General features: G+C 72.1%; 45 protein-coding genes. 25 read left to right on the forward strand and 20 right to left on the reverse strand.

Annotated features, from left to right (window positions below; all coding sequences use genetic code 11):
* Window positions 1-141 precede the first annotated feature (141 nt).
* Window positions 142-951: an SAM-dependent methyltransferase gene (locus AAH991_RS35900; RefSeq protein WP_346230398.1), complete on the forward strand. Its 810-nt coding sequence runs from the start codon at window positions 142-144 to the stop codon at window positions 949-951.
* Window positions 952-1,006: 55 nt separating this feature from the next.
* On the opposite strand, the gene AAH991_RS35905 is transcribed toward AAH991_RS35900, so the two are convergent.
* Together AAH991_RS35905 and AAH991_RS35910 are read right to left on the reverse strand one after the other, a co-directional pair.
* Entirely contained in the window at window positions 1,007-2,191 is a 1,185-nt protein-coding gene (locus tag AAH991_RS35905) for a globin domain-containing protein (RefSeq protein WP_346230399.1), read from the reverse strand.
* 73 nt (window positions 2,192-2,264) lie between these two features.
* Entirely contained in the window at window positions 2,265-2,693 is a 429-nt protein-coding gene (locus AAH991_RS35910) for an RrF2 family transcriptional regulator (RefSeq protein WP_346230400.1), read from the reverse strand.
* Window positions 2,694-2,818: 125 nt separating this feature from the next.
* On the opposite strand from AAH991_RS35910, the gene AAH991_RS35915 reads away from it, so the two are divergent.
* The 4 genes from AAH991_RS35915 to AAH991_RS35930 all read left to right on the forward strand — a co-directional run bounded on the left by AAH991_RS35915 (window position 2,819) and on the right by AAH991_RS35930 (window position 5,980).
* Complete coding sequence (locus tag AAH991_RS35915; RefSeq protein ID WP_346230401.1) at window positions 2,819-3,376, forward strand: cysteine hydrolase family protein; 558 nt, start codon at window positions 2,819-2,821, stop codon at window positions 3,374-3,376.
* A gap of 144 nt (window positions 3,377-3,520) precedes the next feature.
* The gene (locus AAH991_RS35920) at window positions 3,521-4,372 is read left to right on the forward strand and encodes a sensor histidine kinase (RefSeq protein ID WP_346230402.1); all 852 of its coding nucleotides are present in this window, start codon (window positions 3,521-3,523) and stop codon (window positions 4,370-4,372) included.
* A 138-nt stretch (window positions 4,373-4,510) separates the two neighbouring features.
* Window positions 4,511-5,158, forward strand: coding sequence for a protein-L-isoaspartate O-methyltransferase family protein (locus AAH991_RS35925; protein WP_346230403.1), 648 nt, complete (start codon window positions 4,511-4,513; stop codon window positions 5,156-5,158).
* Between the two features lie 270 nt (window positions 5,159-5,428).
* The gene (locus tag AAH991_RS35930) at window positions 5,429-5,980 is read left to right on the forward strand and encodes a hypothetical protein (RefSeq protein WP_346230404.1); all 552 of its coding nucleotides are present in this window, start codon (window positions 5,429-5,431) and stop codon (window positions 5,978-5,980) included.
* A gap of 44 nt (window positions 5,981-6,024) precedes the next feature.
* Here AAH991_RS35930 and AAH991_RS35935 read toward each other — a convergent pair whose 3' ends face one another.
* Window positions 6,025-7,608 carry a fatty acyl-CoA synthetase gene (locus tag AAH991_RS35935; protein WP_346230405.1) on the reverse strand — a complete coding sequence of 528 codons (1,584 nt, stop codon included), beginning with the start codon at window positions 7,606-7,608 and terminating at the stop codon, window positions 6,025-6,027.
* A gap of 249 nt (window positions 7,609-7,857) precedes the next feature.
* Between AAH991_RS35935 and AAH991_RS35940 the strand changes: the two genes are divergently transcribed.
* Entirely contained in the window at window positions 7,858-8,652 is a 795-nt protein-coding gene (locus AAH991_RS35940) for an inositol monophosphatase family protein (RefSeq protein ID WP_346230406.1), read from the forward strand.
* Between the two features lie 88 nt (window positions 8,653-8,740).
* Here AAH991_RS35940 and AAH991_RS35945 read toward each other — a convergent pair whose 3' ends face one another.
* Window positions 8,741-8,884: a hypothetical protein gene (locus AAH991_RS35945; protein ID WP_346230407.1), complete on the reverse strand. Its 144-nt coding sequence runs from the start codon at window positions 8,882-8,884 to the stop codon at window positions 8,741-8,743.
* Between the two features lie 211 nt (window positions 8,885-9,095).
* Between AAH991_RS35945 and AAH991_RS35950 the strand changes: the two genes are divergently transcribed.
* On the forward strand, window positions 9,096-9,959 hold the full coding sequence (locus AAH991_RS35950) for an aldo/keto reductase (RefSeq protein ID WP_346230408.1): 864 nt from the start codon (window positions 9,096-9,098) through the stop codon (window positions 9,957-9,959).
* Between the two features lie 21 nt (window positions 9,960-9,980).
* On the opposite strand, the gene AAH991_RS35955 is transcribed toward AAH991_RS35950, so the two are convergent.
* Entirely contained in the window at window positions 9,981-10,808 is an 828-nt protein-coding gene (locus AAH991_RS35955) for an ACT domain-containing protein (protein ID WP_346230409.1), read from the reverse strand.
* 113 nt (window positions 10,809-10,921) lie between these two features.
* Entirely contained in the window at window positions 10,922-11,299 is a 378-nt protein-coding gene (locus AAH991_RS35960; RefSeq protein WP_346230410.1) for a VOC family protein, read from the reverse strand.
* Window positions 11,300-11,398: 99 nt separating this feature from the next.
* Between AAH991_RS35960 and AAH991_RS35965 the strand changes: the two genes are divergently transcribed.
* Complete coding sequence (locus AAH991_RS35965) at window positions 11,399-12,223, forward strand: SAM-dependent methyltransferase (protein ID WP_346230411.1); 825 nt, start codon at window positions 11,399-11,401, stop codon at window positions 12,221-12,223.
* 5 nt (window positions 12,224-12,228) lie between these two features.
* Here the strand turns inward: AAH991_RS35965 and AAH991_RS35970 are convergent, their stop codons facing one another.
* The 3 genes from AAH991_RS35970 to AAH991_RS35980 are packed head-to-tail and all read right to left on the reverse strand — an operon-like array spanning window position 12,229 to window position 15,464.
* Complete coding sequence (locus tag AAH991_RS35970; RefSeq protein ID WP_346230412.1) at window positions 12,229-12,840, reverse strand: TetR/AcrR family transcriptional regulator; 612 nt, start codon at window positions 12,838-12,840, stop codon at window positions 12,229-12,231.
* Between the two features lie 17 nt (window positions 12,841-12,857).
* A complete protein-coding gene (locus tag AAH991_RS35975; RefSeq protein WP_346230413.1) occupies window positions 12,858-14,474 on the reverse strand; it encodes an MFS transporter in 1,617 nt (538 codons plus the stop codon).
* Window positions 14,475-14,510: 36 nt separating this feature from the next.
* Window positions 14,511-15,464, reverse strand: coding sequence for a DNA polymerase domain-containing protein (locus AAH991_RS35980; protein ID WP_346230414.1), 954 nt, complete (start codon window positions 15,462-15,464; stop codon window positions 14,511-14,513).
* A 108-nt stretch (window positions 15,465-15,572) separates the two neighbouring features.
* Between AAH991_RS35980 and AAH991_RS35985 the strand changes: the two genes are divergently transcribed.
* From AAH991_RS35985 to AAH991_RS35995, 3 genes are all read left to right on the forward strand, one after another.
* Window positions 15,573-16,385 carry a methyltransferase domain-containing protein gene (locus AAH991_RS35985; RefSeq protein WP_346230415.1) on the forward strand — a complete coding sequence of 271 codons (813 nt, stop codon included), beginning with the start codon at window positions 15,573-15,575 and terminating at the stop codon, window positions 16,383-16,385.
* A gap of 78 nt (window positions 16,386-16,463) precedes the next feature.
* Window positions 16,464-17,600 carry a CapA family protein gene (locus tag AAH991_RS35990; protein ID WP_346230416.1) on the forward strand — a complete coding sequence of 379 codons (1,137 nt, stop codon included), beginning with the start codon at window positions 16,464-16,466 and terminating at the stop codon, window positions 17,598-17,600.
* 11 nt (window positions 17,601-17,611) lie between these two features.
* Entirely contained in the window at window positions 17,612-18,217 is a 606-nt protein-coding gene (locus tag AAH991_RS35995) for a CBS domain-containing protein (protein ID WP_346230417.1), read from the forward strand.
* On the opposite strand, the gene AAH991_RS36000 is transcribed toward AAH991_RS35995, so the two are convergent.
* Entirely contained in the window at window positions 18,214-18,666 is a 453-nt protein-coding gene (locus AAH991_RS36000; protein WP_346230418.1) for a MarR family winged helix-turn-helix transcriptional regulator, read from the reverse strand. The two genes, AAH991_RS35995 and AAH991_RS36000, sit on opposite strands and share 4 nt — an antisense overlap.
* Before the next feature lie 95 nt (window positions 18,667-18,761).
* On the opposite strand from AAH991_RS36000, the gene AAH991_RS36005 reads away from it, so the two are divergent.
* From AAH991_RS36005 to AAH991_RS36015, 3 genes are read left to right on the forward strand one after another with little or no spacing between them, the layout of a single operon-like run.
* On the forward strand, window positions 18,762-19,532 hold the full coding sequence (locus AAH991_RS36005; RefSeq protein ID WP_346230419.1) for a pirin family protein: 771 nt from the start codon (window positions 18,762-18,764) through the stop codon (window positions 19,530-19,532).
* Between the two features lie 20 nt (window positions 19,533-19,552).
* Complete coding sequence (locus AAH991_RS36010) at window positions 19,553-19,888, forward strand: GNAT family N-acetyltransferase (protein WP_346230420.1); 336 nt, start codon at window positions 19,553-19,555, stop codon at window positions 19,886-19,888.
* Entirely contained in the window at window positions 19,885-20,862 is a 978-nt protein-coding gene (locus AAH991_RS36015; RefSeq protein ID WP_346230421.1) for a pirin family protein, read from the forward strand. Before AAH991_RS36010 ends, AAH991_RS36015 begins: the two co-directional genes overlap by 4 nt.
* Here the strand turns inward: AAH991_RS36015 and AAH991_RS36020 are convergent.
* Window positions 20,855-22,318 carry an MFS transporter gene (locus AAH991_RS36020; RefSeq protein ID WP_346230422.1) on the reverse strand — a complete coding sequence of 488 codons (1,464 nt, stop codon included), beginning with the start codon at window positions 22,316-22,318 and terminating at the stop codon, window positions 20,855-20,857. The genes AAH991_RS36015 and AAH991_RS36020 overlap by 8 nt on opposite strands.
* A 118-nt stretch (window positions 22,319-22,436) precedes the next feature.
* On the opposite strand from AAH991_RS36020, the gene AAH991_RS36025 reads away from it, so the two are divergent.
* Both AAH991_RS36025 and AAH991_RS36030 read left to right on the forward strand, forming a co-directional pair.
* Window positions 22,437-23,360 (forward strand): SDR family oxidoreductase, encoded by a 924-nt coding sequence (locus tag AAH991_RS36025; RefSeq protein WP_346230423.1) that lies wholly within the window; start codon window positions 22,437-22,439, stop codon window positions 23,358-23,360.
* Between the two features lies 1 nt (window position 23,361).
* Window positions 23,362-24,207 carry a MaoC/PaaZ C-terminal domain-containing protein gene (locus tag AAH991_RS36030; protein WP_346230424.1) on the forward strand — a complete coding sequence of 282 codons (846 nt, stop codon included), beginning with the start codon at window positions 23,362-23,364 and terminating at the stop codon, window positions 24,205-24,207.
* Window positions 24,208-24,324: 117 nt separating this feature from the next.
* On the opposite strand, the gene AAH991_RS36035 is transcribed toward AAH991_RS36030, so the two are convergent.
* Complete coding sequence (locus tag AAH991_RS36035) at window positions 24,325-24,999, reverse strand: TetR/AcrR family transcriptional regulator (RefSeq protein WP_346230425.1); 675 nt, start codon at window positions 24,997-24,999, stop codon at window positions 24,325-24,327.
* A gap of 140 nt (window positions 25,000-25,139) precedes the next feature.
* Between AAH991_RS36035 and AAH991_RS36040 the strand changes: the two genes are divergently transcribed.
* The 3 genes from AAH991_RS36040 (at window position 25,140) to AAH991_RS36050 (ending at window position 29,218) form a co-directional block, all read left to right on the forward strand.
* Entirely contained in the window at window positions 25,140-26,309 is a 1,170-nt protein-coding gene (locus AAH991_RS36040; protein ID WP_346230426.1) for an acyl-CoA dehydrogenase family protein, read from the forward strand.
* A 2-nt stretch (window positions 26,310-26,311) separates the two neighbouring features.
* Window positions 26,312-28,435 carry an acetate--CoA ligase family protein gene (locus AAH991_RS36045; protein WP_346230427.1) on the forward strand — a complete coding sequence of 708 codons (2,124 nt, stop codon included), beginning with the start codon at window positions 26,312-26,314 and terminating at the stop codon, window positions 28,433-28,435.
* 351 nt (window positions 28,436-28,786) lie between these two features.
* Window positions 28,787-29,218, forward strand: a complete 432-nt coding sequence (locus AAH991_RS36050; protein WP_346230428.1) for a cellulose binding domain-containing protein — start codon at window positions 28,787-28,789, stop codon at window positions 29,216-29,218.
* Window positions 29,219-29,254: 36 nt separating this feature from the next.
* Here the strand turns inward: AAH991_RS36050 and AAH991_RS36055 are convergent, their stop codons facing one another.
* The 7 genes from AAH991_RS36055 to AAH991_RS36085 all read right to left on the reverse strand — a co-directional run bounded on the left by AAH991_RS36055 (window position 29,255) and on the right by AAH991_RS36085 (window position 34,679).
* Complete coding sequence (locus tag AAH991_RS36055; protein ID WP_346230429.1) at window positions 29,255-30,511, reverse strand: hypothetical protein; 1,257 nt, start codon at window positions 30,509-30,511, stop codon at window positions 29,255-29,257.
* An 84-nt stretch (window positions 30,512-30,595) separates the two neighbouring features.
* A complete protein-coding gene (locus AAH991_RS36060; RefSeq protein WP_346230430.1) occupies window positions 30,596-31,009 on the reverse strand; it encodes a Uma2 family endonuclease in 414 nt (137 codons plus the stop codon).
* Entirely contained in the window at window positions 30,993-31,511 is a 519-nt protein-coding gene (locus AAH991_RS36065) for a response regulator (protein ID WP_346230442.1), read from the reverse strand. Before AAH991_RS36065 ends, AAH991_RS36060 begins: the two co-directional genes overlap by 17 nt.
* Before the next feature lie 34 nt (window positions 31,512-31,545).
* A complete protein-coding gene (locus AAH991_RS36070; RefSeq protein ID WP_346230431.1) occupies window positions 31,546-32,442 on the reverse strand; it encodes a hypothetical protein in 897 nt (298 codons plus the stop codon).
* A gap of 327 nt (window positions 32,443-32,769) precedes the next feature.
* Window positions 32,770-33,042 (reverse strand): hypothetical protein, encoded by a 273-nt coding sequence (locus AAH991_RS36075; RefSeq protein WP_346230432.1) that lies wholly within the window; start codon window positions 33,040-33,042, stop codon window positions 32,770-32,772.
* 90 nt (window positions 33,043-33,132) lie between these two features.
* Window positions 33,133-34,260: a thiolase C-terminal domain-containing protein gene (locus AAH991_RS36080; protein WP_346230433.1), complete on the reverse strand. Its 1,128-nt coding sequence runs from the start codon at window positions 34,258-34,260 to the stop codon at window positions 33,133-33,135.
* Window positions 34,257-34,679 carry a Zn-ribbon domain-containing OB-fold protein gene (locus AAH991_RS36085; protein WP_346230434.1) on the reverse strand — a complete coding sequence of 141 codons (423 nt, stop codon included), beginning with the start codon at window positions 34,677-34,679 and terminating at the stop codon, window positions 34,257-34,259. Before AAH991_RS36085 ends, AAH991_RS36080 begins: the two co-directional genes overlap by 4 nt.
* Window positions 34,680-34,928: 249 nt before the next feature.
* On the opposite strand from AAH991_RS36085, the gene AAH991_RS36090 reads away from it, so the two are divergent.
* Window positions 34,929-36,254 (forward strand): MFS transporter, encoded by a 1,326-nt coding sequence (locus AAH991_RS36090; RefSeq protein WP_346230435.1) that lies wholly within the window; start codon window positions 34,929-34,931, stop codon window positions 36,252-36,254.
* On the opposite strand, the gene AAH991_RS36095 is transcribed toward AAH991_RS36090, so the two are convergent.
* The gene (locus AAH991_RS36095) at window positions 36,251-36,892 is read right to left on the reverse strand and encodes a TetR/AcrR family transcriptional regulator (RefSeq protein WP_346230436.1); all 642 of its coding nucleotides are present in this window, start codon (window positions 36,890-36,892) and stop codon (window positions 36,251-36,253) included. The genes AAH991_RS36090 and AAH991_RS36095 overlap by 4 nt on opposite strands.
* Window positions 36,893-36,962: 70 nt before the next feature.
* Between AAH991_RS36095 and AAH991_RS36100 the strand changes: the two genes are divergently transcribed.
* From AAH991_RS36100 to AAH991_RS36120, 5 genes are all read left to right on the forward strand, one after another.
* Window positions 36,963-37,946, forward strand: coding sequence for an ATP-binding cassette domain-containing protein (locus AAH991_RS36100; RefSeq protein ID WP_346230437.1), 984 nt, complete (start codon window positions 36,963-36,965; stop codon window positions 37,944-37,946).
* Complete coding sequence (locus AAH991_RS36105) at window positions 37,943-38,893, forward strand: ABC transporter permease (protein WP_346230438.1); 951 nt, start codon at window positions 37,943-37,945, stop codon at window positions 38,891-38,893. Before AAH991_RS36100 ends, AAH991_RS36105 begins: the two co-directional genes overlap by 4 nt.
* A 288-nt stretch (window positions 38,894-39,181) precedes the next feature.
* Window positions 39,182-40,390, forward strand: coding sequence for a Cmx/CmrA family chloramphenicol efflux MFS transporter (locus tag AAH991_RS36110; protein WP_346230439.1), 1,209 nt, complete (start codon window positions 39,182-39,184; stop codon window positions 40,388-40,390).
* Between the two features lie 110 nt (window positions 40,391-40,500).
* Window positions 40,501-41,577 carry a polyprenyl synthetase family protein gene (locus AAH991_RS36115; protein WP_346230440.1) on the forward strand — a complete coding sequence of 359 codons (1,077 nt, stop codon included), beginning with the start codon at window positions 40,501-40,503 and terminating at the stop codon, window positions 41,575-41,577.
* A 287-nt stretch (window positions 41,578-41,864) separates the two neighbouring features.
* Window positions 41,865-42,503, forward strand: a 639-nt coding sequence (locus AAH991_RS36120) for a cyclic nucleotide-binding domain-containing protein (protein WP_346230441.1), incomplete at its 3' end; no start/stop codon positions are given.

Genomic DNA, 42,503 nt, shown 5'->3' on the forward strand with positions numbered 1-42,503 from the left:
CCCGGTGGGGGACTGAGACACACCTGCCCGGATCGACCGGCCGTGCCCTCGCGCGTGCCGGTCAATTCCCCCTTTGATGCGCCGAATCCTGATTAATCAGCTACGTTGTGATCAACGTACGAGCGCATCAGGGCAGGACAGATGAACAAGGAGCAGGGCCCGCCGGGAATCGACGTGACGGTCCCCAGCGTCGCCCGGATCTACGACTATCTCCTCGGCGGCAAGGACAACTTCGCCGTCGATCGAGCGGCGGCCGAGAAGCTCATCGAGCTGACCCCGAACGCGCGAGAGGGCGTGCAGACCAACAGGCGCTTCATTCGCCGTGCGGTGACCCTCATGGCCCGTGCGGGCATCCGCCAGTTCCTCGACATCGGCGCCGGGCTGCCGACGCAGGAGAACGTCCACCAGGTCGCGCTCGGCGAAGCCCCCGACTCGCGCGTCGTCTACGTCGACAACGACCCGATCGTGCTCGCCCACGGCCGGGCCCTGCTGGCCGACAACGCCCGGACGATCGTCGTGGACGGCGACCTGCGCGAGCCCGAGGCCATCCTGGCCGACCCCCGGATCAACGAGCACATCGATTTCGGCAAGCCGGTGGGCCTGCTCATGGTGGCCGTGCTGCACTTCATCCCCGGCACCGAGGACGCCGAGCGCATCGTCGGTACGCTGCGCGACCGGCTCGCCCCCGGGAGCGCGATGGCCATCAGCCACCTGTCGTACGGCGACCTCGACGAGGAGAAGATCCGCGAGGGACGCGAGCTGTACAAGGGCACCTCCGCCGGGGCGGTCACCCCGCGGACCCACGCGGAACTGCTGCGGTTCTTCGACGGCTTCGACCTGGTGGAGCCGGGTCTGGTCGTCACCGAGGAGTGGCGCCCCGAGCCCGACGAGCCGAAGCTGCCGAGGATTCCCGGGGTCGACGGCTACGCCGGCGTCGGCCTGCTGCGCTGACGGGGGTCGTCGACGGGCGGGCCCGCCGCGTGCGAGCGGCGGGCCGGTCACCGGATCAGGCGGCCGCGATCCACAGGTCGGGGCCGAACACCTCGTAGTGGATGCCGGAGGCGGGCACGCCGCGCTCGACCAACTGCGCGCGTACCGCCCGCATGAACGGCAGCGGCCCGCACAGGCAGGCCACGACGCCCTCGGGCAGGTCGATCGCCGACAGGTCGGCCAGCCCCGCCGCGACCGCCGGGTCGCCCGCGGGCCCGGCCGGCAGGTCCTCGTACCACCGGTGCAGGGTGGCGCCGGGCAGCGCCGCGACCAGGTCCGCGAGCTCCTCGCGGTGAACGTGGGCGTCCGGAGAGCGGTCGGCGTGCACGACCACGACCCGCCGGTCCGACCCGGTGACGGCGAGGTGGTCGAGCATCGACAGCACGGGGGTGACCCCGATCCCGGCCGAGGCGAGCAGCAGGGGGCCGTCCCCCTCGGGCAGGGTCAGGTCGCCGAACGGCGCGGAGACCGCGAGCACGGCACCGGGCCGGACATGCTCGTGCAGCCAGGCGGAGACCTCGCCCTCGGGGGCGCCCTCGCCGCGCACCCGCTTCACCGTGATCCGCCAGTCGCCGCGCTCCGGGGCGTTCGACAGGCTGTACTGCCGGATCTGCCGCGCCCCGTCGGGCAGTGTGACCTGGACGCTGACGTACTGGCCCGGCCGGAAGGACATCGGCAGGTCCGGGCGCAGGAGGAGGGAGACCACGTCCGGCGCCTCGTCGCGCCGCTCGACCACGGTGGCCCGCGTCCAGCCCCGGCCCGCCTCGCGGTAGAGGTCGCGCTCCAGGCCGATCAGCGTCTCGGCCATGAGCCAGTAGACCTCGTCCCACGCCTGGGCGACCTCGGGCGTGACGGCGTCGCCCAGCACTTCGCCGATGGCGCCGAACAGGTACTTGTGCACGACGGCGTACTGCTCCTCGGTGACGCCGAGGGAGGCGTGCTTGTTGGCGATCCTGGAGAGCATGGTGCCGGGAAGCTCCCCCGGGCGCTCCACCAGCGCGGTCGCGAACGCGGCGATCGAGCCGGCCAGCGCGACGCGCTGCTCGCCGTTGGCCTGGTTTCCCCGGTTGAACAGGTCCCGCAGCAGCTCGGGGTTGTCGGCGAACATCGTGTCGTAGAAACGGGCGGTGATGTCCTGGATCGCGCCCGCGATCACGGGCAGGGTGGCGCGGACGGTCGTGGCCGACTCCGGGGAGAGCATGGCTTCCTCCAAATTGGTATATGAGACGCAAATTTAACGCCGTGGATCTGCCGTATCTTCCTGTTCGCGCGGGTCAGGTGAGAGTGAGCAGCACCGGTCTCGACGACGAGGAGACCAGTTGGTCCACGGTGATCGGATCGAGGGAGGCGTAGAAGGCCTGCTGTGCCGAGCGCAGCGCGGCGCGCAAACTGCAGGCGGCACGCAGCGGGCAGGGGGTCTCCCCCTCGCAGGTGACGACCTCCTCCTCTCCCTCCAGTTCGCGGACCAGCCAGCCGATCGACGCGGTACGGCCGAACCCGGTCAGCTCCAGGCCTCCCCCACGGCCCCGGCGGGCCTCCACGACGCCGAGGTGCTGCAGGCGGGCGATGGCCTTGGCCGTGTGGTTGTAGGGGATCGCCATCGCCTCGGCCACCTGGCGGGTGGTGAGCGACGCCCCGGGCTCCAGGACCGCCAGGCGCATCGTGACGCGCAGGGCCAGGTCCGTGAACTTCGTCAACCGCACACCCTGACGCTAGCAAATCGGTATCTAGCACTCCAATTTGGGGTGCTTGGTACGTGAACCGATTCTGTCGGTGGCCGGTTCTAGGGTGGGGCGGCACAGGATCCGCGACGAGAACGGGAACCCCCATGACGACTCTTGCCGACCGGCCGAACACCGCGCTGCTGGTCATCGACGTGCAGAACGGCGTGGTGGCGGGCGCTCCCAACCGCGACACGGTGATCGCGAACATCGACACCCTGGTCGCCAAGGCGCGTGCGGAGGACGTGCCGGTGATCTGGGTGCAGCACTCCGACGACCACGATCTCCAGCGGGACAGCGAGAACTGGCAGTACGTGCCGGAGCTGGTCCGCCGCGACGCGGAGCCGCTCGTCCACAAGAGGTACGGCGACTCGTTCGAGGACACCGAGCTGGAGGCCCTGCTCGCCGAGCGCGGTGTGGGCCGGCTCGTCGTCACGGGCGCGCAGACCGACGCGTGCATCCGCTCGACCCTCCACGGGGCCTTCGTCCGCGGATACGACGTGACGCTGGTCGGCGACGCGCACACCACCGAGGACCTCACGGCCTACGGCGCGCCCGCCCCGGAGCAGGTGATCGCGCACACCAACCTCTACTGGCAGTGGCAGAGCGCCCCCGGCCGCCGCGGCGGAACCGTCGGCACGGCGGAGGTGACCTTCGGGAGCTGACACCGGCGCCGCCAGGCCGACGGCCGCTTGCCGGGCTCGCCGCGGTCGCCGTGAACGCCGGCGGAATACCCTGAGGTTGTGCCGAGGCCGCGCAGACGGTTGGACGGGGCGGCGCCTACGGGTGGCGCCGTCGCATGCAGACGGTTGTGGAACTGGCTCTCCGTGCCGGCCGCCCTGGTCGCCGGCGCGGTCGTGCTCCGTCGGCTGCTGCATCGTCTGGGCGTCATCTCCGGCGATCTCGCCGAGATCAACGTCGGGAACGAGTACGGCCAGATCGTTCGGCGGCGGGACCTGACGCAGGTGGACCAGCTGGTCGGCAACATCAACGTCAGCTTGGAGATGCTGGATCGCGAGCGCCGGTTCGCCTCCACCGTCGCGCACGAAATCCGCTCCCCGCTGGCCGGGATACGCGTCACGGTGGAGGAGGCGCTCGCCCAGCCGGGCGAGCCCGGTCGCCGTGTGCTTCACGAGGTGCTCCGCGGGATCGACCGGCTGGAGGCGCTGGCGAACGACCTGCTCCTGATCGCCCGCAGCCGCTCCTCACAGGTGCGATGGGAACGGCTCGATCTGTGCGATCTGGTCAGGCAGGAGATCGCCGACCGATCCGACCCCATCCCGGTTCAGGTGGAGTGCGTTCCCGGCGTGCCGGTCGAGGTCGTCCGCTCCCAGCTGTGCGAGATCCTGACCAACCTGCTGGACAACGCCCAGCGGCACGCAAGGCATCACGTCCACGTCGAAGTCGGCCGTGCGGGCGGCGTCGCGCGACTGGCGGTGTCGGATGACGGCCCCGGAATTCCGGAGCAGGAAAGGGAGCGGATATTTGAGCGGCTGGTCCGGCTCAAGGGTTCCCCGGCACAGGACGGCTCCGGCACGGGGCTCGGCCTCGCCATCACCCGGGAGCTCGTCGGAGGACACCGCGGAGCCGTGTGGGTGCAGGACTCCGGCAGCGGCGGCGCGTGTTTCGTCGTCGAGCTGCCCCTCGCGAACTCCCCGTGACATGCGGCCCGAGGCGCCCGGCCGCGGCGGGCACGGCATCCGCGGGCGTCGCCGGATTCCGGCGCGGCTGGGAGGGCATCACCCGGGTGAGCGGGCCGCGGGTGAGGACGGCGCCGCTCGCCGTCGAACGTGAGCGGGGTGGACGTGACCGCAGCCGCCTGTCCCGAAGACCTCGTCCGGGCCGTCCGGGGGGCGGGCGTCCGTGACGAGCGCCTGCTCCAGGCCGTGCGCTCGACCCCGAGGGCCGGTTTCGTCCCCGCAGAACACGTCGCCCACGCGTACGAGGACGTGCCGATCCCCATCGCGCACGGGCAGGTGACCACCCAGCCCTCGCTGTCGGCGATGATGATCGAGGGACTGGAGCTCACCGGCCGGGAGCGCGTGCTGGAGGTCGGCAGCGGCCTCGGATACCAGACCGCGCTGCTCGCCCGTCTCGCCGCCGGCGTGATCGGCGTCGACCTGTGGCCCGACCTCGTGCGCGCGGCGCGGCGCAACCTCGCCCGGCAGGGCATCCGCAACGCGGAGGTGCTCGTCGGCGACGGCGGCCAGGGGGTGCCCGACCGCGCCCCCTACGACGCCGTCATCGTCTCGGCGGCCTTTCCCACGGTCCCCGCGCCGCTGGTCGAGCAGTTGCGGCTCGGCGGCCGCCTGGTGCAGCCGATCGGCACCGGCGGCAGGGAGGAGGTCGTGCTGTTCGAGCGCACGGTCATCGGCCTGGAACCCCGCCAGGTCCTCACGCTGGCCCGCTTCGTCCGCCTCCACGGCCGCTACGGCTACCCCTCCTGACCGTGTGGCCCTGAGCCGGGAGGATTAGGACATGGCTCAAATGAGTTTCGGTCATTTGAGTCGATCCTCTGCCTAGTGAATGTGGTGCTGCACCGCGTGACCGGGGCCTGCGGAGGCGTCTGAAGTCGCAGGTGGCGGGGCCGCCTGATGGGAATTTGAAGGAGTGCGGCAAACTGGGCGGCGCCTTCTACCGGTGTGTGCAGGATCCAAAGCACGAGGACTGCGGCGAGGTTTCCGATGCGGACTGCCCGAAGAAGTGGGATCGACATAGTGGAGAAGACGGTGACTCCAAAGCGCCTGGTCGTCATGGGCGCGGTGCTGATAGTGCTGACGGGCGCCGTCGTGGCGGTGATGCTGCACGCAATAGCGCCGCGTGCGCGCCCTATGTTGGCCGAGTGTCGAAGTGATGCCGACAAAACCATGTGCGATCAGGCGTCCGCGGCGTACTCGGAATGCCGGAGGGGTGAGTACACCTACTGGGGGCGGGTTCAGTGTCTGACTTCGCTGCGACTGCACGACGAATGCCGAGACAGATATCGACAGGAGGACGAGGCGGCCTGTGTGGTTGTCGCATTCGACGTGCTGAAGTGCATTTCCCAGGGCGCATCCGCATATGCCTGCGGCAACCTAGGAGAGATCTATCTGGACTGCCTGAATGTCGCTGGGCACACCGTTTCCGGATGTAAGAAAACCAGAAACCTGTACCTTTATTGCCTCCTGAACGTGCATGAGGACCAGCGTTGTAAGGACCTACCGGAAGACGTTGAGCGGGTCGGCGACGTGCACCTCGAGAGTGTGAAGAACCTCGTGCAGACGGCCTGACGCCCGGCGATCCGCATCGGGTGCCTCGGGCCTCCTGGCAGGGGTCAGCGGGTGCCGGGGATGCGGTCGGCGAGGGCGGCGTGGCGGTCGCGGAGCTCGCGCTTGAGGATCTTGCCGCTCGGGTTCTTCGGCAGCGCGTCGACGAACGCGACGGCCTTGGGCACCTTGAATGCGGCCAGCCGCGACCGGACGTGGGCCCGCAGCTCCTCCTCGGTGACGGTCACGCCCGGCTTGGTCACCACGATCGCGACGACGGCCTCGATCCAGCTCGGGTGGCGGACCCCGACGACGGCCACCTCCGCGACCGCCGGGTGCTCGTAGACGACCTCCTCGACCTCACGGCTGGCGACGTTCTCCCCACCGGTCTTGATCATGTCCTTGATCCGGTCGACGACCGTCAGATAGCCCTCCTCGTCCAACACCCCGAGGTCGCCCGAGTGGAACCAGCCGCCGCGGAACGCCTCGGCGGTCTTCTCGGGGTCGTCCAGGTAGCCGAGGATCGCGTGCGGGCTGCGGTGCACGATCTCGCCGATCTCCCCGGGAGCGACGTCGTTGCCGTCGGCGTCCACGACCCGGGTCTCGACGTTCAGGGCGGCCTGGCCGGCCGAGCCCGCCTTGCGGATCTGGTCCTCCGGCTGGAGCATCACCGCGACCGGCGCCATCTCCGTCTGGCCGTAGAAGTTCCACAGGCGCACGTCCGGCAGCCGCTCGCCGATCTCCCGCAGCACCTCGACCGGCATGATCGCCGCGCCGTAGTAGCCCTTGCGCAGCGAAGAAAGGTCGCGCCGGTCGAAGTCGGGATGGCGCAGCAGCGCGATCCACACGGTGGGCGGCGCGAAGAACTTGGTCACGCCGTGGCGCTCGATCGCCTCCAGGACGGCGGCGGGGTCGGCCCCGGGGAGGATGTGGCTGGAGGCGCCCAGCTGGATGTCCGGCACCAGGAAACAGTGCTGCTGGGCGCAGTGGAACAGCGGCATCGCGTGCAGTTCCACGTCGTCGCGGGTCATGCCGCCGTCGATGACACAGCTCGCGTACTGCGCGATCAGCGCGGCGTGGGACAGCACGGCGCCCTTCGGGCGTGACTCCGTACCCGAGGTGTAGAGGATCTGCGCCGGGTCGTCCGGCCCGATGGGCACGACCGGCTCGGCCACGTCCTCGGCGAGCAGCGCGTCGAACGGCTCCCAGCCCTCGTCCTGCGCCGCGCCGTACACCAGGCGCAGCCGCAGCGCGTCGGCCTGCTTGGCCGCGTCCCGCGCCACCGGCAGCAGGGAGTCCTGGGCGATCAGCGCGACCGCGCCGGAGTGGGACAGCACGTAGGCGATCTCGTCGGCGCCGAGCATGAAGTTCACCGGCACGAGGACGGCCCCGGCGCGGGCCACGCCGAAGATGGTCCGCACGTAGTCCACGCTGTTGCGCGACAGCACCGCCACCCGGTCCCCGGGGCGCACACCCCGCGCGGCCAGCGCGCCCGCGACCCGCGTCACGTCCTCGTCGAGCCCCGCGTACGTACGCGATCGAGCCGCGTCCGCCACGGCCAGGCGGCCGGGGTGGCGCCGGGCGGAGCGCCTGAGCAGGTCCGCGAGCGACTGACGGCGGGCGAGGGCGACATCCGGCGACGCGGGGGACATGAGCGGCTCCAACACCAGAACAGAGGAAACTTCTGGATCAGCCTAGTGAGAAGCGATCGTCTTGGGGAGAGGGCCGCTCCCCGGCCCCGCCCGCGCGCCCCGCTCTGCTCATCCCGCCCCCGCTCTGCTCATCCCGCCCCCACAGTGCTCACCCCGCCCCGGGCCCCTCCCGCGACGGCCGGGGCGCCGGCCCCCAGGGACCGGGACGTCGGCGAGCAGCGCCGCCGGGGCCGTGGTAGTCCTGATCCCATGCCGGTCACGGACGAGGAGCTGGCCCTTACGGCGGCGCAGGCCGGAGCCGCCGTCGTGCGTGCCATGTGGGGGACGTCGCTGACGCGCGTCGCGAAGTCCGCTGGCGACTTCGCCACCGCCGCGGACATCGAGGCGGAGAAGGCCATCCTCGACGTCATCCGCACGGCTCGTCCGGACGACGCCGTGACGGGGGAGGAGAGCGGACGCACCGGGCGGGACGGCGCGGAGCGCATGTGGCTGGTCGATCCTCTGTGCGGCACGCTGAACTACGCCGCGCGCAGCATGCTCGTCGCGGTGAACGTCGCCCTGCGGGTGGGATCCGCCGTCACGGCGGCGGCCTGTGCCGACCCGTTCGCCGGCGAGGTGTTCTGGACGGACGGCGCCCGCGCATACGTCCGCCGCGACGGTGTGGACGACCGGCTCACGCCGTCGGCCGAATCGCGGCTGGTGGACGTCAACCTCGATCCGCCGTTCCCGAACGCGCCGGCCTTCCAGGCCGCCCGCCTCCTCGCGGACCGGGGCTTCGCCGAGCGGTTCCGCCCCCGGGTCGTCTCCACCACCCTCGCGGTGACGTGGGTCGCCGCCGGTCGCCGCGCCGCCTACGTCACCGACGGGCATCTGCGCGACAGCGTGCACTTCGCGGGCGGGATCGCGCTGTGCCGGGCCGCCGGATGCGTGGTGACCGGCATTTACGGCGAGCCACTGCACACCGGTGCCGGCGGGCTCGTCGTGGCGGCCGACCGGGAGACGCACACCGCGTTGCTGGAGATCATCGCCCGCGACGGCAGGTGAGCAGTCCTTTCACGCGGCCGTCGCCGGAGTGGCCGCGGCCGGACCTTCAGGACAATCCGATGAAGGAACCGGCCGGGGTGCCGGTGGGTCAGATGCCTTCGGGCTCGCCCTCGTCCACCTGGTACGTCTTCTCCCAGGAGGCGCCGCAGTGACAGCTGCTGTGCTCCAGCAGCTGTCCGTCCTCGGTGACGGCGTAACCGTCGGTGAGCCGGACGTGAACGTGCACGCTCATGGGGCCGCCTTGGTCCTCGGTGGGTGCCGGCCCGGGGATCCGAGCCGAGAAGGGTATAGAGAACTATGTAGGGATTTGACCGATTTGGGCAAGACGGGCGCGCGTCGCGGGTTCGTAACAGCCCGGCCGATCCCCGATTGGACGGCTTGAGGCTGAATTCGGAGGATAGGACACACAGAACTGTGATCTGTGTCCAGAAGGGGGATCTTCCATGCGGACTCGCCGCATCGGCGACGTGCAGGTCGGCGCGATCGGTCTCGGGGGCATGCCGATGTCCATCGAGGGGCGTCCCGACGAGCAGCGCTCCATCGCGACCATCCACGCGGCGCTGGACGCCGGGGTGACGCTGATCGACACGGCCGACGCCTATCACCTGCACGCGGACGAGGTGGGCCACAACGAGCTGCTGATCGCCAAGGCTCTGGCGAGCTATGGCGGGGACACCTCGGACGTGCTGGTCGCCACCAAGGGAGGGCACCTGCGCCCGGGTGACGGCTCGTGGACGCTCAACGGCTCGCCCGACTATCTCAAGCAGGCCTGCGACGCCTCGCTCAAACGGCTGGGCGTCGACGCGATCGGCCTCTACCAGTTCCACCGGCCCGACCCGCGGGTGCCGTACGAGGAGTCGGTCGGCGCGATCCGCGACCTGCTGGACGCGGGCAAGATCCGCTACGCCGGCATCTCCAACGCGAACCCCGAGCAGATCCGACAGGCGAACGACATCCTCGGCGGCCGTCTGGTCGGCGTGCAGAACCAGTTCTCCCCGGCCTTCCGGTCCAGCGAGCCGGAGCTGGAGCTGTGCGCGGAGCTGGGCATCGCGTTCCTGCCCTGGAGCCCGCTCGGCGGCATCTCCCGTGCGGGTGAGCTGGGCTCGCGCTTCGCGCCGTTCGCCGAGGTGGCGCGGGCCCACAACGTGAGCCCGCAGCAGGTGTGCCTGGCCTGGATGCTGGCCAAGGCGCCGGTGGTGATCCCGATCCCCGGCTCGTCGCGGCCGGAGACGATCCTCGACTCGGTCAGGGCGGCGGACCTGGAGCTGTCGCCCGAGGAGCTCTCCCGGCTCGACGCCGCGGGCTGAGCACTCGTCCTGGGGATCACCTCACTCGTCCGCCCAGTGACGGTGCCGGGCCGCCGCGGCCAGCGCGGCGGCCCGCGCCGCCTCCGTCGGGGTGAACGGCAGATCCGGCCGCCGCGCCACCAGCGCGGCGCCGGCGTGCACGGGGATGGTCATCACGGCCGGTCCCTCTTCGGGAGCCGGCTCGCCGGGCTCGTGCCACCCGACCTCGGTCGTGCGCAGCAGCTCGGTCATGGCCGCGACCAGTTCCCCCGGGTCGTCGCGTACGCGCTGACCCAGCAGCAGCGCCTGGATGCCGGGATCGATGAGGTCCCTGACCTGGGCGGGCACGACGACGGCGGCCACCCCGCCGGCCCGGTCGACCGCGCGCCACAGGTCGAGGGGCGTGAGCGTGGCCGGGGCCTCGACGATGAACTCGTCCAGCGCGTCGCAGCCTCCCGCCGTCATCGCCGCGCTGCCCGCGGGCGCGATCTGCAGGGCGAGGATGTTGCAGTGCAGCCGGGCGAACGCCCCGGCGAGCGCGGCGAGGCGGCCGGGACGCTCGGCGACCCCGGCCCGCACCCGCCACAGGCTCGTGGACTGCTCCGCCCTGACACGGGCGCGTGGCCGTACGGCTCCCGAGGCCGACAGCCGCCGGTGCACGGCGGAGCCGAGGATCAGGGCCAGGCCGAGGCCGACGAGGACCACCGGGCCGGGGTCCCGATGGCCGAGCAGGGTGGTGATCACGTGGGCGAGGCCGACGGCGAGGAAGAGCGCGGCCAGCTCCGCGACTTCCCGCCGCCAGGACCGCCGGTGATGCGGGCCGGGAGACGCGTGGCCGCCCCCGTCGGCGGCATTTCTCGGTTCGCTCATAGCACGGAAGTCTGACCAGACGTTGTTACATGGTCACGGTCCGTGGAATGTCGCCCGCATTAATCCGCTTTCACACGGCCGCCGTTCTCGCGGCCAGATCATCCGAATGAAGGTCAGCCCGTCCTGATCCACAGGCAGAACGGGTGGCCGGCCGGATCGAGGTAGACCCGCACGTCGTCCTGCGGCTGGTGGTCGGCGAGGGTCGCGCCCGCCTCGGCGGCGTGGGCGCCGGCCGTGTCGAGGTCGTCCACCTCGATGTCCAGGTGGAGCATCATCTGCTGCTCCCCGGGCTCCGCGGGCCATACGGGCCGCTCGTAGAGCTTCTCGGTCTGGAACGACAGGCCCGTCCCGCCGCCGGGCGGGCGCAACGTCACCCATCCGGGTTCGTCGTCGTCGATCGGCCAGCCCAGCAGCCGCTGGTAGAAGAGCGCGAGTTCGCGTGCGTCGGGTGCGTTGAGCACCGCCGCCGTCAGGGTCAGGCGTGGGGTCATGCGTCCTCCTGAGATCGTCACCGTGCCGCTGCCCCGTTGCCCGTGGCCCAATCTCAGGGGATGATCTTCAGGGCCATCCCCTCGGCGAGGAGCGGACGCATGGACGACTTCGGACACGCACCGGCGGGCATCGATCCCTCCGTCCCCAGCGTCGCCCGGATGTACGACTACTACCTGGGCGGCAAGGACAACTTCCCGGCCGACCGGGAGGCCGCGGAGAAGATGCTCGCCATCGGCCGCCAGATGGGCAACGACGGACGGGAGATCGCCCGGGAGAACCGCGGCTTCCTCGGCCGGGCCGTACGGCACCTGGCCCGGTCGGGCGTCACGCAGTTCGTCGACATCGGCGCCGGACTGCCGACGCAGGAGAACGTCCACCAGGTCGCGCAGCGGCACGCCCCGGGATCACGGGTCGTGTACGTCGACAACGACCCCGTCGTCCTGGTCCACGCGCGGGCGCTGCTGGCCGACAACCGGGACACGATGGTCATGAGCGGCGACCTCCGCGAGCCCGGCGCGATCTTCGACGACCCGGCGGTGCGGGCCCACATCGACTTCGCCCGGCCGTTCGCCGTTCTCCTGGTGTCGGTGCTGCACTTCGTGACCGAGGACGAGGCGGCCGACCGCATCGTGGCGGACATACGCGAACGGCTGGTGCCGGGCGGCCATTTGGTGCTGTCGCACATCTACAAGGGCGACGTGCGGGAAGAGGTCGTCGAGGCGAGCAAGCAGGTCTACTCGGCCACCCCCTCCGGCGGGCTTTCGGGCAGGTCGCTGGCGCGGATCGGGTCCTACTTCGACGGCCTGGAGATCATCGAACCCGGCCTCGTCCCCGTGCAGGCGTGGCGGCCGGACGTCCCCTGGGACGTGCCGACGGACCCGGGCGACTCCGGCATCGTGGGCGCCGTCGGCCGCAAACCCTGAGCGTCCTACCGCAGGGCGCGGGTGAGCACGTCGAGGGTGATCTCGACGACCTCGTCCGCGTCCGCCGTCACCGCCGGGCCGTGCCCCGCGACGTCCGGCATCAGGCGACGGGCCCCCGCCCGCAGCACGCCCCAGGCCAGCTCGGCCCGCAGCGCGGGGTGGTCGGCCCCGGCCTCGCGCAGCGCGTCGGCGAGCGGCGCGATCAGCTCGCCGTGCAGCTCGTCCACCCGGACCCGGCACTCGCCCGGCAGCCCGATCGACTGCAGCGCCGGGATCAGCGCGTAGTCGGGGCTGCCGACGAACTCCAGCGCGGCCCTGCCGTACGCGCGGATCCGGGCGGGCAGCGAGCCGTCCGGCGTGGCGGCGGGCGCGATGGCGGCACGCAGCCGGGCCGACCAGCGGGGGAGGGCGTCCTCCACGAGCTGCGCCAGGATGTCGGCGGTGGAGGCGAAGTAGCGGTAGACGCTGGAGCGGGCCAGGCCGATCCGGGCGCCGACGGCCGCCGGGGTGAGCGCGTGCACGCCCTCGGCGGCCAGGATCTCCCGCGCCGCCTCCAGCAGGGCGGCGTGCTGGTTGGCCCGGTGATCCGCGACGGTCGCCGCGCTGATCCTCGGCATCTCCCCCTCCAGGGTTCCTACATGTCCGGGTCGCGACCTCCAGTATCCGGCCCGCCCGCCGCGACCCGCTCCGGCGGCTCGTCCTTCGCGACCGGCGTGCGGGGGAGCAGGAGGGTGACGCCGACTCCGGCCAGCAGCGCCAGCGCCGTGATGAACGTGACCCTGCGGGTCGCCTCGGCGGCCGCCTCGACCGCCGCCGCGTGGACCACCGGGTCGCGGAGCGCGGGGATGGCCGCGCCCGCGCTCTCCTCGACCGCGCGTGCCGCGCTCGTGCGCACCTGCGCGGGCCGGTCGGCGAGCCCGCGCTCGACGGCCGAGCCGAGTCCGGCCACCAGCACCCCGCCCAGGACGGCGACGCCCAGCGCCGCGCCGAGCTGGCGGACCGTGCTCTGCAGGGCGGACGCCCCACCGGACAGGCGGGCCGGCACGTCGGCCATGAGGACGCCGGTGAGCTGCGCGGTGGCGAAGCCGATGCCCGCGCCGTAGAGGAGCAGCCACGGCACGGGCCGCCAGGGGCCCATGTCCGGAGACAGGGACAGGCCGATCCCGGCCGCGCCGACGGCCTCCATGCCGAGGCCGATCCGCACGATGGCCCGGGGGGACCACCTCTTCGACAGTGGGGGGACCAGCCCGCCCGCGACGAAGGTGCCGAGGGCCAGCGCGGCGATGACGAGCCCCGCCCGGAAGGCGGTGTAACCGAGCGCGGACTGCAGGAAGAGCGGCAGCACGAGGATCAGGCCGAACTCGCCGAGCGCCACGATCACCGCGGCCAGCGCGCCGTAGCGGAAGCTCGGCAGCTCGAACAGTGTCAGGTCCACGAGAACCGGCCGTCCGGCCCGCTCCCGCCGCCGTTCGCGCAGGACGAGGGCGACCAGCGCGAGGATGCCGACGCCGAAGGCGAACGGCACGGGGGAGACGCTCTCGAACCGCAGGCCGAACAGGCCGGCGGTCCGCCGCGGCTCCCACCAGCCGTACTTCTGACCCTCGATCAGGGCGAAGACGACGCCGGTCGTGCCGAGCACGGCGAGGACGAGCCCGGCCAGGTCGCCGCCCGCCGTGTGGCCGTCGCGCGACTCGGGCACCCACAGCGAGCCGAGCAGGAGCAGCGCGCCGATGGGCAGGTTGATCCAGAACGCGGCCCGCCAGCCGTGGTCGGTGACCAGCCAGCCCCCCACCAGCGGGCCGACGGCGGCCATGCCGCCGATGATGGAGCCCCACACCGCGAAGGCGATCACCCGCCGGCGGCCCACGTAGACGCGGTTGATGATCGCGAGGGTCATCGGGACGGCCATGGCCGCCCCCACCCCCTGCACGGCCCGGACGCCGATGAGCATGGGCCCGTTCACCGACGTCGCCGCCAGCACGCTCGCCAGCAGGAAGACCGCCACGCCCAGGGCGAACAGGCGGCGCCTGCCGTACCGGTCACCGGCCCGGCCGAACGGGATGAGCAGCGCCGCGAACATCAGGGAGTAGATCGAGTTGACCCACTCCACGTCGGTGGCGCCGAGGCCGAGGTCGGCGATGATCGCGGGCACCGCCACGTTCACGATCGTGGCGTCGACGACGACCATCGACACGCCGGTGGCGAGCACGACGAGAGGGAGCCAGCTCTGGCGGGCGTTTGGCGACGACATGTCGCGAACTATAGCAACGCGGTGTCGCCAAACTCCTCACGAGGTGGCGCGGCGGGCGCGGGCCCGGCGTTTGCCCTCGTGCATGGCCTGGACGCGGGCGACCGGAATCGTGTGGCCTTCCTCGATCAGCTCGCGCGGCAGCCGCTGGGGCTCCGGCATGAGCGCGGCCCAGGGGTCGCTGTCGCGCAGCAGGCCCGCCGCCGTGCGCACGGTGAAGTCGCCGGGCGTGACCCGGTCCAGGTCGTCCCAGGGGACCGGGAACGACACCGGGACGCCGGGCCGTACGCGCGGGCTGTAGGCGGCGACCACGGTCGCGCCGCCGGACCGGGTCGAGTCGATGAACACCCTGTCCCCCCGGTCCTCCCGGATGAACGCCGTCGTGGCGAGGGCGGGGTCGAGGCGTTCGGCGCGTACGCCGAGCGCGCGGGTGGCCGCGGCGACGTCCTCCGTGGTGTGCGCCTCCAGCGGGACGAACACGTGCAGGCCCTTGGCGCCGCTGGTCTTCACCGCTCCCGCCAGGCCGGCGTCGGCCAGCGCCCGGCCGACCAGGCGTGCGGCGGCGACGGCCTGCGGGAACGCCTCGGCCGACGGCGGGTCGATGTCGAGCACGAGATGCGTCGGACGGTCCCACTCCCCGGCGTGGACGAGAGCGGGGTGATACTCCACCGCCCGCTGGTTGGCGAGCCACAGCAGGGTGCGCCGGTCGTCGCACAGGGCGTACGACACCCGCCGCTGGGACGACTCGGCCCACAGCGTGACCGTCCGCACGAAGTCCGGGGCGTAGGAGGGCACGTTCTTCTGCATGAACGGCGCCTGCCCCTGCCGCACCCGCACCACGGACAGCGGGCGCTCGCGCAGCACCGGGATGACGCGGTCGCGGATCGCGTCCAGGTAGTCGACCAGGTCGCGCTTGGTCGCGCCCGCGCCGTCGAACAGCGGCTGGTCGAGGTTGGTCAGCGTGACTCCGTCGCGAACCTCATCGCTGGTCATCCGATCACCATGCCCGCGACGGACCGCCGGAATCAACGCCTCCTCCAATCTCGCTCAATATGTGAGACATATTTGCTCGAATAGCGAGACATGTGGAACCGTGGCGGCATGGCGAACGAAGCCGCCGTGTACACCCACGGCCATCACGAGTCCGTTCTGCGCTCCCACCGCTGGCGTACGGCCGCCAACTCGGCGGCGTACCTGCTGGGTGCGCTGAAGCCCCACATGCGGATCCTGGACGTCGGCTGCGGCCCGGGCACGATCACCGCCGACCTGGCCGAACTGGTGCCGCGAGGTGAGGTGATCGGTGTCGACAGCGAGCCGGGCGTCCTGGAGCAGGCGCGCCGCGAGGCGGAGGGGCGCGGGCTGGGCAACGTGAGCTTCGCGACCGCCGACGTGCACGCGCTCGGCTACCCCGACGCGTCCTTCTGCGTCGTGCACGCCCACCAGGTCCTGCAGCACGTCGGCGACCCGGTGGGCGCGCTGCGCGAGATGCGCCGGGTGACCAAGCCGGGCGGGATCGTGGCGGTCCGCGACTCCGACTACGCCGGGTTCGTGTGGTATCCGCGGATCCCGGTCCTGGACGACTGGCTGGACCTGTACGGCCGGGTGGCCCGCGCCAACGGCGGCGAGCCCGACGCCGGGCGCCGGCTGCGCGCCTGGGCGAGGGAGGCGGGCTTCACCGAGATCACGTCGTCGTCGGCCACCTGGTGCTATGCCACCCCCGAGGAGCGGGCCTGGTGGGGCGGCCTGTGGGCCGACCGCACGGTCCAGTCCTCCTATGCCGGGCGCGCGCTCGAGGGCGGCCACGCCACCCGGGACGACCTGGACCGGATCGCCGGCGGCTGGCGGGAGTGGGCCGCGAGCGAGGACGGCTGGTTCAGCGTCCTGCACGGCGAGATCCTCTGCCGCGTGACCTGACCCGCCCGCACCCGCCGGAAGCCAGGGGGCAGGATGGAGGTGTGGCTGGCTGCCGCGTGCTGCCCGAGGAGGGGTGAGATGCGGTCGGCGGCGGGGGACCCGGTGACGCTGTTCCTGTGCGGCGACGTCATGCTGGGGCGGGGCGTCGACCAGGTCCTCCCACGCCCCGGTGACCCCGCGCTGGAGGAGTCGTGCATCCGGGACGCGCGGGAGTACGTCGGACTGGCGGAGGCGGCCAACGGCCCGATCCCGCGCCCGGCCGGCTACTCCTGGCCATGGGGCGACGCTCTCGAGGTGCTCGACGAGGCCGCCCCCGACGTACGCGTGCTGAACCTGGAGACGAGTGTCACCCGCAGCCGTGACTTCGCGCCCGGCAAGCAGGTGCATTACCGGATGAACCCGGCCAACATCACTGCCTTGGCCGTGGCCCGGCCCGACGTGTGCGTGCTGGCCAACAACCACGTGCTCGACTTCGGCGTACCCGGGCTCACGGAGACGCTGGACGCGCTGGCCGGGGCCGGGCTGGACCAGGCGGGCGCGGGACGGGACGAGGACGAGGCGCGGCGGCCCGCGGTCGTGGTCCTGCCGGGCGGCGGACGGGTCCTGGTGTTCGCGGTGGCGATGCCGTCCAGCGGCGTCCCCGGCGGATGGGCGGCGGCCGGGGACCGGCCCGGCGTCGCCTTTCTCCCCGGGCCCACCCGCGACACCGCGGCGGAGACGGTCCGGCGCGTACGGCAGGTCAAGCAGCCGGGGGACATCGCGGTCGTCTCCGTCCACTGGGGGTCGAACTGGGGCTACGAGGTCGGGGACGACCAGGTCGAGTTCGCGCACGCGCTGGTCGAGGGCGGCGTCGACCTCGTCCACGGGCACTCCTCCCACCATCCCCGGCCGGTCGAGGTGTATCGGGACCGGCTGATCCTCTACGGCTGCGGCGACTTCATCGACGACTACGAGGGCATCACCGGATACGAGGAGTACCGCGACGACCTGCGGCTGCTGTACCTCGTCACCGTCGAGGCGACGGCCGATGGCGCGACGGGGCGGCTGCTGGAGCTGCGGATGGCGCCGATGCGGGCCGTGCGGATGCGGCTGCGGCACGCCCGCCGTGAGGACCGCGAGTGGCTGCTGGCGACGCTCGACGGGATCTGCCGGGAGTTCGGGACGCGGGTCGGACCGGCGCCCGGCGGCACGCTCGCCCTCACGCCGGCCGCGTAGGAGGTGGTCACATGCTGGTCCGCGAGATCATGACGACGCCGGTGGTGACGATCAGGCGCACCGCGACGATCAAGCAGGCCGTCCGCCTGCTGTACGAGCAGGACATCACCGCCGTTCCGGTGGTCGACGCGGCCGGGCGGATGGTCGGCGTCGTCAGCGAGATGGACCTGCTGCGCGGCGAGTACGGCGCCAATCCCCGGGCGTTCCTGCGCCCCGAGGCCCTGCCCACCGGCAGGCCGCCCGCGCTCGTCGAGGAGGTCATGACGCCGCGGGTCGCCACGGTCGGGGACGGCGCCGACACCATGGACCTGGTCGAACTGATGATCACGACGGGGGTGAAGAGCGTTCCCGTCCTGCGCGACGACGAGCTCGTCGGGATCGTCAGCCGGCGCGACCTGATGGGCCTGCTGGCCCAGGGCGACGAGCGGATCCGCGAGGACGTGCTCGCGGCGCTGCGCGACTGCGCCGACACGGCGTCCTTCGGCGCGGCGGTGCGCGACGGCGTGGTCGAGGTGTACGGCCCGGGGGACGAGCGGTCGGCCCGGATCGCCGAGATGGTCGCCCGTACCGTCCCCGGCGTCGCCGACGTCGTCTTCCCCGAGGGGCTCGTCAGCTAGTCGAGGCGGTCGAGCACGTCCGCGGCGAGCCGTTCGAGGGCGGCGACCTGATCGCGGGTGAGCCCGTCGAAGAACAGGGTGCGCACGGTCTCCACGTGCCCGGGGGCCGCGGCCGTGATGGCCCGCCGGCCCTCCTCGGTGATCACGACGAACGCGCCCCTGCCGTCGTCCGCGCACTCCTCCCGTCTGACGAGCCCACGGCGCTCCATCCGGGTCAGGTGGTGGGACAGCCGGCTCTGCTCCCACTGGAGGTCGCGCTGCAGCTCGAACGGCCGCAGCCGCCCTTCCTTCCGGTCGGTGAGGTGCACGAGAACCTCGTAGTCCGCCAGGGACAGACCCGAGTCGGCCTGCAGTTGCCGGTTGAGCCGGGCCGTGAGGCGGCCCTGCATGCGCAGGTACGCCCGCCAGGCGCGCTGCTCGTCCGCGTCGAGCCACCGTGGGCTGTCCATGTCCCCAGGCTATCCGGAATCAATGACTCGTCATGTATGTTGTGGGGCACCAGTAGATGACGCATCATCTACATGGCGACGAGGAAAGGGCACTCATGACCACCACCAGGCTGACCCCTCGTGTGGACATCCGCCGGGCGGCCGAGCGTTTCGCCACCCGCATCCCCTGGCTGGATTCCAAGCACTCGTTCTCGTTCGGCGGCCACTACGACGCCGGCAACACCCACCACGGGCTGCTGCTGGTCAACAACGACGACGTCGTCCACCCCGGCACCGGCTTCGAGACGCACCCGCACCGCGACATGGAGATCGTCACCTGGGTGCTCCAGGGATCCCTGGTCCACCAGGACTCCGAGGGCCACTCCGGCGTCATCTACCCCGGCCTGGCCCAGCGCATGAGCGCCGGCACCGGCATCCTGCACTCGGAGAAGAACGACTCCTGGCGCCTGACCGGCGGCGACACGCACGACAAGCCGGTGCACTTCGTCCAGATGTGGGTGGTGCCCGACGAGCCCGGCATCGATCCCGGCTACGAGCAGCTGGAGATCGAGAACGAGCTGCTGGCCGGCGGCCTGGTGCCGGTCGCCAGCGGCATGGACAAGCACGCCGGCGAGGCCGCCATCCGGATCAAGAACCGGTACGCCGCGCTGTACGCCGCCCGTCTGCAGGCGGGCCAGAGCGTGGAACTGCCCGAGGCGCCGTTCCTGCACCTGTTCGTCCCCCGGGGAAGCGTCACCCTGGAGGGTGCGGGCACTCTGAAGACCGGCGACGCCGTACGCTTCACCGCCACCGGTGGGCAGAAGGTCACCGCCACCGAGCCCGCCGAGATCCTCGTGTGGGAGATGCACGCGACGATCGCCGCCTGACGATCCCGGAAGGAAACCCGATGCAGCAGTCAGAACCGCAGGTCGCCGACAACCCGGAGGCGAGCCGCTTCGAGATCACCGTGGACGGCGCCCTCGCGGGCTTCGCCGACTACCGGCTCAAGGGGCCGGCGATCTCCTTCACCCACACCGAGATCGACCCGGCCTTCGAGGGCCGGGGCCTCGGCTCGACGCTGGTCCGCGCGGCGCTCGACGCCGCCCGCGACGCCGGGCTGGAGGTCCTGCCGTTCTGCCCGTTCGTGCAGCGGTACATCGCGCGGCACCCGGAGTACCTCGACCTGGTGCCCGCCGATCGGCGGGCCCGGTTCTCCCTGGACGGCGGGGAGGGATCGAAGTGAGCCCCGGGGAGCCGGCGCTGTACGGCTGTACCGTCGCCGACGGCACAGAGCCGGAGAGCGTGCTCCTGCCCGGCCACGACGTGCCGCTCGGCCGCTACACGACCGTACGGCGGCTGCTCCCGCAGCGCCCGCGCCGCATGGTCGGCGCGTGGTGCTTCGTCGACCACTTCGGGCCCGAAGACGTGAGCGGCCGGCCGGGCATGCGGGTGCCGCCGCATCCGCACACCGGCCTGCAGACGGTCACCTGGCTCGCCGAGGGGGAGATCCTGCACCGCGACAGCCTCGGCAACGTCCAGACGATCGTGCCCGGGCAGCTCAACCTGATGACGGCCGGCCACGGGATCGCCCATTCGGAGCAGTCGCCGCCGGAGCGCCCGCCGGGCATGCACGGGCTGCAACTGTGGGTCGCGCTGCCGGAGGACGCGCGGCACGGCGAGGCGCGGTTCGAGCACCACGAGGCCCTGCCCGTGCTGCGTGACGGGGACGTCACGGTGACCGTCGTCGTGGGGGAGTCCGGGCCGCTGCGCTCGCCCGCCCTCGTGCACACCCCGCTGCTCGGGGCCGAGGTGCTGTTCGGTGGACCGGGAGAGCACAGGCTGCCGGTGGACCCGGCCTTCGAGACGGCGGTGCTGGCGATGTCGGGCACGGCCGGCGTCGCCGGGGTCGCGCTGGCGCCGGGCTCGCTGCTCTACCTCGGGCAGGGCCGTACGGAGGTTCCGATCGAGGCGGCGGGCCCGGCCCGGCTGTTCGTGCTGGGCGGCACGCCGTTCGAGGAGCCCCTGGTGATGTGGTGGAACTTCGTCGGCCGTTCGCACGAGGAGATCGCGCGGGCGCGCGACGACTGGGCACGGGATGAGTGGATACCGGGCGACCGCTTCGGCGTCGTCCCGGGCGGGGAGCGCCGGCTGCCCGCCCCCGATATGCCCACCGTGCGGCTGAAGGCCCGCGACCGCCACGGCCGCGTCCTCAGCTGACGGACGAGCCCGCCCGCCTTCTGGTGAAGCAGGTCAGCACGGCCAGCGCGGAGACCACGGTCATGCAGGCGAGCGCCCAGCGGTAGCCGGTCACGAGCTGCCCGACCGCGGTGGACGAGACGTGGGACAGCGTTCCCGCGAAGACGGCGTCGTGCAGCCCGGCCGGCAGCGGCACCGTGATGATCGACAGGACCAGCGCGGTGCCGACCACCACCCCGGTGTTCTGCAGCATCAGGCGCATGGCGTTGACGATCCCCAGCCGGTGCGACGGCACCCCGTGCAGGATCGCCGTGGTGTTGCTCGGCAGGAACATGCCCGAGCCGAGGCCGATCAGCACGAGGGCGGCCATGAGCGCCGCCGACGAGACGCCGGGGGAGATCAGGCACAGCAGGACGGCCAGGCCCGCCGTCGTCAGCGAGGTCGCGGCGAGGGCCACCGTGCGCGGGCCGAGGCGGCGCAGCACGAAGCCCGACGCGACCGACGCCGCCATCGCCGCGACCGAGAGCGGCAGCACCTTCACCGCTGCCCGCACCGGGTCTTCGCCGCGGACCGCCTGGAAGAACAGCGACACGAGGAGCACCACCCCGACGCGGGCCGTCGAGTTGAGGAACGACGCCAGAGTCCCCAGGGCGAACGTGACATCGCGGAACATCCGGATGTCCACCACGGGATGACGGGCCCGCAGCTCCCGCACGACGAACAGCGGTAGCGTCACCGCGAACACGACGAGCCCGGACACCACCATCGGATGCCCCCAGCCGAGCCGGGTCACCTCCGACAGCGCGAGCAGCAGGCCGCCGAGACAGGCGAGCACGAGCGCGTTCCCGGACAGGTCGAGGCCCCGGTCACGGCCCTGCGGAGGTCCGGGACGCAGGGCCGTCGCGCCCCAGACCAGGCACGCGATGCCGAGAGGCACGTTGTACCAGAACACCCAGCGCCAGCCGAGGTGCTCGGTGAACAGGCCGCCGAGCGCCGGGCCGGCGAGCTGGGCGATGGAGAACGACGCGGTGTAGACGCCCATCCCCTCGCCGAGCCGCGACTTGGGGAAGGCGTCGGTCACGAGGGCGGCGCTGTTGGTCAGCAGCATCGCCCCGCCCGCCGCCTGCACCACCCGCAACGCCACGATGATCCACGCGTCCGGCGCGAACCCGGCCAGCAGGCTGGCGACGGTGTAGGTGGCCAGGCCGCCGAGATACATCGCCCGCCGCCCGAACAGGTCGGCGAGCCGGCCGAACACGACCATGAGCACGGTCGTCGTGAGCTGGAAGGCGAGCAGGATCCAGCTCGCGGCGTCCGCGCTCGCGTGCGTCTGCCGTACGACCTGGGGGAGCGCCACGTTGAGAGCGCTGCCGCCGAGCGCGGTCAGGACGCTGGCCATGCTCACGACCGACAGCGTCCGCCAGGCGTGGCGCAGCCGCTCCCGCTCGCCGGGGTCCGCCGCGACGGCCTGCGGCACGGCCGTCATCGTCCGGCGAGCTGGGTCATGACCGGCTCCTCCCTACCGAATTCTAGATTCCATTACTAGAATCACGTTCACGAGCGGTCGGGTCAAGGCCGAGTCAAGGGAGCTGCGCATGGGCGGAATCGTGGAAGGCCGTGTCGTGATCGTCACGGGCGCCGCGCGGGGCATCGGGCGGGGACACGCGCTGGAGTTCGCGCGCCAGGGCGCCAGGGTCGTCGTGAACGACCTGGGCGCGGAGGTCGACGGCACGGGGTCGTCCACCGGCGCCGCGGGCGAGGTGGTGGAGGAGATCAGGGCCATGGGCGGAGAGGCAGTGGTCGACGGCGAGGACGTCTCCGACTTCGACGGCGCGCACCGCATGATCAGGAGGGCGGTGGAGACCTTCGGCGACCTGCACGTCCTGGTCAACAACGCGGGCATCCTGCGCGACCGGATGCTCGTCAACATGACCGCCGACGAGTGGGACGCGGTCATCCGGGTGCACCTGCGCGGCACCTTCGCCCCGCTGCGGCACGCCGCCGCCTACTGGAGGTCCAGGGCCAAGGCGGGCGAGCCGGTGGACGCCCGGGTGATCAACACCACGTCGTCGTCCGGCATCTACGGCAACGCCGGCCAGGGCAACTACGGCGCGGCCAAGGCGGGAATCGCGTCGCTGACGATCATCGCGGCCAAGGAGCTGGCGCGTTACGGCGTGACGGTCAACGCGGTCGCGCCCGCCGCGCTCACCCGGATGACGGAGAACCTCATCCCGGGCGGGAGGCGGCCGGCCGAGGGCGGCTTCGATCCGGCGGCGCCGGACAACATCGCGCCGCTGGTGGTGTGGCTGGCGAGCGCGCGGTCGCGGGGGATCACGGGACGGGTCTTCAACGTGCGCGGCGGGCACATCAGCGTGGCCGAGGGCTGGCACGCCGGGCCGGGGGTGGACAAAGACGCCCGGTGGGACCCGGCCGAGCTGGGCGAGGTGATCCCCGGCCTGGTGGACAAGGCCGCGCCGAACGCCCTCACCAGCGGGCGCATCCCGGACGGGGAGGCCTGACATGCCGCTCGACCACGGTCTGATCGGGGTGGAGGGCCCGCCGCACGAGCGGTCGTGGACGTCCGCCGACACCCTGCTGTACGCGCTGGGCGTCGGAGCGGGCACCGAAGAGCTCGCCTTCACCACGGAGAACTCGGCGGGGGTCCGCCAGCGGGTGCTGCCCACCTTCGCGGTGCTGGCCGCCCAGGCGCCGACGGGGCGGCGGCTCGGCGACTTCGATCCGGCCATGCTCGTGCACGCCGAGCAGGCCTTCGAACTGCACCGCGAGCTGCCGGCCGCCGGTCGCGTGCGGACGACCTCGACGGTGACCGGCGTCCACGACAAGGGCTCGGGGGCGCTGGTGACGATCGAGGCCAGGGCGGCCGACGCCGAGAGCGGCGAGTCGCTGATCACGAGCCGCAGCTCGGTGTTCATCCGGGGCGAGGGCGGCTTCGGCGGCGACCGGGGTCCTCGCGACGACTGGGCCGAGCCCGGCAGGGCGCCCGACCACACGGTGACCTACGAGACCCGCCAGGACCAGGCGCTGCTCTACCGCCTGTCCGGGGACCGCAACCCGCTGCACTCCGACCCCGTCTTCGCCGCCCGCGCCGGCTTCGACCGCCCGATCCTGCACGGCCTGTGCACGTACGGCTTCACGGGCCGGGCGCTGCTGCACGCGGTGGCGGGGTCCGATCCGGCACGCTTCGCGGCCATGTCGGGGCGGTTCAGCAAACCGGTCTACCCGGGCGAGACGCTGACCGTGTCCATCTGGGTGTCCGGCGACGGCGCGACGGCGCTGTTCCGTACGGCGAAGGAGGACGGCACCGTCGTGCTCGACCGGGGCAGGGCCGCCTTCCGCCCCGCGTGAGGGGACGCGCCGGGGCCGATCGGGAGGCGGGACGCGGCCCGCGACGGCCGCGGGACCCCCGCCGGGGCGAGTGCGGGCGAGTGCGGGCGGGGGTGGGCCGAGCGGGTGCCGCCGGGGTCAGCCCTGAGCGGCCCCGGCGCCGTCCGTGACGCCGGTCGCGCCCGTGGTGTCCTCGTGGGTGGCCAGGGGGTCGCCGAAGCGGCGGATCAGCGCGACCGCCGCCTCGACGACCTCCCCGGCCTCCTCCTCGGTCCCGCTCGTCGCGACCTCGCGTCCGGCCTCGCCGATCACGCTGGTGAGGACCGAGACGGTCAGGCGGTCGGTCGGGGTGTTCGCCGCGCCGAGCAGGACGGCGTTCTGCCGGACCCACTCCCGGCCGCGGGTGCGCCGCATCAGCTCGAACCCCGGCGGGCCGTCGCCGTCCATGAACAGCCGGGCCAGGTCGCGCCGCTGCCAGGACCCTTCCAGGAACGCCCTGGCCCCGGCGATGAACAGCTCGACGGGGTCCTTCACGCCCGCCTGCTTCGCCGCGGCCACGCTGGACGCCGCGGCCTCCTCGTGGGCTGCCTGGTGCTCCTCCCACAGCGCGAGGAACAACTCGGTCTTGCCGCCGAAGTGGTGGTAGAGGCTGCCCACGCTGGAGCCCGCGCGCTCGACGACGTCGGCGACGTTGGCGTCGGCGAAGCCGTGCTCGGAGAAGACCTCGCGGGCGGCCTGAAGCATGCTCTTACGCGTCTGGGCGGTGCGGCTCCACTCCCACGAGCCGCTCCTGCCGCCGGGCTTGCGTGCCATACGGGCTCCTCGTTCCAGGGACGGCACCATCGTAGCCCGTCGAATTCTAGAAAGTGATTCCAGGCCTCTTGACACCCTTGGGGCGGCTAGCCAGGCTGGAGTCACTTCCTAGAGAGCAATTCTAGAAAAGAGTCGCGTCGATGGACTTCTCCCTGAGCCCCGAGGAATTGCAGATCCGTGACACCATCCGCGCGTTCGTGGAGCGGGAGGTCATGCCGCTCGAACCCGAGGTGCTGCGCAGCGAGCGCGCCGGCGGCCCGGGGCTCGATCCCGAGGTCCTGAACGACCTGCGGCTCAAGGCGAAGAAGATGGGCTTCTGGGGCATCAACACCCCCGAGGAGTACGGCGGGGCGGCCCTGGGCCCGGTCATGTCCGCGATCATCGCCATGGAGATGGGGCGGACGTTCGTCCCGTTCAGCTTCGGCGGCTCGGCCGACAACATCCTCTACGCCGGCACCGAGGAGCAGAAACGGCGCTACCTCATCCCCACCATCGAGGGCGAACGCCGGTCCTGCTTCGCCATCACCGAGCCGGGCGCCGGCTCCGACGCCCGCAACATCCGTACGCGTGCCGTCAAGGACGGCGGCGACTGGGTCATCAACGGCGAGAAGACCTTCATCACCGGCGGCAGCGAGGCCGACTTCGTGATGGTGTTCGCCGTGACCGACCCGGACAAGGGCGCGAACGGCGGCGTCACCTGCTTCCTCGCCGACCGCGACATGGGCTGGAAGTCCGAGCCGATCCCGACCATGGGGCAGTGGGGCCCGGCCTCGCTGGTGTTCGAGGACGTCAGGGTGCCGGAGGAGAACATCCTCGGCGAGCTCGGCAAGGGCTTCGAGCTGGCGATGCAGTGGATCGGCCAGGGCCGCTACATGATCCCCGCACGGGCGGTCGGCTCGGCCGAGCGCATGCTCCAGATGGCGATCGACTACGCCGGGATCCGTGTCTCGATGGGCAAGCCGATCGCCGAATACCAGGCGATCCAGTGGATGATCGCCGACTCGCAGGTGGAGATCGAGGCGGCCAAGTGGCTCACGCTGCACGCCGCCTGGCGGGTGCAGCAGGGCATGGACGCCCGGCACGCGTCCTCGATCGCCAAGCTGAACGGCGCGGTCATGGCCAACCAGGTCGTCGACCGCGTGCTGCAGATCCACGGCGGCATGGGCTACACCAAGGAACTGCCCATCGAGCGGTGGTATCGCGAGCTGCGCCTGTTGCGGATCTTCGAGGGCACCGACGAGATCCAGCGCCGGACGATCGCCCGCAACCTGCTCAAGGGCCACGCCCGCCTCGGCACGATCGGGGAGTGAGGATGCCGGTAGGAGAGCTGTTCAACCCCCGGTCGATCGCCCTGGTCGGCGCGACGGACAAGTCCGGCTGGTCGATCAGCACGCTGACCAACCTCCGTACGCACGGCTTCCGCGGGCCCGTTCACCTGGTCAACCCGCGCGGCGGCGTGGTGCACGGCGAGCAGGCCTGCCGCAGCCTGGCCGACATCCCCGGCCAGGTCGACCTCGCGTACGTGATGGTGCCGACCACGGCCGTGCTGCCCGTGCTGCGTGAGGGGGCCAAGCTCGGCATCCGCCACTACGTGATCCTCACCGCCGGATTCGGGGAGACCGGCCCGGAGGGCGCCGCCCTCGAGGCGGAGATCATCGGCTTCGCGCGGGAGAACGACCTCACCGTGCTCGGCCCGAACGGCAACGGATTCATCAACGCCGCCGGGGACGTCACGCCGTACGGCCTGCCGATCCCGTCCCCGCTGCTGCGCGGGCCGGTCGGCGTGGTGCTGCAGAGCGGCGCGCTGGCCAGCTCGGTGCTCGGCTTCGCCCAGGCCCGCAACGTCGGGATCAGCCTGCTCACCTCGATGGGCAACGAGTCGCTCGTCACCGTCACCGACGTGATCGACTACCTGGTGGACGACCCCGCGACCAAGGCCATCGCGCTGTTCCTCGAGTCGGTCCGCGATCCGGCGGCGTTCTCCCGGGCGGCGCGCCGGGCGCTGCTCGCGGGCAAGCCGATCGTCGCACTGAAGATCGGGCGCAGCCGGCTCGCCTCGCGCACCGCCCAGGCCCACACCGGCGCGCTCGTCGGGGACGACAACGTGATCGACGCGGCGTTCCGGCAGCTCGGGGTGGTGCGGGTGCGGTCCCTGGAGGACCTCATCATCACCGCCGGCCTGCTGGCCGAGGTGGGCCCGCTGCCGGGCCCGCGGATCGGCGTCGTCACGCCCTCGGGCGGCGCGTCGGAGATCATCGCCGACCGGGCCGAGGACGAGGGGCTGGAGCTGCCGGCGTTCGCCCCGGAGACCGTCGCCCGGCTGCGGGAGATCGTGCCCTCCTTCGGGACCGTGCAGAACCCCCTCGACGTCACCGGATATGTGCTCATCGACCGCACGCTGCTCGGCCGCGCGCTGGAGGCCGTCACCGCCGACCCCGGGGTGGACGCGGTCATGCTGCTGTCGGATCTCCCGCGTGTCGCACCGCCCGACCCCGCGCCCGTGTACGCCATGTTCTCCGCGAGCGCCAAACGCATCGCCGAGGCGCCGAGGCCGGTCGTCGTCGTGGGCAACGTGCTGACCGACGTCACCGAGTTCGGCCGCGACGTCCAGCGGGAGGCCGGGTTCCCGTACGTCGCGGGCGGCATCGAGCACGGCATGCACGCCATCGGCGCGGCCGTCCGATGGGGACGGGCGTACCGGGCCGCCGTGGCGGCGGACGGCGCGGCCCAGACGAGGGCCGTGGCGAGGGCAGTGGCGAGCGCCGCGGCGGGCGAGCCCGGGACAGGTGTCTGGGCCGAGCACCGGGCCGCCGCGCTGCTGGCGTCCGCCGGGATCCCGGTCGTGCCCGGCGAGCTCGTGTACGACGAGGAGTCGGCCGTGGCGGCGGCGGTCGGGTTCGGCTACCCGGTCGTCCTCAAGGTCGCCGCCGACGGGCTCGGCCACAAGAGCGACGTCGGCGGGGTCCGGCTGGGCCTGGCCGGCGCGCGGGCCGTCGGACGGGCCTATCGCGAGGTCGTGGCCGCCGCCGCGGCGGTTCCCGGTGCCGGTCGCGTGGGCGCGCTCGTCCAGCCACAGCGCGGCGGCGGCGTCGAACTGCTGGTCGGCGTCGTACGGGACCCCGCGTGGGGGCTCACCCTGGCCGTCGGCCTGGGCGGGATCTGGGTCGAGGCGCTGCGCGACACGGCGCTGCGCGTGCTGCCGGTGGACGCGGCCGAGGTGCGGCGGGCGCTGGACGAGTTGCGCGGCGCCGCGTTGCTGCGGGGCGCCCGCGGCGCCGAGCCGGCCGACCTCGACGCCGTCGCCGAGGTCGTGGCCCGCGTCGCCGCCTTCGCCGGGAGCCTCGGCGACGACCTGGAGTCGCTGGAGATCAACCCCCTCCTCGTCCGCGGCTCCCGCGTGGAAGCCCTGGACGCCCTCATCACCTGGCGCGGCTGAAACCTCCCGCCTCGTCGTCCGTCCGTCCCGGGCCGTCGCGCGGACGGACGACGAGGCCGCCGCGGTGCCGAATTCTCCGGGTATTCGAGCACCGAACGGACCGGGATATTCCTCCGCGTCCGAAAACCGAATTCGTGAAGCCGGTCCGGGTCGCTCCGCCCGCCTCGATCAGTGACCGGTATATCGCCGCCGGTGAAACTCGCAGCTCCGCTTGCCTGCGGTGACGCACGTACGCGCGGGCAGCGCCGAGAGTCGTGAAACGTACCCCCGGGAATTGTTTGACACCGGATTTCGAGTGGTTGACGATCACATTGAAATCGGTTCCATCGCACGCCATCCGGAGGGGGATCGATGCGTTTTCTTCGGGGTTCGTCGAGGATCGGTGCGGCCGGGCTTCTCCTGGCCGCGTTGTTCACGAGTCCCGCCCATGCGGCGCCCGCCGAGGTGCCGGACGGTTACGGCTGCGCGGTGACCTACACCAGCGTCGGGTGGACCACCGGTTTCTATGCCATCGTGACGATCTCCAACACGGGCACCCGGGTGTTCAGCCCCTGGATCCTGCAGTTCGTCTTCCCCGGCAGCCAGACCCTCACCGTCGGCTGGAACGGGACGTTCTCCGCGACTCCGCCGAGCGTCCAGGTCACCAATCCGGTCTGGCGCACGAGCATCGATCCCGGCACGAGCTTCCAGACCGGCTTTAACGCCAACGGGGCCGACGAGCACCCCTCCGGCTTCACGCTCAACGGCATTCCCTGCTCCGTGACCTTCGAGCCCATCGCGTGACGACGCCGACTTCGGCACCGCCGTCGGGGACGTGATTCAGGATCTCGTCCAGATCCACGCCTCGCCGTCCTCGTCGTAGGAGGGGTTGCCGCCGACCGCGAAGACCGTGTCCCTCCCGGGGAGCTTGACCAGGTCGAGCACCTCCGGGGCGTTGCCGGTCCTCGGTGTCTTCTCGTACGTCCAGGAGCGCCGGTCGAAGTGCAGCAGGATCCGTTTGTTCTCGGAGTGATAGTTGGACGCGCCGAGCCACACCCCGCCGTGGCCGTCCGACGCCACGGCGTTGAACGAGACCGCGTCCGCCGGAAGGCCGGAGACCGGGTTCCACCGGTCGCCGTTCCAGCGCATGAGCATCGCGGTGGCCGAGCCGTCACCGGGCGGCAGGATCGATCCCGCGACCCAGACCTCCCGTTCCGACACCACCGCCAGGTCCGTGAATTCGGCCGTGGCGCCGCCGGGCCACGGGGGCGGCGGCACGGCCGTCCAGCGGCGCCCGTTCCAGTGCTCGACCGAGGACACGGTGTCTCCGTCCTCGGTCAGTGCCCACAGGTCACCGGAGGCCGTGGCGCCGAGGTGGCGGACAGCCTGCCGGGCCGGTCGGGGCACGACCGACCAGCCGGCGGGGGACCGGCGCGCGAGCACGGGACGCCAGTCGGGCTCCTCGGCGGTGCCGTGGTCCTGGGCCGCCGCGACCCACGCGTCCGCGGGTCCGGTGACCACGGCGTCATCCAGGACGATCGGGAGCTTCCCCGGCGGCCGCCCCCGGGCCGACCACCGCCGGCCGTCCCACTGCCAGGCGTTCGCGTGATTGTCGAAGATCCAGACGTTGCGGGGGGACGTCGCGGACACCACGGCCGGATACCGCAGGCCCGGCGGAAGCGGCGCGGCCCGCCAGGTGTGCCCGTCCCAGCGCAGGACAGTGCCGGTTCGCCGGTTCTCTCCTGGGGTGCCGACCGCCCAGGCCTCGCCGCCTCCGGTCACGGCGACACTCAGCATCACGGCGCCGGCGTCGGCCGTTCTCGTCTGCGTCCAGGTGCCGCCGGACAGCGACGGGACCACCTCGGGCCGGGCCGAGACCGCCGGCCTGCTGGGTGTGGGGCCGGGGGAACGGAGTCCGGAGCCTGGGGAGCGGAGTGCGGAGCCGGGGGAACGGAGTGCGGAGCCTGGGGAACGGAGTGCGGGGCCGGGGGAGCGGCCCGCGTCCGCTCCGCCACCGCCGCCCGAGCATCCGATCGCGGCGGCGCTCAGTACGCCGATCGCGGCAAGCCGCCCGATCACCATGATTTCCGGTCGCATCGCCCCATGATCGGCGCGGCGCGGCGAGCTGTCCCGGAAACGGGCGAACGAGCCTTGTCCGGAACGTGCCCGGATCGGCCCTGCTCAGAACTGCAGCTCGGCCCAGTCGACAACGAGGGGAATGGGGTTGCTGACGGCGGGAGCCTCACCGGGCTCGTCCTTCATCAGGGTGCCGATGTGCTTGTAGAGCATCGACGCCTTGTCGAGCCGGTAGCGTTCGATGGCCGACACGCCGGTGCGGTCGAGCCGGACGATCCAGTAGTGCGGGATGCCGGCCTTGGCGTACTCACCGAATTTGTCGGTCGTGTCCTGGGTCTCCGAACCCGGAGACACGATCTCCACCACGAGCAGCGCGTGCTCGGCGCGAAGACGTTCGCCACGCTCGCGGTCCAGGCAGCGGTACAACGCGACGTCGGGCCTGCGGTTGAGCAACGGCAGGTCCCGCAGGCGCAGATCCACGTCGTTGTTGACCGTGAGGCACTCATGCCCCTTGCCCATCGCGGCGCGGGCGTACCGCTCCAGCAGGTTCGCCCAGCCGCAGCGCGATCGCCTCGTTGGTCAGGCCCGCGGCCATCCGCTCCAGGATCTCCGTCTCCCTCTCGGTGAGCTGCGGGAACGGCCCGGAGGGCGGGGCCGCGGCGAAGACGCGTTCGGCGACGGCGGCGTCGAGGATCGCCTGGTTGGCGTAGACCGCCGCGAGAGCGCGCAGGATCTCCTCCGAGGACGCGTCCTTCAGGACAAAGCCCCGGGCCCCGGCCCGCAGGGCCTTCCTGACCAGGGCGTCGTCGGAGTGCATGGTGAGGACGAGCACGCGGACGTCCGGCGCCCGCCTGCGGATCCGCTCGATGGCCTCGACCCCGCCGCCGCCCGGCATGTGCAGGTCCATCACGACGACGTCGGGCCGCGTGCCCAGGGTCGTCTCCTCGGCGGAGGCGGTGTCCCAGGCCTCTCCCACGACCTCCACGTCGGGCACGCTCTCGAGCAGCCGGCACAGGCCCATGCGGAACACGGGTGGTCGTCGGCGACCACGACTCTCATGGCAGCTCCAGCGGGAAGACGGCCGTGACGGTGGCCCCGCGGTCCGCCGTGATCGCGAACCGGCCCCCGATCGAGGTTACGCGCCGCCGCATGGACGAGATGCCGATCGCCTGCTGCCGTGCCCGGTCCAGCTCGGCCGTCAGACGCGCCGCGGCGAGGGCCGCCGCGACGTGGTGACCGAGCTCGGCGATGAGTCTCAGGTCCTTCGCGCCGTACGGCTCACACCTGGCCCGCCGGCCGACGACCAGCGTGCCGAGGCGCTCTCCCTGGGCGACCAGCGGCACCTCGACGGGTTCGGGCTCCGGATCGCCGGATCTCGCGATCTCCTCCGGCAGGCCGTCGGTCAGCAGCGCGACCGCCACCCCCGGGCTGCGCAGGGCGGCGGCGACCAGCGCGGCCTGGGGGGAGACGGCCCGGCTGAGGGCCGTCCCGAGTAGCGCCACCGCGGCGAGGTAGCCCGAGAACATGAGACCGGTGACGGTCAGGTAGACGAACGTCCGCCGGATGACGAGGTCGATCCCGTACAGGCGGTGTCTCAGGACCGCGAGCGCGATCGCGACCGTCGGCGCGATGGGGATGAGCAGGATCGCCGCCTGGCGCGCGTGGTGGGGCAGCAGGCCGCCGGCGATCTCGATCAGGACCACGTAGCCTGCGGCGTACAGCAGGTAGGCGATCTGCCGGCGGGCCTCCGGTCCCGACCTGATCCATCGGACGACCAGGGACGCGGTGGCGGCCAGCGCCACGACGATCACGGCGGCGGCGATGAGGTTCCAGGGGCGCCCGACGGCGGCCAGGACCGTGACGAGCAGCCCGGCCCAGACCACAGGCCGCCATCGGGGCGTGACCGGGCGTCCGTCCGGGAACAGCGCGGGCAGCACGGTGAAGAACGGCACGAAGAAGAACGCCCAGATCCAGCCGTGCCCACTCGGCGGCGCCCCAGCCGGGCCAACGGCCGGCGGAGTAGCCCCACAGCAGCACCCCCAGGGCCGCGGCCGTGCCCATCGACAGCAGCACGAGGCCGATGCGGCTGCCCTCGCGTGACCGGATCAGCGCCACTCCCGCGACCGTGTGCACGACGGCCTGCGAGGCGTTCTGCGCGAGCGCCCACTCCATCCCCGTCGCCCGGAACACGAAGGCGCAGCCGGCGACGGTGCCCGCGAGCACCACGGCCGCCAGTGTCTGTGCCGCCCGTTCCACGAGATCAGCGTCCGCCGCCGGCCTCAGGCGTGTCCGGCTGGCACCGGGCGGCGCAGGCCGTACGCCATCAGGCAGAGCCCGAACGCCGCGAAGGCGACGGCCCCGCCGTACGGCACGAGGAATTCGAGCACCAGCCCCGCGAGGGTGGCGGCCCCCCACCAGCGCACGCCGCGGTCGAGCAGGAAGGCCAGGCCGATGACCAGGACTCCCAGGTAGAAGACGTACACCAGCATCTCGATCACCATGAAGCCGCTGGGCAGGTCGCCCCGCTGCTGCCCGGCCTTCCCGGCGGTCATCGGGCGTGATTCCCGGCCGGCCGGGAGATCCCGCCGGGACGGCCGGGCGGGGCCCTCCGGCGGGAGCTCCGGAGGGCCGTCGTGCCGGGGTCAGGGGCGATGGTTCGACAGGACGAGGGTGGCGGCGGAGGCGAACATGCCGCCGTTGCCGAGGACCACGCTGATCTCGGCGCCGGGCACCTGCGCCGCGGCCTCGCCGCGCAACTGCCGTACGGACTCCTGGATGGCGAACATTCCGTACATGCCGGTGTGGGTGTAGGAGAGGCCGCCGCCGTTGGTGTTGAGCGGCAGGCGGCCGCCGGGGGAGGTGTGGCCCTCGGCGATGAACGGCCCGGCCTCGCCGCGCTTGACGAAGCCGAGGTCCTCCAGCCCGTAGACGGGCACGTGCGCAAAGGCGTCGTAGATCATGAGGTGGTCCACGTCGTCGTGCGAGATCCCCGCCTCGGCGAAGGCGGCCTCGCCGGAACGGCGGAAGGCGGCGGAGGTGGTGAAGTCCTCCATCTGGGAGATGATCGGCGACTCGGCGGACTCGCCGGAGCCGAGCAGATGGACCGGCGATCTGCGGGCGCGCTCCTCGGTCGTCACGATCAGCGCCCCGCCGCCGTCGGTGACGAGGCAGCACTCCAGCAGATGGAAGGGATAGGCGACCATCCGGGAGGCGAGCACGTCCTCGACGGTGATCAGGTCCTGGAACATGGCTCGCGGGTTGAGGTGCGCCCACCGGCGCTGCGCCACCGCGACCTCCGCGAGCTGCTCGTGCGTGAGCCCGGTCTCCTTCATGTAGCGCAGCGCCGTCAGCGTGAACATCGTGGGCGGGCCGAGCACGCCGTACGGCAGCTCGAACTGGCCGATCAGGGAGTCGGGGCCGAGGGCCGGGCGGGGTGCGCCGACCCGCGACCGCCCGGACTCGCCGTGGGTGACGAGCACGGTGGTGCACAGGCCGGCCCGGATGGCCGCCGCGGCGTGCCGTACGTGGAAGAGGAAGGACGAGCCGCCCACGCCGGTGCCGTCGAGCCAGGCCGGGGTGACGCCGAGGGCGTGCGCGATCTGGATCGGGCCGGGCACGCCCACGGTGGCGACGCCGTCGATGTCGTCCTTCGTCATCCCGGCGTCGGCGAGAGCGTTGCGCGCCGCCTGAAGGTGGAGCTGTGCGGTGGACATGTGGGGGAGCTTGCCGAGCTCGTCGGTCTCGGCCGCGCCCGCGATGACGATGTTCATCGGACGGGACCCCCAGCGGGCTCGAAGAGCGGGACGTGCACGTCGCCGCGCCGCTCGAACACCACGCGCAGCGCCATGTCCAGGGGCAGGTTCTGCGGTGTGATCTCCACGCCGACGATGTTCGTCATCATCCGCACGCCCTCCTCCAGCTCCACGACCGCGATCGCGTACGGCCCGTCGTCCTCGAAGCCGGGAGCCGGGCGGTGGCTGATCACGTACGAGTAGAGGGTGGCCCTGCCGCTCGCCGTCACCCACACGACGTCGTCCGAGCCGCAGTGCGGGCAGGCGGGCCGTGGATAGAAGTAGTGCCGCGCACAGGCGCGGCAGCGTTGGATCCGCAGGCGCCCCTCCGCCGTGCCGTCCCAGAACGGCTGGGTCTCCGGGGTCGGTTTCGGGACGGGCTTGTGTGATGCGGTCATCGTTCTCCTGCCACCCGGAAGGTGAGTCTTAGAGTCGAATTCTAGAACTCAAATCTAGATCTGGCGAGGGCCGATGTCGCGGGCCGGGCTTCGATCGAAATCCTAGAATCTCATTCTAGTCATCCGGTGCCGGAAGAACACGTCCTCACGGCCTTGACTCCGGCCGTGAGGAGGCGGAGCATTCGTAGAAATGAATTCTAGAGCTGCCTTCTAGAACTCATCGCCGGGACGGGGGCTGACGAGAAAGGCATGTCGATGGGCCTGTCCTACGTACGCGAGCTCGACGAGTACCCCACCGGTGCGCGTCGCATGAAGATCCTCACGATGGCCGTGCTGGCCGTCCTCATCGGCTCCTATGAGGCGCAGATCGCCCCGGTGGTCCCGCTGCTGCTCAAGGACCTCGACATGTCCCTCGCGACGTACGGCGCGGTGTCCGGGGCGGCGGCGGTCGCGGGGGCCGTCGCGTCGGCGCTCGGCGGCAGGCTCACCGACCGGCTCGGCCGGGTACGCCTGCTGGTTCCGTTGATGCTGCTGACCGCCCTGTGCTGCTTCGCCATGACACTCGTCCACAGTCCACGGGATCTGCTGATCGCCAGAATCGTGCTGGCCTTCGTCGACGGAGTGGCGATGGCGAGCACGGCGCCGCTGGTCCGTGACTTCTCGCCACGCCTCGGCCGGGCTCAGGCGTTCGGCTTCTGGACCTGGGGCCCGGTGGGGGCGAACTTCCTCGCCGCCGCCGTGGCGGGCTGGACGCTGCCGATCTTCAACGACTCCTGGCGGTCGCAGTTCGTCATCATGGGCTGCTTCTCGCTCGTCATCTCGATCGTCATCGCCCTCAACATCGCCGATCTGTCGCCCGAGCTGCGCGCGCAGATCCAGCACACCGAGCGCCGGGCCAGCGACGTCGTCGACCTGACCAAGCCGGCCAGGGTCTCCTCGCTGTTCGCCCGGCCCAACATCTGGGCCCACGTGGTCGGCATCTCGCTGTGGCTGGTGCTCTACATCACGCTCACCCTGTTCGGCCAGACCATGCTGGTCGGCGCCCTGGGCGTCACGGCCGCCGAGGCGTCCACGATCATGGCGTGCTTCTGGAGCCTCAACCTGGTCACGCTGATCGTCGCCGGCCGCGTCTCCGACCGCACCCAGCTGCGCAAGCCGATCACACTCGCCGGCACCGTCGCGGCCGTGCTGGTCACCGCCTACCTGGCGTACATCCTCGGCGGCGAAGGCGTCTCCAGCGGCCTGCTCATGGTCGTCGGCGCGCTGCTCGGCGGCTCGCTCGGCGTGGCGTACGCCCCCTGGATGGCCAACTACTCCGAGGACGCCGAGGACGTCGACCCCCGGCTGCAGGGCACGGCCTGGGGCCTGTTCGGCTTCCTCACCAAGGCGATCGCCGTGGTCGGCCTGCTGGTCATCCCGCACGTGGTCGAGGCCACGAGCTGGCAGACGTGGCTGGTGGTCTCCCTGGTGTGCCTGGCGCTGTTCGCGCCCGCCGTCTTCCTGTTCCACGGCCCGTGGCGGCGCGAGCGGGCCGAGGCGGCCGGCCGGGAGGCCAGGGTCGCGGTGGCGGACTAGAACCCGGGCCGGGCGGGCGGGTAACCCGCCAGGCCCGTGCCGAGCAGGCCGAAGACCCGCTCGACGTCCGCGCGGTGGGCGCGCTCGATCTCCTCGTCGGGCTCGCCCTCCGCGACCCGCTGCCGCAGCCGCCGGTAGAGCGTCCGCTGCGCGCCGACCAGCGTCGAGGCGACGATGCGCGGCAGCGGGTCGCCGGGCTCGGCGCCCGCCTCGGCCGCCAGCGCGTCGGCGAGCACCCGGACGATCCGCTCGTTGACCTCGTGCATCTTGCGCTGTAGTGAGGGGTTGCCGCTGACCAGGTCGAAGAAGCTGCGCGGATGGACGAGGTCGCGCCGCATGCCGGGGACGAGCCCGGTCTGCGCCAGGCACAGCGCCCGGAAGGAGTCGAGGATCGAGACCCCGGCGGGACGGTCGGTGACCGCCGCCAGGGACATCGCCTCCCGGTCCTCCGCCCGGTAGAAGACCAGGTCCTCCTTGGTCGGGAAGTGGTTGAACACCGTCTTCTTCGACACCTGGGCGGCCGCCGCGATCTCGTCCACGGTGACCTCGTCGAACCCCCTGGCCCGGAAGAGCGCGTTGGCGGTGTCGGCGATGAGCTGCCGGGTCTTGTTCTTCTTCAGCTCCCGCAGCCCGCTCATGGGGGACAGCGTATCGGTCGCATTGGTTACACCTGGTGTACGGTTACACCAAGTGTAATTAGGGGGCGGGATGACGCATCCGGCGGTGGTCGCCACCGGGCTGACCAAGCACTACGGCGACGTCGAGGCCGTACGCGGCATCGACCTGACCGTGCACAGAGGGGAGGTCTTCGGCTTCCTCGGCCCTAACGGCGCGGGCAAGTCCACGACGATCAGCATGCTCTGCACCCTGACCAGGCCCACGTCCGGCGAGGCCCGCGTGGCCGGCCACGACGTGGTGCGCGAACGCGACGACGTGCGGCGCTCGATCGGGCTGGTCTTCCAGGACCCGACGCTCGACGGCTACCTGACGGCCGAGCGCAACCTGCGCTTCCACGCCGAGCTGTACGGCGTGCCCCGCGCGGACGTCGGCCCGCGGTTGCGGGGCGTGCTCGAGATGGTGGGGCTGTGGGACCGGCGCAAGGCCAGGGTCGCCACGTTCTCCGGCGGGATGAGACGGCGGCTGGAGATCGCCCGCGGGCTGCTCCACTCGCCGCGGGTGCTGTTCCTCGACGAGCCCACCGTGGGCCTGGACCCGCAGACCAGGAGCTCGATCTGGTCCTACATCCGGGAGCTGAAGGAGGCCGAGGACATCACGGTCTTCCTGACCACCCACTACATGGACGAGGCCGAGCACTGCGACCGCATCGCCATCGTGGACGGCGGCCGGATCATCGCGCTCGACACCCCGGACGCGCTGAAGGCCGGTGTCGGCAAGGACCGCGTCCAGCTCCAGGCCGGCGACGGCCCGGCGGCCGTCGCCGCCCTGCGCGAGCGGTTCGGCATCCATGCCGTCGCGTCCGGGGACGTGGTCGTCTTCCACGTGGAGGAGGGGGAGCGGTTCGTGCCGGAGCTGTTCTCCCGGCCGGGGCTGCCGATCCGGTCCGTCAGCGTGGCCCGGCCGAGCCTCGACGACGTGTTCATGTCGTACACCGGCCGGTCGATCCGCGACGCCGACGCGAGCGGCGCACGCGGCCCGGCCGCGCTCGCGGCGGCGCGGGGAGGCGGGCGATGACCGTGACGCCGAAGGGGACGCCCCAGGACGTGCCTGAAGACGTGCCGGCCCCCGGTGACATCGCGGCGGGTTCGCGGCTCCGGCCGCCGGCGAGGACCCTGCCCGTCGCGGTGGTGCGGGTGCCGGGGCGCAGCGCGGCGAGCGAACTGCGCGCGGTCAAGGTGGTGTGGCAGCGCGAGATCATCCGGTTCTTCAACGGCCCGCTGCGGATCCTCACCTCTCTCGTGCAGCCGTTCCTGTTCCTGTTCGTCCTCGGGACCGGTCTGTCGCAGCTCACCTCGGGCGGCACCGGCGGCCTCGGCCTGCGGACCTTCCTCTACCCGGGCATCCTCGCCATGGCCGTCCTGTTCACCGCCATGTCCTCGGCGGCCTCGATCGTGTGGGACCGCGAGTTCGGCTTCCTGCGGGAGATGCTGGTCGCGCCGGTGTCCCGCGCGTCGATCGTCGTCGGCAAATGCCTGGGCGGGGCCACGGTCGCGGCCGTCCAGGGTCTCGTCGTGATCTGCATCGCCGGGGCGGCCGGCGTGCCGTACGCGCCGGGTCTGATGCTCGGGGTGTTCGGCATCCAGGTGCTGCTGGCCTTCACGATCACGGCCTTCGGGGTCGCGATGTCCGTGCGGGTGCGGCAGATGCAGTCGTTCATGGCGCTCAACCAGCTGCTGATCATGCCGCTCTACTTCATGTCGGGCGCGATGTTCCCCGCGTCGGACCTCCCCGCGTGGCTGACCGCGCTCAACCGGATCGACCCCCTCTCGTACGCCGTGGACCCCATCCGGCGGCTGGTCTTCGCCCATCTGGACCTGGCTCCCGCCGTACGCGCCCGGCTCGCGCCGGGGATGACGTGGGGCGGCTGGCACGTCCCCATCCCGGTCGAGGTGGCCGTCCTCGCGGCCCTCGGGCTCGCCCTGCTCGCGACCGCGATCGCACAGTTCGGCAGAGCCGATTGAAAAAGAGCAGTTCGGCAGAGCCGACTGAGCTGAGCGTCCGGCGGCACGGCCCGGCGTGCGGGAAACCGATGGACGCCGACGGGCATCGGCCGGATATCGTGTGGGCCATGTCGAGCCCCGAGGCATCCAGGGTGGGGGCTTTCGGTCACGCCGTCAGCCCCCTGAACCACTGAGTCCGTGAATCCGTCGTCCCGCCGCGTCCGCGGCCGGACGAACGCGCTCCCGGGGTGCTGACCGCGGTGACGAGACGTCTCCTTCTCGTGCTTCTCATCGCCCCGGAGCCACTCGATGCCTCTTTCGCTGTATTCGCTCGCCGTGGCGGTCTTCGCCATGGGCACCTCGGAGTTCATGCTCGCCGGCCTCCTGCCGGGCATCGCCGCGGACCTCGGCGTGACCGTCGGAACGGCGGGCACGCTCACCTCGGCCTTCGCGATCGGAATGATCGCCGGCGCCCCGCTCATGGCCGGGCTCGCCCGCAACCGGCCGCCCCGGTCCGGTCTGTTCGTCTTCGTCCTCGTCTTCGTGGCGGCCCACGTCGCGGGCGCCGCCACATCGAGCTTCCCCGTCCTGTTCGCGACCCGGATCGTCGCCGCGCTCGCGAACGCGGGGTTCCTCGCCGTGGCCGTGACGACGGCCGCCACTCTCGTCCCCGCGAACCACAAGGGGCGGGCTCTCGCCGTGCTGCTGTCCGGCACGACGGTGGCGACCGTCGCGGGGGTCCCGGGAGGGGCGGTCCTCGGCACGCTGCTCGGGTGGCGGGTCACGTTCTGGGCCGTCGCCGTCCTCTGCGTGCCCGCGGCCGTCGGCGTCCTGCGCGCGATTCCGGCGCGTTCCGCGCAGGCGGGCGGAGGTGACGGGCGGGTCCTGCGATCGGAACTCGCACAGCTCAAGAACCGGCGCCTGATCCTGGTCATGCTGCTCGGCGCACTGGTCAACGCGGCGACCTTCGCGAGCTTCACCTTCCTCGCCCCCGTCGTGACCGGCGCCGCGGGACTGGATCCGCTGTGGATCCCGGTCGTCCTGGTGCTCTTCGGCGTGGGCTCGTTCGTGGGCGTCACCGTCGCGGGGCGGCTGTCCGACCGGCACCCCGGGCCGGTTCTCGCGGCCGGCGGCCCGCCGCTGCTCATCGGCTGGCCGGCGCTGGCCGTTATGGCCGCAGAGCCGGTCGCCCTGCTCATCCTGGTGTTCGTCCAGGGCGCGCTGTCGTTCGCCCTGGGCAGCACCCTGATCACACGGGTCCTCTACGAGGCGGCGGGGGCGCCGACCATGGCCGGCTCGTACGCGACCGCGGCGCTCAACGCCGGAGCCGCCGCCGGACCACTCCTCGCCGCGGCCACCCTCGGCGACGCGACCTTTGGCGAGAGGGCCGCAGAACTCGGCCCGCTGTGGGTGAGCGGGCTTCTCGTCGCGATCGCACTGCTCGTCGCCCTCCTCTCCGCGGTCTTCCGGCACGGCCCCGCCGACCGCGGCGCGGCCCAGCGGGCCGAACCGAACTGAGCCGGAGGGGCCGAGAAGTTCCGACTATCGGAACGAGAGGTTCTACTTTGCGTGTTCATTAAGTAACTTTCCGCAAGGGGTACCGGCTCGTCGAGCGGAGGAGACCGACCATGACGGCGGGAATCGTGGACACGTCCATCACCGGCATGACCGGCCGGGTACGGAGGCGGGTCGACGAACTGCTGGCCGATTTCCTCGACGCGCGGCGCCCCCCGGTCGGCGATCCGGACGTCGCGGAGGGCTACCGGCTCCTGCGCGAGTTCGTGGTCGAGGGCGGCAAGCGCATCAGGCCGCTGCTGTGCTACTGGGGCTGGCGGGGCGCGGGCGGCGAGACGCCGCACGAGGACCGGGCCGTCACCACCGGCGCGGCGCTGGAGCTCTACCACGCCGGCCTGCTGATCCACGACGACGTCATGGACGGCAGCGAGCTGCGCCGTGGCCGCCCGACCATCCACAGGGGGCTCGCCCGGGCTCCGCGGTGGCCGGAGGCGGAGACCTTCGGCCGGTCCGCCGCGATCCTGCTCGGCGTGCTCGCGCAGGCGTGGGCGGACGAACTGCTCGCGGACGCCACCGTCGGCGACGTGCGCGGGCGGACGGCGCGCGAGTTGTTCAACCGGATGCGCACGGAGGTCGTCACCGGGCAGTACCTCGACATCCTGGCGCACACGCGCGCGGACGCGGACGTCGAACAGGCCCTGACGGTGATCCGCTACAAGACCGCCCGCTACACGGTGGAGCGCCCGCTGCAGATCGGCGCGGCGCTCGCCGGGGCGCCGCCCGCCCTGCTGGAGGCCTACTCCCGGTTCGGACTGCCGCTGGGGGAGGCGTTCCAGCTGCGCGACGACGTCCTCGGCGTCTTCGGCGATCCCGCCGTCACCGGCAAACCGGTCCTCGACGACCTGCGCGAGGGCAAGCGGACCGTGCTCATGGCACACGCGTACGCGCGGGCACGGGGACCCGAACGGGACCTGCTGCGGACCTGGCACGGCGACCCGGGTCTGGACGAGCGCCGGGCCGCCGAGCTCCGGCAGGTCATCGTGGACACCGGCGCCCTCGACGAGGTCGAGGAGCTCATCGCCCTGCGGGCCGGGCAGGCGATCGAGGCGCTGCGCGACCAGACGATCGCCCCGGAGGCGGCGCGGGCGCTCGCGGTGCTCACCGAGCGGCTCACCCGCCGCGTCCGGTGAGGCGTGCGACCGGTACGCCCGCCTTTCCACCGACTTCCGCCACCACGACCCCTCCGGCCTGCTCCACGCCGGGCCGTACGGCCACGCGCCGCCCCCGGTGCCATTCGGTGCCCCTGATGCGCCTGATGGGTCGGTGTGCGGCCGTACACGGGCCGGGCCGTCCCCGGCCGGAGCGAGCCTGATCTTCCCTCCCCCCTCCGCCGCTCGGCGACGAGCGTGACCAGTCACCGAAACACCAGTCACCGAAACACCGGCCGCCGTGCCGACAACAGATGGGGTGAAGTGCTGTGACCGAAAGCACCATGCCGAACGACAACCGGCTCAGCCTGAGCACCAGGGCCGCGCGCAACCTGGCCACGACGACCAAGACCCCGCCGCAGATGCAGGAGATCACCTCCCGTCACCTGCTGCGCGTGCTGCCGTGGATCGAGGCGGTGGGCGGCGCCTACCGGGTCAACCGGCGGCTGACCTACCAGATGGCCGACGGGCGGGTGACGTTCGTGTCGACCGGGGCGGACGTACGGGTCATCTCGGCCGAGTTGTGCGAGCTGCCCGCCCTGCGCGGCTTCGACGACGCCGACGTGCTCGCCGCGATGGCGGACCTGTTCACCCAGAGGGAGTACGAGGCCGGCCAGGTCATCGCCGAGGCCGGCGCCCCGATGGACGAGGTCGTGCTCCTGGCCCACGGCAAGGTGGACAAGCTCGGCCAGGGGGCGTACGGCAACGAGACGCTGCTCGGCGTGCTCGCCGACGGCGAGTACGTCGGCGAGCAGATGCTGGTGAACGCGGACGCGCGGTGGGAGTGGACGGTCAAGGCCGTGACGCCGTGCACCGTGCTCGCCCTCGGCAGACAGGAGTTCGAACGGCTGCTCACCCTGTCGGACGGGCTGCGGGAGCACGTGCAGGCCTACAACGAGGACCCGGAC

The sequence above is a fragment of the Microbispora sp. ZYX-F-249 genome, assembly GCF_039649665.1.
Classification (GTDB): domain Bacteria; phylum Actinomycetota; class Actinomycetes; order Streptosporangiales; family Streptosporangiaceae; genus Microbispora; species Microbispora maris.

What these genes read in the sequence shown, in the direction of transcription:
- AAH991_RS35975 (WP_346230413.1), bottom strand. Translation starts at nt 14,474, where the DNA reads ATGTCGTCGCCAAACGCCCGCCAGAGCTGGCTCCCTCTCGTCGTGCTC.
- AAH991_RS36065 (WP_346230442.1), bottom strand. Translation starts at nt 31,511, where the DNA reads ATGGGCCTGTGCCGGCTGCTCGAGAGCGTGCCCGACGTGGAGGTCGTG.
- AAH991_RS36055 (WP_346230429.1), bottom strand. Translation starts at nt 30,511, where the DNA reads ATGCGACCGGAAATCATGGTGATCGGGCGGCTTGCCGCGATCGGCGTA.
- AAH991_RS35940 (WP_346230406.1), top strand. Translation starts at nt 7,858, where the DNA reads ATGCCGGTCACGGACGAGGAGCTGGCCCTTACGGCGGCGCAGGCCGGA.
- AAH991_RS35985 (WP_346230415.1), top strand. Translation starts at nt 15,573, where the DNA reads ATGGCGAACGAAGCCGCCGTGTACACCCACGGCCATCACGAGTCCGTT.
- AAH991_RS36110 (WP_346230439.1), top strand. Translation starts at nt 39,182, where the DNA reads ATGCCTCTTTCGCTGTATTCGCTCGCCGTGGCGGTCTTCGCCATGGGC.
- AAH991_RS35915 (WP_346230401.1), top strand. Translation starts at nt 2,819, where the DNA reads ATGACGACTCTTGCCGACCGGCCGAACACCGCGCTGCTGGTCATCGAC.
- AAH991_RS35955 (WP_346230409.1), bottom strand. Translation starts at nt 10,808, where the DNA reads ATGAGCGAACCGAGAAATGCCGCCGACGGGGGCGGCCACGCGTCTCCC.
- AAH991_RS36080 (WP_346230433.1), bottom strand. Translation starts at nt 34,260, where the DNA reads ATGAACATCGTCATCGCGGGCGCGGCCGAGACCGACGAGCTCGGCAAG.
- AAH991_RS35990 (WP_346230416.1), top strand. Translation starts at nt 16,464, where the DNA reads ATGCGGTCGGCGGCGGGGGACCCGGTGACGCTGTTCCTGTGCGGCGAC.
- AAH991_RS36090 (WP_346230435.1), top strand. Translation starts at nt 34,929, where the DNA reads ATGTCGATGGGCCTGTCCTACGTACGCGAGCTCGACGAGTACCCCACC.
- AAH991_RS36105 (WP_346230438.1), top strand. Translation starts at nt 37,943, where the DNA reads ATGACCGTGACGCCGAAGGGGACGCCCCAGGACGTGCCTGAAGACGTG.
- AAH991_RS35900 (WP_346230398.1), top strand. Translation starts at nt 142, where the DNA reads ATGAACAAGGAGCAGGGCCCGCCGGGAATCGACGTGACGGTCCCCAGC.
- AAH991_RS36025 (WP_346230423.1), top strand. Translation starts at nt 22,437, where the DNA reads ATGGGCGGAATCGTGGAAGGCCGTGTCGTGATCGTCACGGGCGCCGCG.
- AAH991_RS36030 (WP_346230424.1), top strand. Translation starts at nt 23,362, where the DNA reads ATGCCGCTCGACCACGGTCTGATCGGGGTGGAGGGCCCGCCGCACGAG.
- AAH991_RS35945 (WP_346230407.1), bottom strand. Translation starts at nt 8,884, where the DNA reads ATGAGCGTGCACGTTCACGTCCGGCTCACCGACGGTTACGCCGTCACC.
- AAH991_RS35935 (WP_346230405.1), bottom strand. Translation starts at nt 7,608, where the DNA reads ATGTCCCCCGCGTCGCCGGATGTCGCCCTCGCCCGCCGTCAGTCGCTC.
- AAH991_RS36010 (WP_346230420.1), top strand. Translation starts at nt 19,553, where the DNA reads ATGCAGCAGTCAGAACCGCAGGTCGCCGACAACCCGGAGGCGAGCCGC.
- AAH991_RS36050 (WP_346230428.1), top strand. Translation starts at nt 28,787, where the DNA reads ATGCGTTTTCTTCGGGGTTCGTCGAGGATCGGTGCGGCCGGGCTTCTC.
- AAH991_RS36075 (WP_346230432.1), bottom strand. Translation starts at nt 33,042, where the DNA reads ATGACCGCCGGGAAGGCCGGGCAGCAGCGGGGCGACCTGCCCAGCGGC.
- AAH991_RS36035 (WP_346230425.1), bottom strand. Translation starts at nt 24,999, where the DNA reads ATGGCACGCAAGCCCGGCGGCAGGAGCGGCTCGTGGGAGTGGAGCCGC.
- AAH991_RS36100 (WP_346230437.1), top strand. Translation starts at nt 36,963, where the DNA reads ATGACGCATCCGGCGGTGGTCGCCACCGGGCTGACCAAGCACTACGGC.
- AAH991_RS36005 (WP_346230419.1), top strand. Translation starts at nt 18,762, where the DNA reads ATGACCACCACCAGGCTGACCCCTCGTGTGGACATCCGCCGGGCGGCC.
- AAH991_RS36115 (WP_346230440.1), top strand. Translation starts at nt 40,501, where the DNA reads ATGACGGCGGGAATCGTGGACACGTCCATCACCGGCATGACCGGCCGG.
- AAH991_RS35970 (WP_346230412.1), bottom strand. Translation starts at nt 12,840, where the DNA reads ATGCCGAGGATCAGCGCGGCGACCGTCGCGGATCACCGGGCCAACCAG.
- AAH991_RS35905 (WP_346230399.1), bottom strand. Translation starts at nt 2,191, where the DNA reads ATGCTCTCCCCGGAGTCGGCCACGACCGTCCGCGCCACCCTGCCCGTG.
- AAH991_RS35960 (WP_346230410.1), bottom strand. Translation starts at nt 11,299, where the DNA reads ATGACCCCACGCCTGACCCTGACGGCGGCGGTGCTCAACGCACCCGAC.
- AAH991_RS36095 (WP_346230436.1), bottom strand. Translation starts at nt 36,892, where the DNA reads ATGAGCGGGCTGCGGGAGCTGAAGAAGAACAAGACCCGGCAGCTCATC.
- AAH991_RS35995 (WP_346230417.1), top strand. Translation starts at nt 17,612, where the DNA reads ATGCTGGTCCGCGAGATCATGACGACGCCGGTGGTGACGATCAGGCGC.
- AAH991_RS35950 (WP_346230408.1), top strand. Translation starts at nt 9,096, where the DNA reads ATGCGGACTCGCCGCATCGGCGACGTGCAGGTCGGCGCGATCGGTCTC.
- AAH991_RS35965 (WP_346230411.1), top strand. Translation starts at nt 11,399, where the DNA reads ATGGACGACTTCGGACACGCACCGGCGGGCATCGATCCCTCCGTCCCC.
- AAH991_RS36060 (WP_346230430.1), bottom strand. Translation starts at nt 31,009, where the DNA reads ATGGGCAAGGGGCATGAGTGCCTCACGGTCAACAACGACGTGGATCTG.
- AAH991_RS36045 (WP_346230427.1), top strand. Translation starts at nt 26,312, where the DNA reads ATGCCGGTAGGAGAGCTGTTCAACCCCCGGTCGATCGCCCTGGTCGGC.
- AAH991_RS36085 (WP_346230434.1), bottom strand. Translation starts at nt 34,679, where the DNA reads ATGACCGCATCACACAAGCCCGTCCCGAAACCGACCCCGGAGACCCAG.
- AAH991_RS36000 (WP_346230418.1), bottom strand. Translation starts at nt 18,666, where the DNA reads ATGGACAGCCCACGGTGGCTCGACGCGGACGAGCAGCGCGCCTGGCGG.
- AAH991_RS36040 (WP_346230426.1), top strand. Translation starts at nt 25,140, where the DNA reads ATGGACTTCTCCCTGAGCCCCGAGGAATTGCAGATCCGTGACACCATC.
- AAH991_RS35980 (WP_346230414.1), bottom strand. Translation starts at nt 15,464, where the DNA reads ATGACCAGCGATGAGGTTCGCGACGGAGTCACGCTGACCAACCTCGAC.